51 protein-coding genes and 1 pseudogene (2 of these 52 cut by a window edge) are annotated in these 57671 nt (G+C 53.9%); 14 read left to right on the forward strand and 38 right to left on the reverse strand.

The window, feature by feature from the left end; genetic code table 11:
• Both ACFSSA_RS01550 and ACFSSA_RS01555 read right to left on the reverse strand, forming a co-directional pair.
• A protein-coding gene (locus ACFSSA_RS01550) for an HAD-IB family phosphatase (RefSeq protein WP_386818008.1) crosses the window boundary here: on the reverse strand, positions 1–504 show its 5' portion. 627 nt of this gene lie to the left of the window's left edge; 504 of the gene's 1131 nt are visible here — the first part of the coding sequence; it begins with the start codon at positions 502–504; the stop codon falls past the left edge of the window.
• Positions 501–1712 carry a beta-ketoacyl synthase N-terminal-like domain-containing protein gene (locus ACFSSA_RS01555; RefSeq protein ID WP_386818009.1) on the reverse strand — a complete coding sequence of 404 codons (1212 nt, stop codon included), beginning with the start codon at positions 1710–1712 and terminating at the stop codon, positions 501–503. Before ACFSSA_RS01555 ends, ACFSSA_RS01550 begins: the two co-directional genes overlap by 4 nt.
• Positions 1713–1790: 78 nt before the next feature.
• On the opposite strand from ACFSSA_RS01555, the gene prmC reads away from it, so the two are divergent.
• Both prmC and murA read left to right on the forward strand, forming a co-directional pair.
• The gene (gene prmC / locus ACFSSA_RS01560) at positions 1791–2636 is read left to right on the forward strand and encodes a peptide chain release factor N(5)-glutamine methyltransferase (protein WP_386818010.1); all 846 of its coding nucleotides are present in this window, start codon (positions 1791–1793) and stop codon (positions 2634–2636) included.
• A 16-nt stretch (positions 2637–2652) separates the two neighbouring features.
• A complete protein-coding gene (gene murA / locus ACFSSA_RS01565; RefSeq protein WP_386818011.1) occupies positions 2653–3921 on the forward strand; it encodes a UDP-N-acetylglucosamine 1-carboxyvinyltransferase in 1269 nt (422 codons plus the stop codon).
• Positions 3922–3926: 5 nt separating this feature from the next.
• Here the strand turns inward: murA and ACFSSA_RS01570 are convergent, their stop codons facing one another.
• The 11 genes from ACFSSA_RS01570 to ACFSSA_RS01620 all read right to left on the reverse strand — a co-directional run bounded on the left by ACFSSA_RS01570 (position 3927) and on the right by ACFSSA_RS01620 (position 18048).
• On the reverse strand, positions 3927–4841 hold the full coding sequence (locus ACFSSA_RS01570; protein WP_386818012.1) for an ABC transporter permease: 915 nt from the start codon (positions 4839–4841) through the stop codon (positions 3927–3929).
• Positions 4842–4911: 70 nt separating this feature from the next.
• Complete coding sequence (locus ACFSSA_RS01575) at positions 4912–6543, reverse strand: peptide ABC transporter substrate-binding protein (RefSeq protein WP_386818013.1); 1632 nt, start codon at positions 6541–6543, stop codon at positions 4912–4914.
• A 50-nt stretch (positions 6544–6593) separates the two neighbouring features.
• Positions 6594–8687 (reverse strand): TonB-dependent receptor plug domain-containing protein, encoded by a 2094-nt coding sequence (locus tag ACFSSA_RS01580; RefSeq protein WP_386818014.1) that lies wholly within the window; start codon positions 8685–8687, stop codon positions 6594–6596.
• Positions 8688–8778: 91 nt separating this feature from the next.
• Positions 8779–9681, reverse strand: coding sequence for a Mul1B family putative transporter subunit (locus ACFSSA_RS01585; protein ID WP_386818015.1), 903 nt, complete (start codon positions 9679–9681; stop codon positions 8779–8781).
• Positions 9682–9729: 48 nt separating this feature from the next.
• Positions 9730–12738 (reverse strand): tetratricopeptide repeat protein, encoded by a 3009-nt coding sequence (locus ACFSSA_RS01590; protein WP_386818016.1) that lies wholly within the window; start codon positions 12736–12738, stop codon positions 9730–9732.
• 148 nt (positions 12739–12886) lie between these two features.
• On the reverse strand, positions 12887–13351 hold the full coding sequence (locus ACFSSA_RS01595) for an ExbD/TolR family protein (RefSeq protein ID WP_386818017.1): 465 nt from the start codon (positions 13349–13351) through the stop codon (positions 12887–12889).
• A gap of 29 nt (positions 13352–13380) precedes the next feature.
• The gene (locus ACFSSA_RS01600) at positions 13381–13842 is read right to left on the reverse strand and encodes an ExbD/TolR family protein (protein ID WP_386818018.1); all 462 of its coding nucleotides are present in this window, start codon (positions 13840–13842) and stop codon (positions 13381–13383) included.
• An 86-nt stretch (positions 13843–13928) separates the two neighbouring features.
• Positions 13929–14711 carry a MotA/TolQ/ExbB proton channel family protein gene (locus tag ACFSSA_RS01605; RefSeq protein ID WP_386818019.1) on the reverse strand — a complete coding sequence of 261 codons (783 nt, stop codon included), beginning with the start codon at positions 14709–14711 and terminating at the stop codon, positions 13929–13931.
• Positions 14712–14916: 205 nt separating this feature from the next.
• A complete protein-coding gene (locus ACFSSA_RS01610) occupies positions 14917–15204 on the reverse strand; it encodes a hypothetical protein (RefSeq protein ID WP_386818020.1) in 288 nt (95 codons plus the stop codon).
• A gap of 10 nt (positions 15205–15214) precedes the next feature.
• On the reverse strand, positions 15215–16345 hold the full coding sequence (locus ACFSSA_RS01615) for a citrate synthase (protein ID WP_386818021.1): 1131 nt from the start codon (positions 16343–16345) through the stop codon (positions 15215–15217).
• Between the two features lie 119 nt (positions 16346–16464).
• On the reverse strand, positions 16465–18048 hold the full coding sequence (locus ACFSSA_RS01620) for a HEAT repeat domain-containing protein (protein WP_386818022.1): 1584 nt from the start codon (positions 18046–18048) through the stop codon (positions 16465–16467).
• Positions 18049–18182: 134 nt separating this feature from the next.
• Between ACFSSA_RS01620 and ACFSSA_RS01625 the strand changes: the two genes are divergently transcribed.
• Positions 18183–18728, forward strand: coding sequence for a hypothetical protein (locus ACFSSA_RS01625; RefSeq protein WP_386818023.1), 546 nt, complete (start codon positions 18183–18185; stop codon positions 18726–18728).
• A 108-nt stretch (positions 18729–18836) separates the two neighbouring features.
• Positions 18837–19637: an acyl-ACP--UDP-N-acetylglucosamine O-acyltransferase gene (lpxA, locus tag ACFSSA_RS01630; RefSeq protein WP_386818024.1), complete on the forward strand. Its 801-nt coding sequence runs from the start codon at positions 18837–18839 to the stop codon at positions 19635–19637.
• On the opposite strand, the gene ACFSSA_RS01635 is transcribed toward lpxA, so the two are convergent.
• A complete protein-coding gene (locus ACFSSA_RS01635; protein WP_386818025.1) occupies positions 19638–21116 on the reverse strand; it encodes a Gfo/Idh/MocA family protein in 1479 nt (492 codons plus the stop codon).
• Positions 21117–21326: 210 nt separating this feature from the next.
• Here ACFSSA_RS01635 and ACFSSA_RS01640 point away from each other — a divergent pair, with 210 nt between their 5' ends.
• Entirely contained in the window at positions 21327–22028 is a 702-nt protein-coding gene (locus ACFSSA_RS01640) for a L,D-transpeptidase family protein (RefSeq protein ID WP_386818026.1), read from the forward strand.
• 9 nt (positions 22029–22037) lie between these two features.
• Here ACFSSA_RS01640 and ACFSSA_RS01645 read toward each other — a convergent pair whose 3' ends face one another.
• From ACFSSA_RS01645 to ACFSSA_RS01690, 10 genes and pseudogenes are all read right to left on the reverse strand, one after another.
• Positions 22038–22760: a phosphodiester glycosidase family protein gene (locus ACFSSA_RS01645; protein WP_386818027.1), complete on the reverse strand. Its 723-nt coding sequence runs from the start codon at positions 22758–22760 to the stop codon at positions 22038–22040.
• A gap of 48 nt (positions 22761–22808) precedes the next feature.
• The gene (locus ACFSSA_RS01650) at positions 22809–25235 is read right to left on the reverse strand and encodes a tetratricopeptide repeat protein (RefSeq protein ID WP_386818028.1); all 2427 of its coding nucleotides are present in this window, start codon (positions 25233–25235) and stop codon (positions 22809–22811) included.
• A 6-nt stretch (positions 25236–25241) separates the two neighbouring features.
• A complete protein-coding gene (locus tag ACFSSA_RS01655; RefSeq protein ID WP_386818029.1) occupies positions 25242–25661 on the reverse strand; it encodes an ExbD/TolR family protein in 420 nt (139 codons plus the stop codon).
• A 35-nt stretch (positions 25662–25696) separates the two neighbouring features.
• On the reverse strand, positions 25697–26542 hold the full coding sequence (locus ACFSSA_RS01660; protein ID WP_386818030.1) for a MotA/TolQ/ExbB proton channel family protein: 846 nt from the start codon (positions 26540–26542) through the stop codon (positions 25697–25699).
• Between the two features lie 136 nt (positions 26543–26678).
• On the reverse strand, positions 26679–28193 hold the full coding sequence (gene cls, locus ACFSSA_RS01665; protein ID WP_386818031.1) for a cardiolipin synthase: 1515 nt from the start codon (positions 28191–28193) through the stop codon (positions 26679–26681).
• A 72-nt stretch (positions 28194–28265) separates the two neighbouring features.
• Positions 28266–29843: an NAD(P)/FAD-dependent oxidoreductase gene (locus tag ACFSSA_RS01670; RefSeq protein WP_386818032.1), complete on the reverse strand. Its 1578-nt coding sequence runs from the start codon at positions 29841–29843 to the stop codon at positions 28266–28268.
• Positions 29844–29889: 46 nt separating this feature from the next.
• Positions 29890–30138, reverse strand: a pseudogene (locus tag ACFSSA_RS01675) (alpha-L-fucosidase C-terminal domain-containing protein); the annotation flags it as partial.
• A gap of 195 nt (positions 30139–30333) precedes the next feature.
• Positions 30334–30678: an acyl-CoA thioesterase gene (locus tag ACFSSA_RS01680; protein ID WP_386818033.1), complete on the reverse strand. Its 345-nt coding sequence runs from the start codon at positions 30676–30678 to the stop codon at positions 30334–30336.
• A gap of 47 nt (positions 30679–30725) precedes the next feature.
• A complete protein-coding gene (locus ACFSSA_RS01685; RefSeq protein ID WP_386818034.1) occupies positions 30726–31196 on the reverse strand; it encodes a DoxX family protein in 471 nt (156 codons plus the stop codon).
• A gap of 32 nt (positions 31197–31228) precedes the next feature.
• A complete protein-coding gene (locus ACFSSA_RS01690; RefSeq protein ID WP_386818035.1) occupies positions 31229–31681 on the reverse strand; it encodes a Jag family protein in 453 nt (150 codons plus the stop codon).
• Between the two features lie 86 nt (positions 31682–31767).
• Here ACFSSA_RS01690 and ACFSSA_RS01695 point away from each other — a divergent pair, with 86 nt between their 5' ends.
• The 4 genes from ACFSSA_RS01695 (at position 31768) to ACFSSA_RS01710 (ending at position 34192) form a co-directional block, all read left to right on the forward strand.
• Positions 31768–32163 (forward strand): DUF3147 family protein, encoded by a 396-nt coding sequence (locus tag ACFSSA_RS01695; protein ID WP_386818036.1) that lies wholly within the window; start codon positions 31768–31770, stop codon positions 32161–32163.
• Positions 32164–32290: 127 nt separating this feature from the next.
• Positions 32291–32569, forward strand: a complete 279-nt coding sequence (locus ACFSSA_RS01700) for a DNA-directed RNA polymerase subunit omega (RefSeq protein ID WP_386818037.1) — start codon at positions 32291–32293, stop codon at positions 32567–32569.
• Between the two features lie 31 nt (positions 32570–32600).
• Positions 32601–33059, forward strand: coding sequence for an SsrA-binding protein SmpB (smpB, locus tag ACFSSA_RS01705; RefSeq protein WP_386818038.1), 459 nt, complete (start codon positions 32601–32603; stop codon positions 33057–33059).
• Positions 33060–33124: 65 nt separating this feature from the next.
• Positions 33125–34192 (forward strand): phosphate acyltransferase, encoded by a 1068-nt coding sequence (locus ACFSSA_RS01710; protein WP_386818039.1) that lies wholly within the window; start codon positions 33125–33127, stop codon positions 34190–34192.
• A 93-nt stretch (positions 34193–34285) separates the two neighbouring features.
• Here the strand turns inward: ACFSSA_RS01710 and ACFSSA_RS01715 are convergent, their stop codons facing one another.
• A complete protein-coding gene (locus ACFSSA_RS01715) occupies positions 34286–34741 on the reverse strand; it encodes a universal stress protein (RefSeq protein ID WP_386818040.1) in 456 nt (151 codons plus the stop codon).
• 118 nt (positions 34742–34859) lie between these two features.
• Between ACFSSA_RS01715 and ACFSSA_RS01720 the strand changes: the two genes are divergently transcribed.
• Positions 34860–36740, forward strand: coding sequence for a monovalent cation:proton antiporter-2 (CPA2) family protein (locus ACFSSA_RS01720; protein ID WP_386818041.1), 1881 nt, complete (start codon positions 34860–34862; stop codon positions 36738–36740).
• Here the strand turns inward: ACFSSA_RS01720 and ACFSSA_RS01725 are convergent.
• A complete protein-coding gene (locus ACFSSA_RS01725) occupies positions 36694–38151 on the reverse strand; it encodes a DUF1501 domain-containing protein (protein ID WP_386818042.1) in 1458 nt (485 codons plus the stop codon). The genes ACFSSA_RS01720 and ACFSSA_RS01725 overlap by 47 nt on opposite strands.
• A gap of 9 nt (positions 38152–38160) precedes the next feature.
• On the reverse strand, positions 38161–41403 hold the full coding sequence (locus ACFSSA_RS01730; protein ID WP_386818043.1) for a DUF1553 domain-containing protein: 3243 nt from the start codon (positions 41401–41403) through the stop codon (positions 38161–38163).
• A 202-nt stretch (positions 41404–41605) separates the two neighbouring features.
• Between ACFSSA_RS01730 and polA the strand changes: the two genes are divergently transcribed.
• Positions 41606–44404 (forward strand): DNA polymerase I, encoded by a 2799-nt coding sequence (polA, locus tag ACFSSA_RS01735; protein WP_386818044.1) that lies wholly within the window; start codon positions 41606–41608, stop codon positions 44402–44404.
• Here polA and ACFSSA_RS01740 read toward each other — a convergent pair.
• The 5 genes from ACFSSA_RS01740 to ACFSSA_RS01760 form a co-directional block, all read right to left on the reverse strand.
• Positions 44401–44937: a rhodanese-like domain-containing protein gene (locus ACFSSA_RS01740; RefSeq protein ID WP_386818045.1), complete on the reverse strand. Its 537-nt coding sequence runs from the start codon at positions 44935–44937 to the stop codon at positions 44401–44403. The two genes, polA and ACFSSA_RS01740, sit on opposite strands and share 4 nt — an antisense overlap.
• Positions 44934–45752 carry a sterol desaturase family protein gene (locus ACFSSA_RS01745; protein WP_386818046.1) on the reverse strand — a complete coding sequence of 273 codons (819 nt, stop codon included), beginning with the start codon at positions 45750–45752 and terminating at the stop codon, positions 44934–44936. The genes ACFSSA_RS01740 and ACFSSA_RS01745 overlap by 4 nt, the downstream gene beginning before the upstream one ends.
• A gap of 13 nt (positions 45753–45765) precedes the next feature.
• Positions 45766–46737: an arsenosugar biosynthesis radical SAM (seleno)protein ArsS gene (gene arsS, locus ACFSSA_RS01750; protein ID WP_386818047.1), complete on the reverse strand. Its 972-nt coding sequence runs from the start codon at positions 46735–46737 to the stop codon at positions 45766–45768.
• A gap of 33 nt (positions 46738–46770) precedes the next feature.
• Positions 46771–47946, reverse strand: coding sequence for a methyltransferase domain-containing protein (locus ACFSSA_RS01755; protein ID WP_386818048.1), 1176 nt, complete (start codon positions 47944–47946; stop codon positions 46771–46773).
• A 118-nt stretch (positions 47947–48064) separates the two neighbouring features.
• Complete coding sequence (locus ACFSSA_RS01760; protein WP_386818049.1) at positions 48065–48703, reverse strand: HAD family hydrolase; 639 nt, start codon at positions 48701–48703, stop codon at positions 48065–48067.
• An 81-nt stretch (positions 48704–48784) separates the two neighbouring features.
• Here ACFSSA_RS01760 and ACFSSA_RS01765 point away from each other — a divergent pair, with 81 nt between their 5' ends.
• The 3 genes from ACFSSA_RS01765 to ACFSSA_RS01775 are packed head-to-tail and all read left to right on the forward strand — an operon-like array spanning position 48785 to position 51552.
• Entirely contained in the window at positions 48785–49732 is a 948-nt protein-coding gene (locus tag ACFSSA_RS01765) for an ABC transporter permease (RefSeq protein WP_386818050.1), read from the forward strand.
• A 58-nt stretch (positions 49733–49790) separates the two neighbouring features.
• Positions 49791–50831: a CPBP family intramembrane glutamic endopeptidase gene (locus ACFSSA_RS01770; protein ID WP_386818051.1), complete on the forward strand. Its 1041-nt coding sequence runs from the start codon at positions 49791–49793 to the stop codon at positions 50829–50831.
• Complete coding sequence (locus tag ACFSSA_RS01775; protein ID WP_386818052.1) at positions 50803–51552, forward strand: double zinc ribbon domain-containing protein; 750 nt, start codon at positions 50803–50805, stop codon at positions 51550–51552. Before ACFSSA_RS01770 ends, ACFSSA_RS01775 begins: the two co-directional genes overlap by 29 nt.
• On the opposite strand, the gene ACFSSA_RS01780 is transcribed toward ACFSSA_RS01775, so the two are convergent.
• From ACFSSA_RS01780 to ACFSSA_RS01805, 6 genes are all read right to left on the reverse strand, one after another.
• The gene (locus ACFSSA_RS01780; RefSeq protein ID WP_386818053.1) at positions 51533–52111 is read right to left on the reverse strand and encodes a 3-keto-disaccharide hydrolase; all 579 of its coding nucleotides are present in this window, start codon (positions 52109–52111) and stop codon (positions 51533–51535) included. The genes ACFSSA_RS01775 and ACFSSA_RS01780 overlap by 20 nt on opposite strands.
• Before the next feature lie 35 nt (positions 52112–52146).
• Positions 52147–53112 carry a CPBP family intramembrane glutamic endopeptidase gene (locus ACFSSA_RS01785; protein WP_386818054.1) on the reverse strand — a complete coding sequence of 322 codons (966 nt, stop codon included), beginning with the start codon at positions 53110–53112 and terminating at the stop codon, positions 52147–52149.
• Positions 53109–54392, reverse strand: a complete 1284-nt coding sequence (gene serS, locus ACFSSA_RS01790) for a serine--tRNA ligase (protein ID WP_386818055.1) — start codon at positions 54390–54392, stop codon at positions 53109–53111. Before serS ends, ACFSSA_RS01785 begins: the two co-directional genes overlap by 4 nt.
• 87 nt (positions 54393–54479) lie before the next feature.
• On the reverse strand, positions 54480–55148 hold the full coding sequence (gene modB / locus ACFSSA_RS01795) for a molybdate ABC transporter permease subunit (protein ID WP_386818056.1): 669 nt from the start codon (positions 55146–55148) through the stop codon (positions 54480–54482).
• 152 nt (positions 55149–55300) lie between these two features.
• Positions 55301–56035 (reverse strand): molybdate ABC transporter substrate-binding protein, encoded by a 735-nt coding sequence (modA, locus tag ACFSSA_RS01800; RefSeq protein WP_386818057.1) that lies wholly within the window; start codon positions 56033–56035, stop codon positions 55301–55303.
• Positions 56036–56058: 23 nt separating this feature from the next.
• Positions 56059–57671, reverse strand: partial view of a fumarate reductase/succinate dehydrogenase flavoprotein subunit gene (locus ACFSSA_RS01805; RefSeq protein ID WP_386818058.1) — the 3' portion only. Its footprint extends 358 nt past the window's final position; only the last 1613 of its 1971 coding nucleotides appear in the window; its start codon lies beyond the right edge, outside the window; it ends in the stop codon at positions 56059–56061.

Here is a 57671-nt window from a genome sequence, read left to right on the forward strand (position 1 = left end):
GATGAATAAAATCCTGCCCCTTTTCTTGGTAAGCGGCATGACCTGAACTTCGGACATCGGTGTAACCAGATCGAATAATTCAATCATATCCTCATTTGCCAAGCGGATACATCCATGGCTAGCAGGTCGACCTATAAGATCTTCCCGGTTTGTGCCGTGGATATAAACATAGCGATCCATGGTATTGGCGTTTTCCTCATCGAGTCCGTCCAATCTTAAAATGCGTGTAAGGATAAGGTCGTCTCCCGTGATTTCTTCCGGATTCCAGGTTCCGACCGGCTCTCTGGCCACGAACTTTGTATATATGGGCTGATCACCCCCGATTTTTTCAGAGATAACAAAACGTCCCGTAGGAGTGCGCAAGCTCCCCTCCGTAAAGCCCATGCCTTTTTCCGAGGTGGAGACACTGAAGCTGCGCTTACAAATCCCATCGACAAAGACATCCAGAGTTTGCCGATCCATGGATATTTCCAGGCGGGTTGTGTGAGGTTGCGAATTATTCATAAATTAAGTAGGAAAACTGCCAGAGCATTGTGGCCACCCATGCCATGGGCAAGTTTGAAGACAGGTCCGCCGCATTCCTTCACCGCATCGGGGACGGGCCAATCGCCCGGCCCGCCTGTTCCCTTTAGATTTGGGGGGAGCTGGGATTCCGCCATGAAACGCGCTAACACCGCACTCTCCAGCAAGCCGCTGGCACCTATCGTATGGCCGAAATATGGCTTGAGCAGATGGAAGCTGATATCCGCATGATCCCGGAAAGCTTCTTGAAAAATCATCCGCTCAGCCCGAGCCTGAACCTTGGTGCCGGTTGCATGGGGGCAGATCGCGGACGGGAGCCCGGTTCTCTTTACCGCCCCGGCAATCAATTCGGGACTTCGGCCACCATCTTTCGGCACGCCCACCGGATCCCTGCCGTCTGAATTATTGGAAAAATACCCGATCTCTACCTTTCCTCTTTCTTCTTTGGATAAAGCGATGGCTGCGGCTCCTTCTCCGGGCACAAATCCATCCGTATGGGCGGAAAAGGGATTCAATTTCTCCGAACTGCCAAGCAAACCGGATGCCGCGTAGTTATCTAGCAATAACGGAACCAGAGGCAGATCCACCGCCACCACCAGTGCCCTCGTGGCTTGTCCGGAGTCCAGCAACATTTTTGCCAAACCCAATGCGTCCAACCCTGCCGAGCATCCACTGGATACCACATGATTCGGCCCGTAGATTCCACATTCGATGGAGACCGCTGTCGCCGGCTCACTGTGAATTGTATTGCTTGCGGCCATCAGCTTGAACGGCCGACGTCCCGGCCACTCACCGAGCCAACCGGCGGCATTTCCCCGGCTGGTGCCAACCACCAGGGCCGCATCCGCCAGTTCTCCCGCCATCCAGCCCGCCCCGGCCACGGCTTCTTTTGCAACGTGCAGGGCTGCCATTGATGCCGGACTCCACTTGCGATGTGTAAGAAGTTCACGCGGCGCTATCCAAGCCGCAGGATTTTCCGCCAGCGGGCTTTCGTTTCCCCATAGTTCCGAAAGTCTCCGCAGCCCTGCCTGGCCCCGGGAAATGGCACGAAAATGCATTTCAATATCCTGCCCAAGCGCGGAAAGCGCACCAATGCCAACGATGGAAATACTGTTTGCGATCACTTCCGGTAACAAGCTGGGAACGGAGCGCAACTTCAAAAGCCGTTCACTGCGGACTCCCTTGGCCAATTTTCCGATATCTCGCGGAAATAATCGTGGAATTCACCTTTGCGAAAACCTCGTTCATGCCTCATAAGCTCCCAGCTGATGAAGTCCGTATTGGAAACAATCAATGGTGGCACGCAATACCTGGAGAAGCGTGGAATTGAAGAAGCCCGGAGGAATATGGAGCATCTTCTTGCCCACCAGCTCCGCTGCACCCGCATGGAACTCTACACCCAGTTCGACAAGCCCCTTGAAGAAGCGGATCTTTCTCCATTGCGGGATGCGCTCAAACAGCGCGGTGAGGGTGTCCCCCTTCAGCATTTGCTCGGGGAGATCCATTTCCACGGCAGGGATTTTATCTGTGATGGTCGTGGTCTGATTCCGAGACCAGAGACCGAGGAGCTCGTGGAAATGATCCTGAAGGATTTATCTGCGAATTACGCATCTGCCCCCAGTATTCTTGATGTAGGGTGCGGATCCGGAGTTCTGGGGCTCACACTTGCCGCCGAGTTACCCGGTAGCCATGTGACTCTTGCCGATATCTCCTCCGATGCATTGGCTCTTACCCGGGAAAACGCAGCAAAGCTGGGAATCGAAAACGTGACCACACTGCCGAGCAATCTGTTCGGGAACGTGAGCGGGACCTTTGACGTCATCGTGGCGAATTTGCCTTACGTTCCCGAAAGCGAGGCAGAAACCATGGCTCCGGAGCTGAAACACGATCCGGCGCTTGCGCTCTTCTCGGGAGCCGATGGCCTGGATCTCATCCGGAGCTTCGTGCCGCAAGCCGTCAATTTCCTCAAACCCGGCGGCATCATCGCAATGGAAATAGGTCACGATCAGGCTTCACAGCTGCATGACATTTTGGAATCCTCCGGTTTCACGGAAATAGAAATTCGCAAAGACCTCTGCGGAATCTCCCGCTTCCCGTTTGCAAAACACCTCTAACGTCACATCAAACAACATGGATAAACTCGTCGTCCACGGCGGCTCCACCATCAAAGGAGCCATCAACATTTCCGGTTCAAAAAATGCCTCCCTGCCGATCCTGGCGGCTGCCATCCTGACGGGGGAAGACTGCATTATCCGCCGCGTTCCGGATGTTTCGGACACGAATTACATGATCCAGATCCTCAGTGCGCTGGGGGCCGATGTGGAGCGCTCTTCGGGCACCGTCCGTATCACCTGCGCCGATATCTGCGATGAGGCACCGTATGAGCTCGTCCGCCGGATGCGCGCATCCATTTGCGTGATGGGTCCCCTGCTTGCCAGGAAGGGCCGGGCGGTTGTATCTCTCCCGGGCGGCTGTGTCATCGGTGATCGCCCGGTCGATCTTCACCTCAAGGGAATGGAGGCTCTGGGTGCAAAAATCGAGTTCGAAGGGGGAAATATCACACTCACTGCTCCAAACGGCTTGAGAGGTGCGGAAATGGATCTACGTGGTGAAAACGGGCCAACCGTGCTCGGCACCGATAACGTTATGATGGCTGCCACACTGGCGGAAGGCATCACGGTCATCGAGTCCGCTGCCGCAGAACCAGAAGTCCTGGATCTGGCAAATTTTCTTAACGCCATGGGCGCCAAAATCACCGGAGCCGGCACCCGTCGCATTGTGATCGAAGGTGTGAAAGAACTCAAAGGTGTGGAGCACACTGTCATTCCAGACCGCATCGAAGCGGGAACGTTTATGGCAGCCGCAGCCCTTGTAGGCGAGGGCGTAACGCTGAACCGTGTCAACCGCGAGCATCTCAAGGCAATCACTGCAGCCATCGTCAAATCCGGACATTCCGTAGAGTTCAATGAAGCCGGGGACTCCTGCCATATCATCCGCGGAGAAAACCTCCAGGGCGTGGATCTGAACACCGCCCCCTATCCCGGCTACCCGACGGATATGCAGGCGCAAATGACCGCTCTCCTCACCACCACTCCCGGAATCAGCGTGATCAAAGACAGCATTTTCCCACAGCGCTTCATGCACTGCGCAGAACTCAAGCGGATGGGCGCCGACATCAAGCTGGACCATGGCACCGCAATCGTCCGCGGCGTGTCGCAGCTTTCTGCGGCGCCGGTCATGGCATCCGACTTACGTGCTTCAGCAGCATTGGTTCTTGCCGGATTAAAAGCGAGAGGCACTACCGAAATTTCCCGACTTTACCACATCGACCGCGGCTATGAGCACATTGACGAAAAACTCCTGATGCTCGGCGCAAAGGTCGAGCGAATCCCGGTCTAAAAGACTCAACGCAGCCTCGGGTTCAGCGCGATCTGTGCAAGATCCGCCAACAAATTCGCGGCAACGATCAGGAAGCCGTAGAAGAGCACGAGCCCTTGGATCAGGAAAAACTCCCGGTCTGTCGCAGCATTGACAAAGTGCTGCCCCATCCCCGGAATCTGGAAAATTGTCTCGATCACAAATGATCCGGATATCATCGCGGCAAAGGCGGGACCAATGAATGCCACCGCCGGGATCAGCCCGCCCTTTAGCGCGTGCCGGATGATAATCTGGCTTCCGGGCACTCCTTTCGCTTTTGCAGTGCGGATGTAATCCTGGCTCAAAACATCCAACATGCCTCCGCGGGCCAAACGCGCCAGATACGCGGCATTGATAAGGCCCAGGGTTATGGCCGGCAGAATCCAATCGGTAGGTCCCGACCAGCCGGCGACATTGAGGGACTGCAGCTTCAAGCCCGCGAAAACCGCCAACAACGGACCTATCACAAAGCTGGGCAAACAGATTCCCACCATTGCAAAAGCCAGGCAGGCAAAATCCGTAGGTGAATTTTTTCTCACCGCCGCCACCACACCGGCAGGAATCCCCACCAGAAGCGCGATTCCCATCGACGCCAGCCCCAGCGCCATCGACACAGGAAACGAGTCTCTGATCACCTCAGAAACTTTTACTCCGTCCTTACGGATCAAATCACCCATATCCTGATGAACGACCAGGTTTTTCAAATAGCGCCCATACTGGACCGGCAGCGGCTTATCCAATCCAGTGTAAGCTTTCATCCGCTCTAGAACGTGAGCCGGGATCGCTTTTTCCTCCGTGTAAGGACTGCCCGGCATGGCACGGACGAGGAAAAATGTGAGCGTGACCAAGACAAACAAGGTAAGCAGCCCTTGGAGGAAACGAGAGACGAGAAGCTTGAGCATAAAGAAAGTGGATTCAGCCGTGAGAGGGAGAGCGATGGAAGGTGGGATAGAAATTTGGGTGGGGATCTGCTCAGCGGCCCTCGCGAGCAGATTCCGGCCGTGGATCGGGAACAAGCTTCACCTTGGTATACGGATGGCTATCCAACAGCAGAGGTTCCCAGCCTTTTACCGAAGGATGCAGCAGGTAGTTTTTCCCCCACCAGGCAACGGGAGCCACCGGAGAGTCCGCTAAAAGGATCTCCTCTGCCTCTCCCAGCAGCTTAAATCGCTCCGCAGCATCGGTGCGTTGGAAGGACTCTTCGATTTTCGCTGCGAAAGGCTTACTCTCCCATCCGGTATTGTTATTGCCATTTCCCGGCATCCACATCTCCAGAAAGGTCAGAGGATCTATGTAGTCCCCGATCCATCCACCTGCGACAATGTCGTAGTTCAGATTCTGTGTGGCCACGATGTATGCGGTCCATTCCTTGTTCTCTATCTCCACCTCCACGCCCAGATGATTTCTCCACATCGCTTGGACGGCCGAAGCCAAAGTGGCTGCCGATTCCCGGGAAGCGATAAGCAGCTTCAAGCGCGGGAAGCCCTTTCCTTCCGGAAATCCTGCTTCAGCGAGCAGCTTGCGCCCACCCTCGGGATCGAAAGCCGCACCGTGCGGAGGATCATAATCCCCCATCGGTGGAGTCATTCCATACGCGGGCTCATATCCACGGAACACATTTTCACACAGCGCTTCCCGGTCGAGCGCCATACTCAGCGCCCTTCTGACGCGGGGATCGTCCAGGGGCTTGCGAGTGGTATTGAATCGATAGAGCACCGTTCCCAGATACGGTTCCTGCCGTAGCGAACCGGGATCTTCCTTCTTCATGAGATCCACCACCTCCGGCGCGGCCGTATAAGTCACATGCAGCTGGCCGTCTCGAAACATCCTCGCCTCCGTGAAGACATTGGAAATTGGCAAAAAACGGATCCCGTTGAGCGAGACATTTTCAGCATCCCAGTAATACGGATTCCGTTCGACCTCGATATGATCGTTTCTGCGGAAGGATTTGATCCGGAACGGACCATTGCCGACCAAATTCTCCGGCTTGGCCCAGTCACTACCTATTCGATCAATCGAGCCATACTGGAGGACCTTGTGCTTCGGCACGGGATACCAGGTGTAATGCTTGAGGATTTCCCGGAAGAACGGGGTCGGGCCACGCAGCGTGATCGTGAAGGTTAGCGGATCCTCAATCTTGATTCCCACTTGGGTAAAATCAGTGATCTTACCTAGATTGAAATCCTCGGCACCTTCCATGAAATATAACATCGAGGCATATTTCGCATTCAGGCCCGGCGAGAGAATTCTCTCATAGGAAAAAGCAAAATCCTCGGCAGTCAACGGCTCTCCGTCAGACCACTTCAGGCCCGGCCGCAGCCTCGCGGTCCAAACCGTTGCTGTTTCATCGGGGGTTACCTCCATGGCCACCCCGCCCGGGGTTGCCAGATCAACGGTTTGATCAAAGTTGATCAAGCCCTCGAACAATGCGCGAATGATATTGTTTTCCAATACCCCTGAAACCACCTGCGGATCGAAGCTTTTCGGATCACTGGAATTCCCCATGATCAGAATTCCATCTCGGGTAGCACGGTCCACCTGGGACTCCTTTTGGCAGGAGGCCACGATCAGGCAAAAGGCGGAAAACAGAATCAGGCGCATCATTGTCGCCAGAACAATGTCAGGTTTCCGTGGCCAATGCAAACGTGGGGAAACTACCAAATGTATTTCGCCCCGATGATCGCATTGACCCCCGGTTCGTTCTGTCCGGAACCATGCAGCCTGTAGTCGTCATCGAGCATGTTCTCCACCGCAGCTGTGAGCTGGATCTTCTCCGTAGGATTGTAGCCTGCGCGCATGGACACCACCGCATACGCGGGAGTTCCATTGACCGGGATCCGCTGGGTATCTCCGCGATCACCGCTAGAAAGGCGATCCGCCTCGGCAGAGGCGAGTAACCTGCCCTCGATCCACACAGGCATGGAAGCATGATCCCACCGTAACGCCAGCGAACCACTGAGTGGCAGAAGACGGGAAAAATACTCGTCGATCTCCGGTCCGCCGATGAAGGCTGGAGTCTCGGTCCGCCCTTCCTGCCAGGCGGCAAATCCGGAAAGAGTCCATTGTGGGAAAATCTCCCAATATCCCTCCAGCTCGACTCCGTAGACATAGCCATCGCTACCGTTTGTAGTGACAGTCGTGCCGGATCCGGAAACTACCGGAACCCCCGTAATCACATCCGATACGTGGGTGTAGAAAATGGAAGCGCTATACCCGGAGCGCTCCCGGTTCTCCCGATATCCGAGTTCCGCAGTGAGGAATTCCTCTGGCTCCACCTCGAGAGAGCCAGTGGAATTCATGCCAGAACGTGAGGTTAGATTTCCTGAAAGATCATTCAAATTCGGCGCCCTAAAGGCTTGGGAAAGCCCGCCGAAAATCATACTTTTATCGTCGACCTTATATATCGCGCGAAGCGAGGCGGATACATCATCCCATGAATCGCTCGCCGAGTGATCCATCCTGGTATTGGAATCGTAAAATTTCCCCAGATCAGCACTCGCATGGGTGAAGCGAACCCCTCCCGTGAGCTCCCATTTTTCGCCAATGGGTCTGATGTATTGAGCGTATGCACCGAAGAGGTCATACGAAGAATCATCGGCAACCGGACGATTTGTGATATCAAAGGCAAATCCTGAGCCCCGGTTCCTGGAAGCGGTAGAATCGATGGAATCATGGTAATAATCCACCCCATAGACCAACGCCCCTCCGGCAACTGCTGATTCCAATTCAAGGTCTAACCCGAGAGTATCCACTTCATAGGATTGGCGTCGGAGATCCGTCAGCGTGCGAATTTGGAACTCTGTTTCGGAGGAGGTTTGATAGGAAAGCGTTCCCGTCACCCTGCGGATCAATGCGTCCGCCTGATCATTTTCATGCGTAAAGCGCAGATATGACAACGATCTCTCCTGATCAATATCCCGGGCAATAAAACTCCCCGGCAGCGTATATGAACTTCCATGAGTCCAGCCCGGATTGTCGCGGGTGGAGTGCCACCGCGAGACATTGTCCTGATTGAAATTCTGATGCAGGAAAGTCAATGTCGTCCGCGTATCAATGGCGTAGTCAATACGGGCATCGATCGCTTGTTCCGGATAGCCCGTCCCGCGCATCAATCCTACCGCAGAGTCCTCAATATCGCCGAATTCTTTGGCGGACACTCCCAGATGAAGACCAAATTTTCCACCGATTCCGGTTTGGGTCTCCAACCGTCCCAAGTGGCTTCCCCGACCATTGCTCCGATATTCATAATACGCGGAACCGTGAGAAAACACTTCCCCTTCTTGCTCATTCTGGAAATCCGCGGACTTGGTAAATGCGTTCAGCGTCCCGCCGGCAGCGTCCGAGCCATAGAGAACAGATCCCTGTGAACGGATGAGTTCAAAGCGATCCAACGAAAAGGTATCCAAAGTATTCCAATACTGCACGGGACCGCCGCGAAAAGTCGAATTATTGAACCGCACACCATCCACTAGCAGCAAATTCTGCCTACCGGTAAAACCACGGATATAGGGAGAGCCGTGTCCGTATGCGGTTTTCTGCACCAAAACGCCGGGTGTGTAGCGAAGTGCATCCGGCAGGGTCCGGACTGTATTCTCAAGAAAATCCTCGGCACCGAATGATTCCACAGAATAAGCGGCCTCACTCAGTGGTATTTCGCTACGAGTCGCGGTGAGAACCAATGGTTCCAGATAATTCTGAGCGACCAGGGGAAAGGTAAGACATAGATAAAGCGTCGAGTGGATTTTCATGAGAGTTGGGGAAACGCACGGTCACGGGAAAAACTTAGACAAAAAAAGCCTGTGGCTTTCACCACAGGCTCTTGAAATTTATCAGCGACGATCAGCTCTCGAATTTGAGGAAATTTCTCAGATCCGAAGGCAATGGCTGCCCTGTTTTGAGCAATGAGTCGTAGAGCTTGGCTAATGACGAAGCCTGGGCCAGCAATGTGTAACCACGGGAATTTTTGTTTTGCTCTTCAGTTCCCATTGCTTTCAGCGCTGTCTGAACTTCTTCGTTATCATAATAAATACGAAGCGCATTGAAGATTGCCTCTTGGGCAATTTCCTCGGAAGCCCCGGCGTCTGCGGTCATTGCAGTATTATAAGCCAGCAAGGCCTCGTCCGGGCGCTTGAGGTTTTGCAAAGCAAGACCTTTGCAATAGGCGACCTGCGCACGCTGATAATCCGGGAGGTTTTCGTTCGCTCTCTCTTCCGCCATCGACAGGAGGCGATCCCAGGCTTTGGTTCTTGCAGCGTCCCACATCACATAAAGATCCAACTGACGCAGATGGTAATCCCGCACCAAAGGCTCTTTGCTGAAATTTTGAAGAGCCCTCGAAAGTCCTTCGTAATCACCAAGCTTCCTCATGCATTCCATCTCGTAGAAAGCCGACAGAGTTGAGTAATTACCCTTCAGGGTTTCTACTGGTTTGGAAAACTCCTTGTATTCAGCAAATTTAGCCTGGGCTGTCTTGTATTTGCGCGATTCGAAAAGGTCCATCGCTTCGGAAAACGCTGACGGTTCCTTTAGATAAATCAGAGAAAAATCATTGATTTTACCATCTGTGTGATCCGTGGATACCGCAGTTTTCTTATACCGGATACTGGTCTTCGTAGCTGCCAGAATCCATGCGTTGATCGTCCCGCTGTCGCTGGAAAGAATTGCCTCGGCTTGGAAATCTTTCTGCGCCATTGCAGAGATCGAAAATGCTGGCACCAGAAGTGCAAGAATGAGTTTTTTCATAAGAGGAATGATAGTTATTATGCGAATGATTTAAGCAGGTCCCGTAGATTATCTGCGCTTCTTCGCGGCTTCTTCTTTTTCTTTTTTGATTTGCTCAACTGACTTGATGTTTGGATCAGCCTCGTAGGTTTCCGTAAGTGTCTCCACCGCTTCCCACAACTTTAGATCGCCTGGAGAGAGCTTGTCTTTAAAACGACCGGTGAGCTCAATGTAGCGATGCCCGCCTTCGTAAGCTCCCTGCCTGTCTGAAGGAACTTGTGGATCGCTCGACTGGTTGTTACGCTTATGCGAGAGTTTCATCCATGCTTCGATAGCCGGAGCGGATACCTTGACATAGCCCATATGTGCGGACCAGACTTTCACATACATGGAGATCGCGTCATCGATCATGTCACGCTCTTCAAAGCTCTTGGCGAGAATGTAACCAACTTCCGGAGAATACTTCGTAAAGCCGTGAACTTCACCAGCTTCCTTGTCGCGGTTGAGATACTGGTTGGCTCTTTCAGCAGCTTTCGCGTAGTCGCCTTTTTTCATCAAAACCTCGATGATCCGGAAGAGGGCGAATTCACGTTGTCCCTTTTCGTCGGATTCCTTGAAAATGCGCTCGAAGTCCTCGAGAGCCTTATTGAGGTCCGCATCCTGGCTGGAATTCCCGTATACATCTGCGCGGCCCAAGAGGGCGGCAAAGTTATAGGATTTATCGGGCCGCTTGAGAGCCTCATCGTAATAAGGAACAGCTTCCCTCGGAGCGGAAGTGTTGGTGCGGAGATAGTCTCCCAGTTTAACCAAAATGTAATTGGATAGATCCTTGAACTCAAAGTCCTCTTTCAGGTTACGGAAGAGCACTTGGATCATAGCCTTCGCGGCCCGTTGCTTGTCGGCATTCTCATTATTTTCAGCAACTTTTTCGAACACGCCGATCACCGCGATACGGAGTAATGCGCGGGCAGCCTTGTCCTGAACACTGATACCCGGGAAATTGTAGTAATGTTCTTTGAGTTCCTCAGGTGTGTATTTCTTCAGATAAGCTTCCGTGTAGGAATTGATTGCCGCTTCCAACCCATACGCTTCCGGCATCTTCGCCATGGTGGAGATAACCTTTTGAAGTCGCTCAAGTGATTCATCATCACGGCCTGCCGCTGACATAGGAGCCAACTGGGCAACCGCCATCTGGGCATTGTATGGAGATCCTGCAGAATATTTTTCCCAATAAAGATCAGCAAAGGGGACCGCCTCCTTGAGTTTTTCCTTGGAGTCATCACCTTCCGGCTGATCACCAATCAATGCGACCAGGTAGTAAAGCGCCTCGCCAGCGACACCGCCGTGACCACGGGCCTCTGCAAGTTCCAGAGCCTTTTTATAGGATTCCTCAGCCTCTTCGAGTTTATCCTCTCCCTGCATCACATTGCCCTTGAGATTGTAAGCCTGGTCTGTGATCGGTGAATCAGGAAACTCCTTGATGATACGATTCAGTTTCTCAAGCGCTCCTTCCGGCTGCTCTTCAGAATAATGAGCATTCGCCCGGTCATAGAGTGCGAGCGGGATGTAGGTCTGATCCTTGGCATCAGAGTATTTGGTCAAGAACGCATCCAGTTGGCTGGCTGCTTTTGTCCAAAGCTGGAGCCGTGAGGTGTTGGACGCTTGAAAATAAGCGGAAGTGAGCGCGAACAAGCTCTCCGGATACTTCTCAACGTGCTGATCCAAGATCGGCTCCGCCTTTTCGTATTGGCCGGTATAGAAATAGGAACCTCCCAGGACAAACAGGGCGAGATCATGCTCGGGAGTCTCTTCCTTCGCTTTGTTGTTCTCGATGATATCCGAGGCGATTTCGATACTCGTTTCGTATTTGCCATCGAAGAAAAGCGAAGAAAGCAACATTTTCTGAACATTGGCATTATGCTCGGAATTTGCGAATTGCTTGCTGAAAAGCTCACCATATTTCTTGGTGGTTTCCACGTCACCGAGGATGGAAGACGTCCGGACGAGGTTGTAAAGATTGTCCTCACGTTTTTCGGCCTTCGGATAGTGGGTTTCCAACTGTAGGTATGCCGCGTAGGCACCCGGGACGTAGCCATTCGCCTCATGGAGGTAAGCGATGGCAGCCAGTTTGATCATCTCAATGGATTTTGAGCTACGCTGTTCGGCTTCGAGAGCAGCAAGCTCCTTTTCCATGCTTGCCTTGTCCAATTGAGTCGCGCCATCGGCAAAACGAGGCAGCGCTCCCATGGCATTGATTCTGGCGCGGAGATCATCGATCGCCACCTGGGTGGAAGGGACAAACTGATAAAGATTCAGGGCGAGTTTGGGCATTTTCGCGGCGATCGCATCTCCGGCGAGTTTCATGAAAAGTTTTGAAAACCGCTGCATTTCAAATGGCTCAACAATCAGCTCACCGCGATTTTTCTCGATGAAATCAAGCGCCGTTTGCTCATCCTTGGCGGCAACCGCTGCAGCGACCAACGCTTGGAAACCGGAAACGATCGCAGCACGTGGAGTGGGAAAAGTATCTTTGTTTTTGATGGAGATCTCGAGATGCTCGATGCCCTCTTCCATCTGTCCCAAACGGAAAAAGCTGATTGCCAGATTGATATGGAAGGCGCCCTGTGGGTAGCTATCACGCGCCTTGTCGCGTTCCTGGATGAATTTTTTCCACTTCTCGATCGCTAGCTCATATTGGCCCGCAGCCATCGCAGCTTCACCCCACTTCAGAAGTGCTTGCTTGTTGAAGATGTTCTTACCCTTGGTATTGCCTTCATTCGGAAAGTCTTTGTAGGTGACCTCAAAGGATTTCATCGCATCCTCATACTTCCTGAGCTTTAGCTCGCTGATCCCCTTGCGGAACCAGATGACGCCGAACTGCGGACCGTGGAGCTGGAGAGCGGTCTCGCCGCCGAAGCGCTCGACTGCCTCGGCGTTGAGAGCGAGTGCCTGCTCCCAATTTCCTTCGTTCATGGCCTGGAGGCCTTTATTTACAAGTGATGGCAGATCATCTTCCTCTGCCGCGGCTAGAGGTAATGACGTGGCAACCAGAGCGAGAGCCAGAATGAGTTTTTTCATAAAAAAGAATCGGGAAAGGGGGATTAAATTCAGGCGAAAATAGTTTTTCAGAAGTTAGGTATTCGAAAAATAAAACGCCGTCCTAATGTTCCTGCAAGAGGGAACATCCGACGGCGCATAGATTAGGTTCCAATTGGAGGAAATAAATTCACTCCACCAGGTCCGTGAATGTGACCGAAGTAATTCCAACTCCAGCCAAGGCGTTAAGCACGTCGATCACGCGTTGCTGTGTCGCGCCCGGATCCACGTAGATTTGCACCAAAGGATCGCTCCCCGCACTCCGGGCAGCTGCGGAATAAAGCTCAAGCTGACTCAATAGCAAAGGCATATCGCGGACGCTGACATCCGTATCGAGCGGTTGCTGGCTGGATCCCGTTCCCGAGAAAACCGCACCGGATGCATCCACACGGATGAACATCGGTTCAATTTTCGGCTGGCTCGCAGAGCTAGGAGTATTGGCGGGAAGCGCCATCCCGAGGTCTGTCTCACGAGGGGTGATCGTGGATGTCACCAGGAAGTAGATGAGTAGGAGGAAACAAACGTCAATGAGTGACGAGATGTCCAAGTCCGGATCCGGTTCCGGATCCGAGGTTGATTTTTTATGGCGTGCCATGGAAAGAGTTTTTCTAGGGGTTTAAAGGATTATTTTCTCAGACCTTTGTGTGTCTGATATACCGCGAAGATCACCTGATCGACTCCTGCTGCGGCGGCAGCACGAATAGCCGTCCGGGAATATTTGAAGACCGCATCCTGGTCACCACGAAGATGGAGCTTTGGAACAAGACCGAGGCTGTCGATTTTCTCTTTTTCCTCTTTTACGAGATCAAAGATATCGGCTTCGTCGGCGAGTATCACATTGAAGTTCTCCGCGGTATATTTTCCGTCCTCACGGACGTTGATCACAATACGCCCACGGCCATCCTCCTGTTTAAGGGAGTTCGCAGCGACAGGCGGAAGAACTTCCGGGTCTGTTTGGACGACGATAGCGGTCGCGTTAACAATGAAGAAGATAAGCAGGAGGAAGACCATGTCGATCATTGGCGACATATCGACCTTTGCTTCTTCTTCATCGGCCGAGCTGGCCTTTCTGAGTTTTGAGGACATAGGAATTTTCGAATTAGCAGGTTTTTAAAGGAAACATAAGGAGGAGGCCGCTCTCACGATCCTCCTCCACAGGGAGTTTCCTCTGCTTAAACGGCGATACCTTCAGGAATCTTGGCGTAAAGGGTATCTGCGTTTACGGTGGCCACGGCAGCATTGAGAAGCTCTTCAGCTGTGTGGACGCTTTCCGCGACCAGTGCATTGTATTTATTCTTAAGAATGAAGTAGCAGATAATACAAGGAATCGCATTGATCAGACCCCAGAGTGTGGTGAGGAGCGCTACGGAGATGTCACCAGCGAGCTGGGATGGATCTGCGGCACCAGCGGTGCGGAGTGTGCCGAAGGCATTGACCATACCGATAACCGTTCCGGTCAGACCCAGCATCGGCGAAGCTTGGGCGATGAGCGAGATGTAATTAATCCACTGCATGTTCTTGCGCGCTTCGTTGTTGGTGAAGTCTGCGATTGCATCCTCCACTTGATCGCGCCCGAGGGTTTCCGGCTGGGTAGCATCAATGTTCGGGAAGGAATACGCAACCATGCGGCCCAGGTAGGACGGATGGGAAGCGGCAAGCTCGATGGCGGAACGCACACGGCATTCTGTCATGTGCTCCATGAGCGCAGCCTGCAGATCCGAAGGGCAGAATTTTGCCTTCGTTAGGGACATGAAGTTATAAACGGCAAGCGCAATGAAGGCTACAACTGCCGTGCCGATGAAAAGCATGGTCGGACCACCGTCCAGCACCCAGCGATCGAGAAGCGTTTGTTCCTTGGCGGCTTCTTGGGCGAAGAGCTGCGGAGCGGATAGCAAGGTGGTAACGATAGCGGCTGTCGCGGTGAAACGAGGACGGGAGCTGGATTTTTGAATCATGGAATTGGTTGCAAGTTGCTGTTTGAATTGCCCGTGAGTGTGAGAAATGTAGGGAATGCCGCAAGGAAGATTTTTAAAAAAATCATCGTCTCTGGCGCAATCGAGCGATGGAGATCCTTTCACGCCACCTGTTCCCGCAATCCTTGTAGTCGTAATGCTTACGACTCTTTCCAACGCGAACACAAGGTGCCCCACACCCCACCACTTATGGCTTTGGGGGCCGCGTGATCACAGTGGCATCATTCGGGCTCGCGATTCCCGGTGTCGTGCTCCGCAGCTGGTTTTCATCCGGCAGGGCGAGCATATCGGGCAGCCTGAGATTGGTGTCCGACGGAGTTTTCGGCAGAGCAGGAGTCGCCTTGTCCTGGGATGAGGATTGAGCGGACTGGCTTGCACTATTATTCGCAGGCAGCTCGGCAATCACCAAAGCTTGCTTTGGGATCTCACATGAAGTCAGCGCAACTGCTGAGAGAAGTATGAAATGGGTTTTCACGATGGAGTTTTTAGCGCGAGGCAATCGGTGGAACCGGACTGAGGGTTTTCGGGCCGGTGTATTTTGTCAGCGGGCGGTAGAGACGGTTATCACGGAGCTGCTCCAAGACGTGCGCCGTCCACCCGGAGGTGCGGGAGATGGCAAAAATTGGAGTAAAGAGATCGGTAGGAATTCCGAGAGAATAGTAGACCGTTGCCGAGTAAAAATCGACGTTGGCCTCTAGCTTTTTCCGTTCGCGCATGATTTCAGCGATTCGCTCGGACATTTTGATCCATTTCGGCTCGCCCAATTCCTCGGTCAATTGGATAGCAAGCCTCCGAAGATGGGGCGCACGGGGATCGAGCACCTTGTAGACCCGATGGCCGATTCCCATGATTTTTTCCTTACGGGACAGTTTTCCTTCCACCCATTCATCGACTTTATCGAGATCGCCAATTTCCTTTAGCATATGAATCACACCCTCGTTCGCGCCACCGTGAAGCGGCCCCTTGAGAGTGCCTATCGCCGCAGTGATCGCGGAATACATGTCCGAGAGAGTCGCGATGGTGACGCGGGCGGAGAAGGTCGATGCATTCATTCCGTGATCCGCATGAAGGATGAGTGCCACATCAAGGATACGGGCTGCGGTATCGGATGGCACCTCACCATTGATAAGATAGAGAAAGTGCTGAGCCTCGGTGAGATCCTCACGAATCTCCGGGAGTTCCTGTCCACTCCGGAAACGGTGAAATGCCGCTACAATCGTCGCAGACTTCGCACAGAGAGAGAGAGCAATAGCCGCGTTCTTGTCGAGATCCGGCTCACCAATCGCCGCCCTGTCATCGTATAAACCGAGCATCGATACCGCGGTGCGTAAAACATCCATCGGCGATGCCTCTTTTGGAGCGCTTTTTAGAAAATCAATCACCTGCTGCGGGAGATTCCTATCGGACCGTAGACCTTTCTCAAACGCTGTCAGCTCGGATTGGTTCGGCAAACGATTGTGATGCAAAAGGAAAATAACCTCCTCGTAGCTGCAGTTTTTAACAAGCTCGTCAATATGATAGCCCACATAACTCAGCTCGCCAATATTGCCGATGACATTGCTGAGAGAGGATTCGTTGGCGATGACCCCTTCTAGGCCGCGTGCATATTCTGACATAATGAGAGTAAGGAAACGTTGTTAAAATGAACTGAAAGCAAGGAAGCGTTTTGAGTGCTCTGGTGCAAGGGAGAATCGACAGTAATGCGGTGTCCCACTCATAAAATAGTTCAGACGAACTATCGATCTTCTATAGCCTTGATCGCACGTTCCGCAAGAACCCGGATTTCAGGATCATCTTTGTCCAAAAGCTTTTTAAGAGCAGGAAGGGTCTTTCCAGTGCCGATTTGTCCGAGAATTTTTGCGGCGGAACGCTGCAGGGGCGCGTCTTCTGATTCCAGCTTGTCGAGCACCAGGGATTCCACCTTCTCGCCGAATCTTAATAGATAAGAATCCCACAAGATCGGATTCTCAATCCATATTTCATAAATCAATGGGATCGCTTCATCGTTCCCTTCGATCGCTGCCAGATCGACAACATTCTCGGGAACCATCTCTCCTGCATTCACATATCTTTGAATTACCGGCACGGCCGCCTCGGCCGCGGCATTGGGATCCTCCGACCAACTTTTCAGCGCCCTGGCGATGGAATCATGGAAGTTGACCCCCGGCTTGGCCATCAGCTCAACGAGCATCCTGCTGATATCGGAACGGTAAATCGTTGGCTCGGCATCCGCCAGCCGTTCGACGGCGCGCCGAACCCTATCCAGATCAATACTTTCCAGCTCACGCTTGTTGAGATCGTAAAACGCGGGATCGGTCTTGTTGTTCAGCTTTTCCGCGGACCCGGCAAGAAACTGCTCATTATTGACACGGATCACAACGACATCGATTTCCGGATGGGCACTCTCGATTTTTCCAAGTTTGGACGCGATCTCCGAGACTTGTCCAAAATCCATGGAAACGCCTGTCAGGACGACGAGATAGTCGCCATCATCACGTGGATACGGATGGGACGTGGGCCCGGCCTGCGTGTCCCTGATCAGGAAATCGCGGGCGGTGTAAATATTCCGCCGGACCAATCCGGTCAGATAGATACCGTAAGCTTTCTTCTCGCTGCCGTTTTCACGCAGGCGCGTCTGTTCTTCGAGCAGGGGTTTTGTCCCAAGCCTGCGTCTCAATTGAGAGATCGCATCTGCTTCCGAGGTTTCGGCCTTCGGCTCCTCCTGCCGGACAGGTGCGCTCTCTCCCTGCACAGGCAGGCTTGGCCCGGCCTTCACAAAAAGAGGAATGGAAATGACTCCGGCTGCCATAAACAGACCAAAGACAATAGCCTTCTTGCGTCCACGGGGATTTGCATAAATGAGCAAAACCAGACCCAATAGAGAAACAAAGCAGGCGATGATCAACTTACCCATCACACTCATCGCACCGAACTCCTGCTGACTTTTGGAAAGCAGGAGAAACAAAGCGGTTCCCGCCATGAGCACTCCACCAAGAATCCCCGCGATCACCCGCTGGGGAGACGCCGGACCAAGCTGCTCGGGATGATTGAATTCCGCGTATTGCACCGGCCGGGCACCCGCCGGGACCTCTCCAGAAGTCAGGGGAACTCTCTGAAACCTGCTTAAATTCGGACCTCCCCGCTCCCCGGGATAATACTTTTTAGGCCGGATGATCACCTCATCATCGATCCGGAAGCGGGCCTCACATCCGCCACACTCCACGGTCCGCCCCATCAAATTTTCATCCACATTAAAACGCTGGCGACACGAAGGGCAGCGGATACTGAGAGGCTGATCTGATTCGGGGTTTTCTGACATCTGGGAAAGTATTTTTATAGATCGCAACACGAATTGCAACACCGGGTGACGGGATCGCCAAGTATTTAAGATTAATTAAAGGTTGATTAATATTGAAGATCAATCTATTCACTGAGCTGAACTTTTTCAGCGACATGGAAATTTTATCTTTAAATCCCCTTCCTTCGGAAAAATCCGCCTCTGCAAAAGGTTACCAACGCATCGAGAGCCAAGGCTTCGTGGATGACGATGTCGTGCTTTCAGTCATTGCAAAAAGCGCCTACACGCGTGCTTACCCCAAACCCGAAGAGATGGCGCTCTCATCCTGTGAAGATGACTTTGCCGGCTGGTCACTACCGGTGGCCTCCCCTTTCCGGGAGATGCTTGATATCAAGGCGAATAGCGAAAATCCGGAACCACGGCTTCCCGGCGCCCCGACGATCGATTTCCCTAATCGTGAAACAGGCCTGGATCATCCCCATTCCGGAAGTCACCGCTGGTGGTTGTTCGGTATCTCCGGAGCCCTCACATGCGGTATCCTTTCCCTCACTTTGCTCAATCTTGCACAACGCACCGGATCACAGGATAAGATCACAACGTATGTTCCTGTGACTTCGCCCACGGTAAAAACCGTCCAAAGTGCGGAGAAAACAAGGCTTCCGTTCCCGACGGCTCTGACGGGCATTCTGCCATCCGAGTAGACTGCCGGAATCCTTGGCGGGGCATATTTGCCCAAGCCCTATTGGAGGACCCGCCCCTGCTACCTCATCGCCCGGCATTTTTCCTGTCACAAAAATGACTCGTCACGCATGGCACAATCGGCTGAAACTCTGGAAGTGATCCACCCCACCGCCATTATTTCCCCAAAAGCCGAACTTGGAAAGAACGTCCGCGTCGACCCATATTGCATCATTGGCCCGAATGTTATCTTAGGAGACAATTGTGTTCTGCATTCCCACGTTGTTCTTGAAGGCACTTCCACCTTTGGCAGAGGCAATGAATTTTTCCCTTTCGCCTGTGTAGGGGGCAAAACCCAGGACCTGAAATACATCGGGGAACCAACCGCCCTGGAAGTGGGCGACAACAATGTTTTCCGGGAAAACTGCACCGTCCATCGCGGCACCCATGAGGAGTTGCCAACCCGGATCGGGTCGAACAATCTGTTTCTCTGTTACTCGCACATTGCTCACGATTGCCAGCTGGGCAACCACATCATCCTGTCCAACAACGGCAGCCTTGCGGGACACGTCACCGTGGAGGATCATGCCATCGTTTCCGGTATGGGCGCCGTGCACCAGTTTTGCCGGATTGGGAAACATTCCATCATCGGTGGGTGCGCGAAAGTGGTTCAAGACGTTCCACCATTTATGATTGTGGATGGAAATCCCGCATCCACGCGGGGACTGAATCTTATCGGACTTCAGCGCCGGGGCTTCACCGATTCTGAAGTCCGCGATCTGAAATCCGCTTACAAGCGGCTTTTCCTCAAAAAGGATATCAGCCTTGCAAACGGACTCAGCTCGCTGAAGGCCACATCGGCAGCCTCCAGCCCGAACGTTGAGCATCTGATTCATTTCGTTGAGGCCAGCCAACGTGGCATCACCCGCTAATTAGCTTACGATGGCAAGAGGCTTGGTATTTTTCCAACTACCTCTGGTGAAATCCGGAAAGTCCTGTGGGGCACCGTCCGCCGCAACAGACGCCTCACTCAGAGGTGCAACCGCGGACCAGTAGACGCCTTCGTAGACGTTTTGATCAAGCGGCTGGCCGAGACGAATCGCTTCGATCACCCGGGAGTTCATGATGAAATCCATCCCACCGTGCCCTCCTACTTTATTGGCGACGGCGCTCATCCGGCGATACAGCGGGTGATCCCAGGCCTCGTATACGGACTGGAGCTTCTCATCTTCCGCCCATTCGTGATAATCCGTGTGATCTTCGCCCTTCCCGGCGAGGGCGTTGAAGACCGCATCCGGAAGCTCGCCTTTTTTATAATCCAGAGCGATCCGCGTGGGATAGCCCGCGCCTGTGCCCCTGGTGCCTTGAATCAAATTGAGACGGGTATAGGGACGCGGGGAAGTTTCGTCCCATTGCACCATGATCGTGCGTCCAAGATGGGTTTTAATGATCGAAGTTGAGAGATCGCCACCCTTGAACTCGATATTGTTCCATTTGTGTTCCGCGGGAAAATTCTCACCCGCATAGAGAGCTCTCCCGCGCGCCGGTGTGGAAAAGGAGGTGATGCGCCCGAAATGATCATCACCCCGGCCAAGATTCATGTATTGAGCGACGGGGCCAAGCCCGTGCGTGGGATAAAGGTTGCCATTACGATTCGCATATTCGTAAGTGCGCCAACTGCCCGTGCCACGTTTGCTGTGCATCTGTGCGCGAAGTTCATGAATATACCCTGCCTCAGCATGAAGAAGCTCTCCGAAAATTCCCTGGCGGCACATATTGAGAAATAGCAGCTCCTCGCGTCCGTAGTTAACATTCTCCAGCATCATACAATGCTTTTGGGTCCTCTCCGCAGTATCAATCAACTGCCAGGCCTCTTCAATTGTCAGGCAGGCCGGGACTTCCATACACGTGTGCGCACCAGAGTTCATTGCATCAATCGCCATAGGCGCGTGTAACTTCCACGGAGTGATCACATAGACCAAATCGGGCTTCGTCTCCAAAAGCATCGTTTTATACGCATTTTCGTCACCATGATAGAGCTTCACGGCTCCATGGCGCCCCTTTCCGTTCTTCAGCACGATCTCTTTGGCCTTCTTACAAAGATCCTCATAGAGATCACACAGCCCCACGACTTCCGTTCCATCAATGAGCGACAGGTGGTTGCAATGCCCTTTCCCGCGGGAGCCGAGGCCAATAATCGCTACCTTGATTGTCTCCAACCTGGCGGCCACAAAATCCCCCATATACCTCGCACCTGCAATGCGTGAGGGAACTTCTGTATCGTTCGCAATACTCTGTGAAAGCGCAGATAACGTCCCCGCCCCGATACCAAGCCCTCCCAGGGTTTTGATAAATTTCCGCCGGTTGTTGTTTTGCGCTTCCGCAGGGGTGGGATGATCAGAGTCGGACATGCTGTGAGAATATTTTTTGTGGATTGGCTCCCGGTGCCATTCGACGACCATGGGAAAAACCCAGTTCTCACATACTGAATGATTCTCATTACTCTTACAGAAGAGTAATGAGAGCCCCTTCCACCAAAACAATATTACCAGTCAGCTTTACGAAGTAATTTCTGACAAGATGTGCACGATATGTTAGCAACCGTATAACGTTCTTTTGCCGTGAGATACTTACCTTTGCTACTGATGACCATACTCCCCGCCTGCGATAAAAATGCACACGGTCAGGTCCGCGAGACAGACATCATCACGGAGGCGGGAGTCTCCATGAAAGACGCGCTCGCAGAAAAAAAACTCCGTATCGGATCCCCGGTTTTCATCCGTGCTTTCAAGGAACAACGAGTCCTTGAGTTATTTCTCAAAAGTGAAATCAGCGGTGAGTTCGAGCTTTTCCGTGAATATCCTATAGCTGCCGCCAGCGGAGAACTAGGTCCTAAATTTGCCGAGGGCGACGGCCAAGTTCCGGAGGGCTTCTATTACGTAGGTCCCAGAGCGATGAACCCGAACAGTAATTATCACCTTTCGTTCAATATTGGCTACCCGAATAAATATGATCGGGCCCACGACCGAACCGGATCGTTCATTATGATTCATGGTGGAAGCGCCTCTATCGGCTGCCTGGCCATGACCGACGAGAAAATTGAGGAAATCTACAGCCTCTGCCATGCGGCCCACGAAGGCGGCCAGGCCTACTTCCGAGTGCATATCTTCCCATTCAGGATGACCGGGGAGCGGATGAAAGAGGCTGCGGGAGACGAACATTACGCATTCTGGGAAAACCTGAAAGCGGGTTACGACTATTTCGAGGAGAAGCATCTCCCTCCAAACGTCAAGGTGCGGAACAAAGCTTACGTCTTCGAATAGGAAGTTCGATTACTCCACCACCGCGATGATAGAGCCGAATTGATTGCTTGGACGGCTCATCTCCGCACCGAATCGCATTTGGCTTATATCTCCATCAAGGAAGAGTGCGTCAGAGCATCCCTGGCTGCGGAAAAAATCTGCAAATTCGTAGAGGTTCGGTGACTTTGTTCCTTTACGATCCGAGATGGCGAAAATCACTCTTCCATCCTTCATGACACCCACTCCATTTCTCAACAGGCGCGAATCGGAACCCTTGTTGAAGGCTGGATGTGTCTTTCCGTTGATTAGCAATATCGGTCCCGATTGAACCGCGAAGCGCACCACTTCATTGTTCAAAGGGAATGCTCCGGCATCAACAACCCGCGCCCCTTGTCGGCCAATCAGAAATATCCCGTTCGGTTTCAAAAAAAAATTTCCAGCACCTTCCTTGCGATTGACCGGACACAGTTCTTCGCCGGATTGCACAAGTAGTCCGCTGGGGATGCCGCCGGGCTCAAATATACCGCCATTCATGAGCAGCCATGGCTTCTCTCCCTGCGATTCAAGAAAACTCTTTGCAGCCGGAAAATCGCGTATCTGTCTACCTTCCGGATCCCGCCAGACGATTCTTACCTTTTGAGGATCGCATTTGACTACGAAATACCGGATTCCTTCCTTTTCGATCGTCTCGGCCGAAACGTGACAATGGCAGATCACAAAGATCGCCCAGAGAATATGTCGCAATGGCTTCAATAGGATCGTCCTACAAGATGTTTTGGAGCATTGATTCAGCTTCTACGGCTACGAGGCAGGGGCCTTCCAGTTCGGGAATTCGGAGGCCAGCTGATTCTTGAACTTCGCCGCTTCGTCTGCTTTCCCCTGTTTTTCGAGAACGCCGATATATTTGTAAATCGCCAGAGGCTTCAGATCCGCATCATCGTGAAACTGAATGACATACAGGTAATCCGCAGCGGCTTCTCCAAGCTTTTCCTCCTGAACAAATAGATCCGCGGAAACAATGCGCAGCCCGGCGGAAGTGCGTCCCTGAGGGCGGAGCGCCAGCGCTTCATCGGCGGCTTTGCGGGACTCTCCGTAACGTTTTAGAGCAAACAATGCCCGCGAGCGATCCAGCAAAGCGTCTGCTTTCCATGCCGGGCTGTCCTCCACTTCCAATACGTTTGCAATTGCAGGCAAGGCATCAGCCGCTTTCCCGGTCTCAATCAGAGCCTTTGCCAAATACCGCCAGACTTCCTTCGGGGTGGTGCGTGGCTCTTCCTCATTTGCAATGACTTCCAGGAAACGGGCGGCCGAATCATAGTCGCCGGAGTTGTAGCTTTGCATACCGGACCACTGCAGGGCCTGGTTCGGGATATCGGAAACATACTCACCCTTGATCGCCAGTTCGATTTCAGCAGCAAGGTTCTTGGGATCCTGACCAGCGTAGTAGGAAAGCGCCAATAGGAGCCCCGCATGCTTGCCGTATGCCTCGCTACGCAGCTCTCTGGCCTTATTCAGGAACGGCGCGGCTTCTTTCGGGGAATTGCTTTTCACCATGCCCCAGCCGATCCAATAATTTGCCTCCGCTTTGAGATTATTGGTCAGGTCATCGACCTTTTCCAACAGCCCCTTGTAGCGGATCACCATGTTTTCGATATTGCCCTCCTTGCGTCTTGTTCGAGCGGATTCCAGCCAGGCGAGTGAGGCAAGATCCTCCGGCGCGGCCTTGTCCATGGTGAGTTTATCGAAGTCTGCGATCGCTTTGGCCGGCTCGCCGATTTCCGCAAATGCTTTAGCTCTTTTGACCAAAGCCGGATACACCCGCTTGTCCTCAGGATATTTGGAAATAAACTCGGAAAGCGAGCGGATCGCTCCCTGTGGATCCGCGGCCTCCGCAAGGCACCAGCCACGTTGATACAAAAAGCCCGGTCGATTGGAGTCACTCAGCAATGTTGGATCAATCTTCGAGTAGACCTTCGCCGCATCCGCCACCTTGTTCTCCGCGAACAAGGTCTCTGCCTTCATCAGCATCGCGGTATGTATGCGGGTGTCGTTCGGATGAATTTTCCCGTAAATCTGGATAAACGCGTCAACCTGATCGACCACGTGGCGACCTTCTATCTTAAAAAAACAATTGAGCCGATAATATGAAGCCTGGAAGGCAAGATCGTTCTCCGGCGGCACCATGCGCTCGATCTCGCGGAACAGCTCGCTGGCTTCCGCAGGCTGATCAAGCTTCATCATAGCCCGGGCGGCAATCATCAACCGCATAGCCTCTTTTTCGCCCTCCGCTTTCAACGTGCTTTTGCGGAAAAGATCGATGACCTCCCGATACTCTTTCCGGGCATAATAGTTTTCCATCAATGCGGTCTGGGCATCCGGACGATATTCCTCCATGCCGCGATTAAACAAAATGAAGCGAAGATATTTTTCAGCCAGCTCTGTCTCCCCCAGTTTTGTTGCAGTGATTGCCGCATGAAGCGCGCCTTCGCCGCGATATTTCGCCGGCGCATTGGAATTGGCGACTGCAGCAAAGGCGTCCAACGCCTCCTGCAGCTTCCCGCTCTTGAAGCTGATATGTGCGATTGCCAGTTGTGCCTGATCCCGGAAAAGAGCTCCCGCCGGATCCGCGATAACCCGCTTGTAAGCAGCGATTGCCTCGCGGTCCCTCCCTAGCAGACGATAACAGTTTCCGGCGAAGAGATTCCCTTTGGGCTTGTCCTCAGCTCTGGCTGCATTTGCTGCGAATCGCTCGAATAGCGGTGCGGCAAAGGCATACTCACGTTTATTATAGTGATCCGCGGCAAGTGTGTAGGCGGCGGCGGCGGCGTATTTCCCCTGGCCGAAACGATTTAAAAGCGTCGAAAAACAACGCTTTGCATCATCGATCATACCCGCCTGATAGTAACTGCTTCCCATATACCACCATGCGGCTTCCGCATTCGGGTGAGCTGGAAATTCGTTGATATATCCTGAGAAGATATCCGCAGCACGCAGGTAGAGCTCTCTACGCGTCTGCAAATCCACACTCCTCTGGGCATCATCGAAAATGTTTTTCCCACGTTGGAAATAATCCCGCCCAGCATCCGCACGCAAGTCTTCCTGTACAATTCCCGCCCGCGGAGGCGCCTGTGCGAAAACAGGCAGAGCCACAGCTGCAACTCCCAGCCAACATAGCCCGATCAAAGACTGGGATCCGGAAGATAACGTGGAAGGTGAAAATTTCTGCATGCCGGTCTATTGGGAAGGAGTTGGACGTTGCGTGGCGAAGGAAATATTCCAGATTCCGGCCTTTTGACAGGTATCAATCACCTCGACGATGCGCTGGTAGGCAACACCTCCATCGCCACGGATACGGACAGGCTGATTTTCGAATTGGGCTGCGATTGACGCCAGTTTTTCATGGAGCTGCTCGAGATCCACAGTCGTGCCCTCAATGCGGACCGTGCTGTCCGCGAGGACATTGATCACGATTTCACCGCGCTGGCGTTCCGGCTCAGCACCTTCCTGCGCCGTGGGAACCGAAACGGAAAGCTCCGTTTCCGAGCGGGTGAACTGCCAGGTAACGATGAAGAAAATCAGCAGCAAGAAGACGATATCAATCATCGGAGCCAACTGCATATTGGCGGATTCAGGTTGCCTGCTGGAGAACTTCATACTGGGGAAAGGAAAGCTGTCTGCTACTGAAAATGTTAGATGCCGTGAAGATCTGGGCGGTCATTGCCCAGTGGCGATGGCACAGGCATTCCATAATCCTCGCGCGTGCGCTGGCTGGAGCCATGGCTGTGGGTGTCCCTGTCGGCCGGCTTCTGGTGCTCCACCTGGGTGTGAAGAAGTGCCATCAGGTGAGTCGCCGCAGCCTCAAGCTCGGCAATATACTTCTGAACGCGGCCGCGGAATAACGAGTAAAAAACCAGCGCCGGAATACCGATCATCAAACCGGCGGCAGTCGTGATGAGAGCTTCTGAAACGCCTTCCGCAAGCTCCATCTGGCGCACTCCCTGTACATCTCCGCCCGAAATTTGAAGGAATGATTTGATCATTCCGAGCACTGTTCCAAGCAGACCGACCATGGGCGCGATGGAACCAATATCCGCGAGATAAGTGATCCGGGATGATAGCAATCCGGCCTGCCGGGAGCCCTCCGCTTCCGCCACCTCACGCACCTCACCAAAAGAGGCGCTTGGATATTTTGTGAAAAAATCTAGGGTTTTCTGAGTCACCCTCGCCATCGACTCGTTCTGGCGGTGGCAGTAGGCAACAAGCCCCAGGTAATCGCGCTTCCGGATCATCGCCTCGGCGGCATTCATAAAGCGATCGCTCACCACAGCGTTCCGGCGGATCGTAAGCAAATACAACAAAACCAAAACCACACCGACCACGGAGATCAGGGCAAGCGGATACATCATCACACCACCTGCGGCGACGATTTCGAGAAAGTTTGTCTGCTTGGTCGCGACTTCTCCGGGGGCTTCCTGAGCGTTGGCGATAAGAGCGCCGAAAATTGTTACGGCGGTTGAGAAAGTGAAGCACTTCATTTAATTGCGGGGAGTGTAACGTCTGGCAAAGGCTTTGCAAGCCCTTGGATGGCGGTGGAAATAGGCACGGAAACCCATGTCTACGATGAGAAAAGCGGTAATTTTTCGCCCGATTTCAGCCAATTTCCCACCTGGTCTACTGGATCGGGGCCAACAACCGGGAAACCCTGGATGAGAGCCTGAAAGGAAAGGATTTTTCGTCCAAATCCTTTTCGTTGAACTCCGTAGAATCGGCGAAATCCTTTTCAAACATTTTTTCCATATCATTGCCAAAATCTTCGCTTTTGACGGCGAGAACGATTTCAAAATTCAATCGAAACGAACGATTGTCCATATTCGCGGATCCAACACAGGAGAAATCATCATCGATAAGCATTGTCTTCTGGTGCAGAAAACCATTCCCGAAACGGTAGGCGCGGACACCGGCCTTCTTCACCTCGTCCAGATAAGCATAGGAGGAGAATTTCACGAGCGTGCTGTCATTCATCCCCGGAACAATGATCCGGACATCCACTCCCCGTAAGACGGCAAGCTTCAGGGCTGAGAGAATCTGCTCATCCGGAACAAAGTAAGGCGTGGCGATCCACAGCCGTTCCTTGGCACTGTTGATCGCTGCCAGAAAGAAGAGGCCGCAGGTTTCGCGGATATCCGCCGGCCCCGTGGGCAGGCAGAGCACCGTCGCATCCGCATCCTCGGCAGGTGGTTTCAATTCCCAGTCCAAGCCATCAAGAACCTCCTCGGTGACCCAATACCAGTCCTCGGCGAACGGGAGCTGGAGCAGCATCGCCGTTGGCCCGCTGACACTCATATGCGTATCCCGCCAAGGGCTCAGCTCATCGTGCTTCCCAAGATATTCATCACCGATGTTCAAGCCGCCGGAGAACCCGATTTTCCCATCCACGACCATGATCTTGCGGTGGTTGCGAAAATTCAGCTGGAACTTCCGGCCATCCGACTGGTTTGTGGAAAATGCCTTCACGTCCACCCCGCTAGCCAGCAAACGACCGGTAAATTCACTCCCGAGCCCGAGGGAGCCGATTTCATCATAAAGGACCTTCACCATCACACCGGCCTTTGCTTTTGCGATGAGTTTCTCGGAAAACCGCCTTCCGGTCGCGTCATCCCGGATGATGTAGGATTGGAGCAAAATGTATTTTTGCGCGCTGTCGATTGCAGCATACATCGCATCAAAGGTCTCCCGTCCATCCACCAACAGATCCACTTTGTTCCCGTAGGTGAAGCTCAATGGGGTGAGCGATTCCAGCATCTTTTCCAAGGGCGTATCCGGGATGTCGCGCAGCCCTTGTTTTGCCAATGAAGAAGTCAGATCCTGCCTGATTGGTTCAAACTCCGCCTCATTGAGCAAGCTCGCCGCCTGGTAGCTTTCGAATTCCGTGTGTCCGAAAATCCAATAGGCAGGCACCGCTCCATACGGGAAAAGATTAAGAGAGATTGCCCATGCGACCGCCCCCGGAGGCGTGCGCGTCTCCATCACCGCCTCCACCGAAGTCAGCGCCCCGGCGACGTGTGCGAGCACGACAAAGCCCGCAATCAAGCGCTTGCGATACAATCGATAGAAAACCCGGATCCGATTGAACTTTTTCTTCTTATGCGAGTCTGGTTCGGAATCGCTGGCGCTGTGATTTTCCATATGAGCAATATTCTTACAAACCCTAGCACCCGGTGGGCACAATGCCCTTCTAATCGTTCTTCACGGGTATTTTTAGCACTTCGCCATGAGAGCGTCCGCCACCTTCAGCCCGTCCAAGGCAGCGGAGACAATTCCACCCGCGTAGCCAGCCCCCTCCCCACAGGGAAAAAGCCCTTCGATCTCTGGATGCTGCAAGGTCTCAGCCTCCCGTGGAATACGAAGCGGGGAGGAAGTCCGGGTTTCAAATCCCAATAAAAGGGCCTCGGAAGATGCGTAATTGCGTATCTGTCTATTGAAAAGTTTCAGTCCCTGCCGGATGCGGGAAGTGACCGGTTTGGGGAGCAAATCGTGCAGTGGCGCGGAGTTCAAGCCGGGGAAATAGGAGGTCTCCGGCAGATCCTGCGAAATTTTCCCTGTCAGGTAATCTGCCGCACGCTGAGCCGGAGCAATCTGTCCCAGCTCTTTGTTGCCCCCGGCGGATTTCGCGGTTCGTTCCAGTTTTTCCTGAAAAGCGATCCCAGCCATAATGCCGTGTTTCTGAAACAGCCCCTTAATGTCCTCCGGCTCGATGGTCGTCACCAGACCGGAGTTGGCGAAAGGGGAATCGCGGCGCGAAAGCGACATCCCGTTTACCACCACCTGATGATCCGCCGTGGCCGCGGGCACGATCCACCCGCCGGGACACATACAGAATGAATGAACCCCCCGGTCGTTGATTTTTGTCGCCAGCCGATAGCGGGCTGCCGGTAGTAGATCGGGACGTGGCTGCCCCTCTGGAATGTTGTATTGTCGGCGGTCGATAAACGGCTGGGTATGCTCAATACGGAAGCCAATCGCGAAAGGCTTGTGTTCCATCAGGATATTTTTGTCAGCGAGGAGCTGGTAAATATCCCGTGCGGAGTGCCCGGTTGCAAGAACCGTGGCATCGGCCAAAAATTCACGCCCATCAGCGGTAACGACACCATGAATTCTCCCGCCGGATACCAGAAAATCAGTCACCTTTGCCTGGAAATGCACTTCACCGCCGTGATCAAGAATCGACTGCCGCAACGCCTTGACCACGTTTGGCAAAAGGTTCGATCCGATGTGCGGATGCGCATCCGTGAGGATTTTTTCAGGCGCCCCGTGCGCGACCAAAATCCGGTAGACCTCCGCTACCGGGCCGCGTTTTGTCGCGCGGGTATAGAGTTTCCCATCAGAAAATGTGCCTGCGCCACCCTCGCCGAAGCAATAGTTCGAGTCCTCAATCACCCGCCCTTCCCGCAGGATGGGCGCTAGATCGAAACGCCGCGCCGATGCATCCTTCCCGCGCTCCAGGACAATCGGCTTCAAGCCTTGCTCCAGACAGCGAAGTGCGGCAAATAACCCCGCGGGGCCAGCCCCGATGATCAGGATCCTTCTCGCATTCCCAGCCAGTGCCGGGGCTGTCCAGACAGGTTTCGGCTCCTCCGGCAGATCCTCGTCCACCGAGACTTCCAGCCGCAGCTGGACCTTTACCTGCCGCTGCCGGGCATCAATCGAGTGCTTTCGCAAACGCATGCCTCCGATCCGCTCCGGGGAAACTCCGAGGATACGGGCTGCCGCTATTTTTCTGGCCTCCGTTTCCTCGGAACTTTCAAGCGGCAGGACAATATCGATGGTATGAAGCATGGCGGAAACGGATAAAAACCCATCCCCTCACCACATTCAAGACCGCTCACTCTCTAAAAGTGATCTTGATGCCGATCGCCTCCTCGTTCGGGAGGAAGGACGGCTTCGATATGACCAGAGCGTCGGATTCCTGCTTCCAGGTGATCTTTTCCCCGACTCCCAGGATTTCCACAGCTGCGATGGTTTTCGTGGTTACCTTTGCATCAGACGCGAGTGATTTGATGCGAAATTCGTTCTCAGGTATTCCGAAGCAGAAGGCATAGAGTGTCTGACCATCCTTTGACCGGGTGAAACGGAAGTCCTCCGCGGTTAAGGACCAGAAGCAATCTCCGAAGAGGCGACGATACCTTTAGCATCCGGCTCCGGCTGCAACTCTGCCGAAAGTGCCAAACCTGCGAAACCGGCGCATAAGCTCACCGGAAATAAAAAGCGCGTGGGATTCATCATCATTATAGATGACGTATGAAACATGCGGTTTGTTGCAGCAAAATCAGATCGCCCGTTTCTCCCCAGAGTCATTCACGGAGACAAATGAAACATTGGTCGAAAAAATCGGCGGAGCCGGGAAATTCCGTCCGTCGCTGACTTCCACATGGTAGGTTACGGAAGTTTTACCCTTCCTTGTCTGGGAGCAATTGATGCAAAGGATAGTCCCATCGCGCACTCCGTGGCGGAATTCCACCTTATCCATACCTATCGTCACAAACTGACAATGGGGAAAATCCAAGGACGCGGCAATCCAGGACGCCTCATCGATCCAAGCTAAAAGCCTGCCTCCGAATAAAAATCCATAGTGGTTCAGGTCACTTGGGAGGACAAGGCGGTGAGTTTCCATTTTCTGTCAGTTTGAGAGCCACGAAGCCGGAAGATCCACCCTCACGCTCACCATCTTCTACGGCGTCCTTCCTTGTAAATAGACGCATCCGCGGAATATGCGCCGGCACCCGTTAGCAATATTGCCACAGACGGGATGAGATAAAGCAACGCAAGCTCTTTGGCACCTTCCACTCCCGGCCCCATGAACCATGGATCGGAATTATGAATATTAAATGCCGCAACTGTCATCGTGAATGCCAAAATGAAAGCAGCTGGCCGGGTGGCGATCCCCAGCACGATCAATCCCGCGCATCCCACTTCTACCCCGATCGTGCTAATCAGTGAAAAGAACGGAGACATATGCCTGAGCGGGAAGAAATCCGGAACGGGGAATTTCTCCTTCATCATCTCGAAATTTTGGATTTTCCCAAGCCCGTGGCCGATCAGAAGCATTAAGCCGGTGCAGACCCGCAGGAAGAGGATACCCAGTGAGGCCGTGGAGTCGCGGGTTCCGCAATCGAAGAAGAATTTTTTCATATACTAAAGAAGTGGGTGTGGGATGTGGCTGATTAGGCCTTGGGCGATATGGCAATGCGCTTGAGCCGATCATCGCCGGCGGGCGAGCTTGCGCTAACCGCGTCATCTCCTGCAATCACGTTATAGGCCAAACGCCGGTAATAGGCATTGAGCGGGCGCATCCTATAGGTTTTCCCCTGGGTCTTTACCAGATCGATAAGCTCGCGCACCTCGTCCTGCAGCTGATCTTCCTGCATGGAGCGGAAATGCTCGCAATCCACCTTTACCCGCCCGGCATCAGGCATCTGCCTGCGGAGAATCCGATTTACCAGATATTGGATATCGTCGAGACGGTCCCCGCCATCACCGATAATAAGATCCTTTTCCGCTGAAAAAATCTGCAGGCACGGGCCGTCCGCTGTTTCCTGGATCTCAATGTTCGCGGCAAGCCCCAGGTGGCCCAGCATCGAATCGAGTATTTTTCCGGCGAGTTCTGCAGAGTTCATAGGCAGAACTCTAGCCAAAAGCTGGTATCGGTCAACTTTCGTGCATTTTATATTGATGGGAAACCAAAACGGCGGAAAATCCTCCCATGAGCCAGCTTCCGTGGGGAAAAATTCTCGCCGTCACGCCATTTGATCTCGTCAAGATCCTGATCACCGCAGTGATCATTCTATTCGTCAATAAAGTGCAGCTTTTCAGTGACAAGCTCTCCGCCCTGCTTATCGCACTTCCACTGACTTCCCTGCTGGCAATGATCTGGATGTGGCACGGCGGCCAAACCACCAGCCGCATCGCCGGGCATGCAGAAGGAACCTTCTGGTTTGTCCTGCCGACCTTGCCGATGTTCCTGATACTCCCATGGATGCTTCGCAACGGCTGGTCCTTCTGGTCCGCCCTCGCGGCAAATTGCGCCATCACCACCCTTTGTTTCTGGCTGACAGTGATACTCTTGAGGAAGTTCGGGATCGACCTCATGCCGAAATAGAATTTTTTTCTGAAAAACCGTGATTTATTGGTGAAACAAGCCAGATTGGACTTGCATAAAACCTCTGTGTCTGGTTTCACAGCCAGCCCGCCACCATCTTATTTAAATTGTTTTGAGCGATAACGTCATGCCCACAGTTCCAGAGAATGTAATTTCTTTTGATCAGGCACGACCAAATCCGCGTATTCCCGGCTCCACTATGAAAAGCGATCTTGTTGAACAGGCTTCTGAAATCGTCACCGACCCATTGGTCCTAATTAATCTGGTATCCCAACGGGTCCGCCAGCTTAACAGTGGCCGTTCGCCGCTGATTCCTACCCGCCCAAGCATGGGCGCAGCTGATATTGCCCTCACAGAAATCATCGAAGGTAAAATCAAGCTCATCGAAAAACCGATGACGATCTGACCGGAGCGGCCAGCATTCCGGCTATTACTTCATGAGCTCTGAAATCGCTACCAACCGCAAGGCCAGCCGGGATTTTAATATCCACGATAAATACGAGGCAGGCCTGGAGCTCAAAGGCACGGAGGTCAAATCCATCCGTGCCGGGAAAATCAATGTTTCCGATGCCTTCGCCCGAGTTGAAGGCAACCAGGTATTTTTATACGGTTGTGACATCCAGCCCTGGCAAACCGCCGGCGAATGGTTCAACCATCAGGCGAAGCGCCCACGCCGCCTACTTCTGAATAAACGGGAGATTCTCAAACTTTCTTCTGAAACAGCCATCAAAGGCTGCACCCTGCCTTTGTTGCGCATGTATTGGGTGAACCGCCGCGTGAAAGTCGAAATCGGCGTCGGCAAAGGGAAAACCCATTCGGATCAACGCCATGACCTGAAGAAAAAGGTCGAGCTGCGTGAGGCCCAGCGAGAAATGTCGCGCTTTAATCAACGCTAAGCATCTCAGGTATTGATTCCTTGCTGGCAGCCTCCCAAGATACCGGCTAAGACCCTATCCCAATCATGGCAGATTCCACACCAGCGGCTCACAATAACGTCACCAGACAGCTAATCGAACAGTTACGCCGCCACCCAAAGCGGGTTGTCTTCACGGAAGGAGAAGACGTCAGAGTCATTGAGGCTGCCGCGCGTCTTGTAAAAGCCCAAGCCGTTGCGCCAATTCTGCTGGGGCGTCCCGAGCGCATAAGAGCTCTTGCCGGGCAAAACCACATCTCACTCGATTTCGTAAAAATCACGGATCCGAAGACCTCTTCCGATCTTCCACTGTTCATCAAACGGGCAGAAAATATGGCCCGTTACCGCGATAGCCATCAGGTTGATACCGAGGAAACCATCATCCGCCCCCATTATTTCGGAGCCATGATGGTGCAATACGGCCATGCGGACGCTATCGTCGGCGGCAATCAAGCTATCCCGGCCGCCTATTTCCGTGCCTTGCTGCACAACATCAAACCGAAAAAAGAGGTGGAACGCATCTTCGGGGTATCGGTCATTGTAGCGCAGCATTTCCCTCTCCTTGGTGAAGACCGCGTCCTCTTCCTGGGGGATACCGGCCTGATCCCCGAGCCAACCGTCGATCAGCTGTCGACGATCGCTATTGAGACCGGAAAACTCGCCTCTCACTTCCTCGGACGCAAGCCGGTCATCGCCCTTCTCAGCCATTCCACCAAAGGCACTTCCACCACGCCCGAGGCGCTAAAAGTCGTTGCGGCAACCGCCATGGCGAAGAACCGTGCCCAGCAGGAACTGCTGGATATGGATATTGATGGCGAGCTGCAGGCAGATGTGGCCGTTGATCCCGAAGCTGCGGAAACGAAGCTGCCCGATGCCTCGAAACGCCAGATTGCAGACGTGCTGGTTTTTCCAAACCTGGACGCAGCCCATATTTCTCTGAAGCTTCTGCAGCATCTGGCAGGTGCCCAAAACTACGGAAAACTCATTCTTGGCCTCTCCCGCCCGGCGGCGCAGGTTCCAAGAACCGCCACTGTGGAGACTATTTTCGGGACAGCCGCAGCAGTCGCCGTGGAAGCGATCAAGCGCCACGAGCTATATCCGGATAACGATTTCTAGGTCCGTCGATCCTTTGTCAGCCGGAAGCCTAACCGGACAAAAGAGCCTGCGGGGAAACTTCCACGCAGGCATTGGGCGCTTTATTAAAAAGGCCTATAGGCTTTCCGGCTCACCTGCGGGAATCACCAATGTCGGCACAAACGATTTTCTCACCATGCCTTCCGCCACACTTCCAAGTAAAAGCGAGGCAACCACGCCATGCCCGTGGGAGCCAAGAACGACGAGATCGGCATGGAGTTCCTTGGCTTTTTCCTCCAGCACATGCAGTGGGCTACCATCGCCCAGATGAGTTTGCGGAGTCACACCGTTTATTACCCTGGCCGCCGCATCCGTCAGCGTTTTCTGGGCGCGGGTTCGGGTTTCCTCGTGGAAGGTTTGGATAGCGGGAAACTCCTCTGGCGTGAAGCCGTAGGCAGTATAAGTCGGCTCCGGCTCAATGACATGCAGCAAATGAAGCTCCGCCCCGAATGCCTTTGCCATTTCGGCAGCAGTATTGACCACACCTTGGGTAGCATTTGAGAAATCAACAGCAGCTAAAATCGTTTTCATATAAGTAACATACACTCGGTTTTTGACTGCGGAAAAGCCAAAGATTGGTTGATTTCGCGCTGGAAGCTTGTCCGCGCCCCAAGGTGGCCCATGATCCATGCTATCCCGACTATTTGCCATGGACTCAGAAATCATCTTCCTAAACGCCTTCATTTACCTGAGCGCCGCTCTTGTCGCCATTTTACTGGGAAAACGGCTGGGAGTGGGTGCGGTGCTCGGATATCTGCTTGTGGGAGTCCTTATCGGACCATGTTCTCTGGGGCTCATCAGCCGGCAGAACCAGGATGTCATGCATCTTGCGGAATTCGGGGTAGTGATGATGCTTTTCATCATCGGCCTGGAGCTCCAGCCCTCGATGCTCTGGAATATGCGGAGGAAAATTCTCGGGCTCGGCGGTATGCAAGTTGTCCTGACCGCATTGGTAATCGCGGTAGGCGGCTCCCTTTTAGGTCTTCCGTGGCAGGCAGCGCTTGCCTGCGGGCTGATCCTTTCCCTCTCGAGCACGGCGATCATTTTACAAACACTCAGCGAGCGTGGTCTCAGCCAGACCGAAGCCGGTCGGTCCACGTTTGCCGTATTGCTGTTCCAGGATATCGCCGTCATCCCCATCATTGCCGCGTTACCTCTTCTTGCCACCTATCCGGCCGCAGAAACCGCCGGAGCCGGCCACGGCTCGGCCAATTTCCTTCATGGGCTTCCCGGCTGGGCCCAGGCACTTAGCACCATTGGCGCGGTATTGCTGGTAATTTTCCTCGGGCGTTGGGCGGCAAGACCGCTTTTTCGAATGATCGCCGCAACGCGCCAGAGGGAAGCATTCACGGCCACTGCCCTGGTTCTCGTAATCGGCGTGGCGATCCTAATGAGTCTGGTAGGGCTATCGCCAGCACTCGGTGCCTTTGTCGCCGGTGTGGTCCTTGCCAGCAGTGAATACCGGCACGAGCTGGAGAGCGATCTCGCCCCATTCAAAGGCATGCTGCTCGGGATTTTCTTCATCGGTATTGGCATTGGTATCGATTTCACACACATCGCCAACAATCTGCCCAGCGTTCTCGGGCTAACGCTCGGACTGATCTTCATCAAAGGGATTTTGCTGATGATCCTGGGGCGAGTAAACGGACTAGGGAAGGACACTTCGTTTCTTTTCGCATGCTCGATGGCAGCGGGAGGTGAGTTTGCCTTCGTTCTTCTCAGCATCGCTCTGCCCGGGGGAATCCTGGATGCTGAAACCGGCAGAACCCTTACCGCAGTCGTCGCCATCTCTATGGCATTGACCCCGCCGTTGATCATTTTAAGTCAGAAAATAATCAACGGGAGAAGGTCGGAGCCAACGGATGACAATCAGCGCGAAAGCGATGTCGAGGACGAAGAATCCCCGGTTATCATCTGCGGTTTCGGCCGCTATGGACATACGGTCGGCAGGTTACTGAGAACCCAGAGGATCGGCTGCACGGTTCTGGATCGGGATGAGGACCAGATCGATCTTTTGCGCAGCATCGGGATTCCGGTTTTTTACGGGGATGCGTCGAGGCCGGATCTATTGGCTGCGGCAGGAGCCGCGAAGGCCAAGATCATTGTCATCGCATTGAAGGATGGCGAAGTCGTCACAAACATGATCCACACCATCCGCCACAGCTTTCCCCACCTGAAGATTTACCTCCGCGCACACAGCCGCCTGGAAGCATACGAGTATTTTGATCTCGGCGAGAACAATGTCTTTCGGGAGACATTGGATTCCTCATTGATGATGAGCATGGATATCATGAAGGACCTTGGCTTTGAAGAGGCGAAGGCCTCAAAGATCGCCTGCCACTATCGGAAAAATGACGAGAAATTCATCAGACAAATGGCAAAACACCGCCACAACCGGAAAGAATATATCGGGCGTGCCAAGCAATACACGCAGGCTCTAGATGAATTGATGCGGCGGGATCTGGACGGTGATGATCCTGATCTTACGCAAACAGATCCATCACCACTTTCGCCGGCTCCACCCCGGTAAGCCTCTGGTCGAGACCTTGGAATTTGTAGGTGAGGCGCTCGTGATCCATACCCAGTGCATGAAGGATGGTGGCGTGGAGGTCACGCACATGGACGGGGTTCTCCGTAATATTGAAGCTCAGCTCATCGGTTTCACCGTAGACCTGGCCGCCCTTTATTCCTCCACCAGCCATCCACATGCTGAAGCATCGCGGATGGTGATCGCGGCCATAGTTCGTCTCCGTAAGAACTCCCTGGGAATATACGGTGCGGCCGAACTCGCCACCCCAGATAACCAAGGTATCCTCCAACATACCGCGCTGCTTGAGATCCTGTATCAAACCATAGCATGCCTGATCCACATCCTTGCACTGGGACTCGATATCCCGCGGCAAGTTCGCATGTTGATCCCACCCACGGTGGAAAATCTGGACAAATCTCACACCGCGTTCCAGCAGACGCCTGGCCATCAATGCGGAGTTCGCAAAACTTCCCCGGGTCTTGCTCTCGGCACCATACAGCTCGTAAGTGTGCTCGGACTCTCCGCTCAAATCCGCAAGCTCCGGCACCGAGCTCTGCATGCGGAATGCCATTTCGTATTGTTGCATGCGGGTTTGGATTTCGGGATCGCCGACGGCATCGTAGGACTTCTGGTTCAGCTTGCCCAATCCATCGAGCATTTTGCGCCGCATCTCGCGCGGCACTCCCGGATTGTCCTTCAAAAACAACACCGGATCGCCGAGTGAACGGAGCGCGACTCCGGAATACTTCCCGGGCAAGTAACCGGAGCCCCAGAGCCGCGAGGAGATCGCCTGGACATTCGCGAATGGAGAGCTGTGCTTCGCGTGAAGCACCACAAATGACGGCAAATCCTCATTCATCGAGCCCAGGCCATAGGATAGCCACGAGCCAATTGACGCCTTGCCTGCAATCATTGATCCAGTGCACAAGAGCTGGTTGGCAGGCTCGTGGTTGATCGCATCCGTATGCATTGATTTCACCACGCAGATGTCATCCACCATCTTGCCATGCCATGGCAGTAGCTCGCTAACCCATGTGCCGGACTTACCATGCTGGGAAAATTTGTAACGCGAAGGAGCCAGCGGGAACGAGGCCTGGCCAGAGGTCATACCCGTGAGGCGCTGCCCTTCCTTCGCCAGGAAATCTTTCAAATTTTCCTGATAACGTTTTTCAAGATCCGGCTTGTAGTCAAAGGTTTCAAACTGCGAGGGAGCTCCGATCAGCGAGATATAGATCGCTCGCTTTGCCTTGGGCGCGAACTGCGGGATCGTCATATTCCCCATGCTTTCACCGGCGGCCAAGCCGCGCTCACCAATCAATGAAGCCATTGCCGCCATGCCCAGGCCAGTGCCGGATTTACGGAAAAATTGTCTCCGTGTGAGCGCATTATTGTAAGTTTCCAAAGGGTTCATGTTAAAAAATTATTTGGTTATGGTTTCATCCAGATTGAACAACTGCCCTGCCACCAGGGTCCATGCCGCCAGCTCGGGCGCGGGGAGCTTCCCGTCCGGTTTGGTTTCGCCCACGGCGATCGCAAGCTCCGCTTCATCAGGGTTTTCACCGTAATACTTCTCCGCTGCCTGATACGTCTCCTTCACAAAGCTCCGCTCCACCTCGTTCAATCGACGGTCGAGCAGGCGCAAGCTGATATGATCCAACCCCGCATCGAAATCCTCGCCCCGCTCCACAGCATTCTCTGCAAGCACCCGGCCAGCTTCGACAAATTGCGGATCGTTCATCAAAGCGAGTGCCTGCAGAGGCGTGTTTGTCACATCCCGCCGCACGCAAAAGGTCTCACGTGTCGGTGCGTTGAGAATCTCCATCGCAGGAGGAGCAGCCGTCCGTTTCCAGAACGTGTAAATCGATCTCCGATAAAGCGCCTCACCGGAGTCTTGTTTATAGTGGCGGGTGTTTGACTGCGGCATCGCCACTGCCTCCCAGATGCCTTCCGGCTGATAAGGCTTCACAGGAGCTCCGCCCACCTTGAGGGAGAGCAATTCCGCGCTGTGCAGCGCCATATCCCGGATCTGTTCTGCCTCCAGCCGGATCCTGGGGCCGCGGGAAAGCAATCGGTTCGCTGGATCCGCCTCGAGTTTCTCCGGGCTGACCACTCCCGACTGGCGATAGGTTTTCGACATAACGATCAGCTTCGCCATGTGGCGGTAATCCCAGCCGCTGGCGATGAACTCACTAGCCAGCCAGTCGAGCAATTTCGGATGGCTCGGGCGCTCCCCCATAATGCCGAAGTCCCCGGTGGTGGGCACCAGGCCAGTCCCGAAAACATAGGACCAGAGGCGGTTCATCGTCACCCGGGCAGGTAGTGGGTTCGCCGGATCATTGAGCCACTCGGCCAGCCCCAAACGGTTTTTCGGCACGTCTTTTGACATCGGTGGCAGCATCGCCGGAGTATCGGGAAAAACTTTTTCGCCAAGAGAGGAATATGCGCCGCGGACCAAAACGTGGGCAAATGGCTTCTCATTCTTCTTCTCTTCAAAAACCAAAGTCGTGGAACCTCTTTCCAGATACGGGGCCAACTCCTTATCCACCGCGCCGATTTGATTGGAAATCTCCATCGACTCCTTGTCCGCAGTTGCCAGAAAATGCTCGAACAAGCTTTCTGTTTGCTTCTTCGTCCGCTGCTCCTCCGGTAGTGAGATCCAGTAGGAGATTTTCTGCGAGTTTGCGATTTTTGCGATTTCTGCTTGCGTCAAAACCCGCCTATACATCCGGAAGTCCTGTAGCGCGACCTGTTCGGAAAGGCAGGCTCTACCTCCTTCTCTGGAGCCGAGACGGAGCGGCACGGAATTGCTGATTTCCCCCTCCAGGCTGTTCGGGCCCGGCTTGCCTTTGATCATCTCTCCGTCGACATACAGCTTCATCGTTGAGTATCCGGGCTTTGTGCCATCAAAGGTGACCATGAGATGATGCCACTGGCCTGACTGCACCGGCTTCCTGGTTAGGAACCGATTGGCAGATTTCTGCCATTTCTCGATGATGTGACCGCCAATTTTTCCCCGATCAATGAAAAGATCCCAGCCCGGCATGTCATCACTGGCTTCCATTTTCGCGATGATCGCACCTGTTGGTTTCCCTTTGAAATAAACAAATCCACCGTAACTGACCTGATCGCGCCGAGCAAATCCACCGATGTCTCCCAGCTCGATTCCGCTTTTTGAGACCACGATAGCCTTACCCAGCGGGCCATCGATACGCTCCACATCAGCTGCCCATTCGCGCTCGGCGCCATCGACATTGCCTTTGATGCCACCTTGTCCCTCATTCATGGGCAAATGAAGAACCAGCGTGTGATCGAGAGGCTCCGGGGCCTGGACTTTTCCAGCATTTACCAACCATGATTGGAAATCGCTCTCCGCAAGTTCACGACGGTTCTTTAGTTTTCCCTGGAGTTGTCTTTTCTTTCCGCTCAGCTGCGCGAATTGCTCCCTATCATCCGGGATCGGCACGAAAATGGTGGGCGGATGATCCGCAGCATTCCGATCCATCGCCGGCATCGTGTTGTTTCTGAAAAACGCAGTGAGTTGGTAAAATTCCTTCGTGGAAAACGGATCGAATTTGTGATCGTGGCAGGAGGCACAGCTTGCCGTAAGTCCCAGCCAAATGGCTCCAACGGTATCCACACGGTCCGCCGCATAAATCGCCTCATACTCCTCGGCAATCGCTCCGCCCTCACCTGTCGTTGAAAGGCAGCGGTTGAATCCTGTAGCCACCTGTTGATCCAGGGTGGGCGAGGGCAACAGGTCCCCGGCGATCTGTTCTTTCGTGAATTGGTCCCAGGGCATGTTGCGGTGGAAAGCGTTCACCACCCAATCCCGGTATGGCCAGATTCCCCGATAATTATCGATGTGGATCCCGTGCGTATCAGCATAGCGTGCCGCGTCCAGCCAATGCCTCGCGAATTGTTCCGCGCTCTGCATCGTGCCCAACATGCGATCCGCCTCCGCTGACACGGCAGCCTCCGCATCCTTCCGATATGCTTCGGCAAAACGATCCGTTTCCGCCGGCTCCGGCGGCAAGCCGGTCAGATCAAATGAAAGCCGCCGATGGAAACGGCGCACTTCCTCGTCAGGATTCGGCTTCAGGCCGGCCTCTGCCATTTTCTCCAGAACAAAGGAATCGATCGGGTTCCCCGACCAATCGTTCTCAACCGGTTCTGGCTTCGAAATCGGCTCGTAGGACCAATGGCCTTCATACTCCGCGCCTTGCAGAATCCACTTCTCCAGAAGCGCTATCTCCCTTTTCCCCATCACCTTGTGACTCTCCGGAGGCGGCATGATATCGCCTTGATCCGTGCTTTTGATCAACTTGATGAGCTCTGACTCCTCCGGCTTACCTTTTACGATAACCGGCGCACCGAAATCCCGGACCTGGAACGCATCTTCTTCCACATCCAGCCTCAGCGGTTCCTTATCCGGCCTACGGGTGCCCGCATCAGGGCCATGGCAGTGGTAGCAGTATTCGGAAAGAATAGGCTGGATATGCTCATTGAACGAAATTTCCTCCGGCAGAATCATCTCCCCGGACACTTTCGCCGGCTTTTCCGCAGTCTCGTGGTGAAAGACAATCGTCTTCTCCTTGCAACCTGCCAGGAGAACCACCAGAAGGAGCGGCTGCCATAGCTGCCACTGGGTATTTTTGAAAATCATATGCCTCACGGTGAAAAGTTTTATTTGGAATCCAAGGATTCTCCATAAGATACGTTTTCCGGGAAATTTGATACGTTTTCCGGGAAATTTGTCTTACAAATATTCCATGGTTCCATGGCACCTGGCAAAGCTCACTCACATAATTCCCCCAAAGCTCGGTTTTCTGGTTTCGGCCACGGCCGTTCTGGTCTCTGATTAGCGCATGAAACGTCTTTTCCTCCTCGATGGCATGGCTCTGATTTATCGAGCCCACTTTGCCTTGATTACCAATCCCATTCGTAACTCGAAAGGCGTCAATACCTCCGCGCTGTATGGCTTTATCAACACGCTCCTATCCATTTTGGAAAAGGAAAACCCGACTCACCTCGGAGTCGCCTTCGATACCTCAGCGCCGACACCGCGCCACATCAGATACCCCGCCTACAAGGCGCAGCGCGATGAAATGCCGGAAGAGCTCGCGGCATCCATTCCCCACGTAAAAGCACTGTGCCGTGCTTTTGCGATACCTGTTCTCGAAATCGACGGATTCGAGGCGGACGACCTCATTGGCACTCTTGTCAAACGCGCAGAGCCGGACGGCTTCGAGTCCTACATGGTCACTCCCGACAAGGATTTCGCCCAACTCATTTCCGCAAGCACCTACATGTGGAAGCCGGGGAGAAAAGGCACGGACCACGAGATCATCGGTCTCGACAGGCTTCCCGAAATCTGGGGGGTGGGTGAGCCGCACCAGATCATCGATCTATTAGGCCTGATGGGCGACGCATCGGACAATATTCCCGGCATTCCCGGCATTGGGCCGAAGACCGCCCAAAAGCTCATTACCGAATACGGCTCCATCGAGAACCTCCTTGCCAACACCGGCAAGCTGAAAGGAAAACAGAAGGAAAACGTCGAGGCAAATAGCGATCAAGCTCTGTTGTCCAAAGAGCTGGCAACCATCATCACCGACTGCCCGCTGGAAGTCAGCTGGGATGACCTGATCCTCTCCCAGCGCGATGACGAGGCGCTCAAACAGCTTTTCACGGATTTCGAATTCCGCTCCCTCACCAAGCGACTTTTCCCCGGCAGTGCCGATATTTCGCCAACATCTGGCAGCACAAGCCCGCCGCCTGAGACCCGGACGCTCTTCGATACCTTCAAGACCATTGCGGAAGTTCCACACTCCTACACGCTGGCAGACACCCGGAAGCTTCAGGAAAAACTGTTCGAAGAACTCTCCACGCAACAGTCGTTTTGCTTTGATATCGAGACCACATCGCTGCACCGCCACTCTGCAAAACTCCTGGGGATTGCCTTTTCGTGGAAAGCCCACGAGGGCTGGTATTTGCCGATCACGGATCTTGATTCACAGCTCCCTGCGATCAAGGCCATCCTCTCCTCTCCGGCGGAAAAAATCGGCCACAATCTCAAATACGATCTATCCGTTCTCCACTCCCACGGAATTACCGTTACCGGTCCATTTTTCGATACCATGCTCGCCGATGCACTCGCCGCCCCGGAGCGCCGCCATAGTATGGACTACCTTTCGGAAATCCTCCTCGGCTACACCCCCATCAAGCTTGCAGATGTCGCAGCCGCCGCTGCCAGCGAAGAGGAAAACACCACCGACGATTTATTTGCATTCACCGAGAAGAAGAACAAGAAATCCAAAGAGCTCGATATCGCTTCGATCCCACTGGAAACCCTCGCCCAATACGCGGCGGAAGACGCGGATGTAACCTTCCAGCTCGCCGCGAAACTCCGTCCGCTATTGAAGGAAACTGGACAGGATAAAATCTTCTCGGAAATCGAATGCCCCCTACTTCCCGTGCTCGTCCGCATGGAAATGGAGGGAATCGCAGTCGATCTGGAAGCACTCGAAACCATCTCCGCGGACCTTCAGCAATCCATCGATCAACTGGCGAAATCCATCGAAACCCACGCTGGCACGCCATTCAATATCGCCTCTCCGAAACAACTGGGACAAATCCTTTTCGATCACCTGAAGCTTCTCGATAAGCCGAAAAAGACCAAAACCGGCCAATACAAAACCGACGAGCAGACGCTTTCCTCCCTTCTCGGCATCCATCCCATCATCGAGGATATTCTTAGCTACCGGGAGGCGACCAAACTCAAATCCACCTACATCGATGCGCTTCCGAACCATATCGCTCCGGAAACGGGCCGCATCCACACCCACTACCACCAGCTCCTGGCGGCCACCGGCCGCCTTGCCTCATCTGACCCGAATTTACAGAACATTCCCGTCCGCTCGGAAGCAGGCCGGAAAATCCGCCAAGCCTTTGTCCCGCGTAAAAATTGCAAGCTCCTCGCCTGCGATTACTCCCAGATCGAGCTGCGCGTCATGGCCGCCCTTTCCTGTGATCCGACGATGATCTCCGCCTTCCAGGACGGCGCTGACATCCACACGATCACCGCCGCGAAGGTCCACGGAGTCACCCCCGAGGAAGTCACCCCAGACATGCGGCGCTCCGCGAAGATGGTGAACTTCGGCATCATCTACGGCATTTCCGCCTTCGGCCTCTCCCAACGGCTCTCCATCCCGCGTGCGGAAGCCGCAGCTATCATTGATGCCTATTTCCGCGAGTATCCGGCAATCAAACAATACATGGAACGGACTGTCTCGGAATCCAGGGAGAAGGGTTATGCGGAAACCATTTCCGGCCGCCGCCGCCATTATCCGGATCTCTCTTCCGGGAATGCCGGTCTCCGTCAAAACGCCGAGCGCGCCGCGATCAACATGCCCATCCAAGGCACCTCTGCGGATATGATCAAACTGGCTATGATCCGAATCGATGATCTACTCCGCAAAAAGCCCTACCGGACAAAAATGCTCCTTCAGGTTCACGATGAACTCGTCTTCGATCTCCATCCCGATGAGGAATCCGAGCTCGTTCCAAAAATCCTCCACATCATGGAGTCCACCCTTCCGCTCCCCCATGGCGTCCCCATCCTGGTGGAAAAAGGCACTGGCTCCAACTGGCTCGCCGCACACTAATATGCATGAAGGCTTTTGCGGAGCATCTTGCCGAATTTTTTGTTGTAGGGATGGACCCGGGTAGTCGGCTGATTGTCTTTGACCAAGGGGCGGCCCTCGTTGGCCCATTTGAAAATGGAGCCTTCAAGGTTGAGCGCTTGCGGCACGGAACTTCCGAGGCGTTCGGCCAAGGCTGAAGAGCGGTAGCCAACCGAGCAATATACGACCACGGCTCTTTCCGGATCGATCTTTGCCAGGATTTGCTCGGCGCTCGCATCTGGATCGCAGCGGATCGCACCGGGAAGATGACTCACGGCGTATTCCTCTGGTTCACGGATATCCAGCAGCTGCGGAGGCTGCCTTGCGGAATCGCCCAACCATGCGGCAAGTTCTCGGGTAGAAATCATCTTCACGTCCTCGAACTTCCCGGCAACCTTTCGGGTCATCTCTTCCAAATTTTCCTCCGGGCTGGAATTACTATCGCACGCACTGAAAACCATCGCCACTGCGAGAGTTGCGATCCGGAGGGATTTTCCCATCATCAGAAATCTCATTTTTGATTTGGTCGTCGGGTTTTCGCAACCGGTGTTTTCAACAAGCCGATCAGAGTCTGATGGGACCCATCATTGAAATCATCCAATCCCAGAATAATACTCTCCGGCTTTTCGTTGATCCGGAAGCTACGGAAAATCCTGTCCCAGATCGAAAGAAACGACGAGTAATTGGAGTCCGTTTCCAGCTGCCAGCGCGAATGATGAACCTTGTGCATAAAAGGCGTAACGATGAGCACGCGGAGCCATCGATCCCATTTCGCGGAGATACTGATGTTCGCATGATGGAACTGCACCACGGAGAACATCAGGAGCTCGTAAACAGCAATATGCTCCAATTTTAACCCGAGCAGAACGATGAGCGGGATCCTTAAAACCGATGAGATGATGATCTCTCCGATATGGAACCGGTTCGCGGTGGTGACATCCATGTGCGAATCCGAGTGATGCATGCGGTGGAATCTCCAGAGAAACGGAATACGATGATTCATCCTGTGCCACGCGTAAGTCCAGGCATCCAGCATCAGCACCGCACCTACGGACGCGACTACCGCAGGAGGGGAAAACCAGTTCAGCAGACCGATCTGATTTTGCTCCGCCCAATTTGCCGCCAGCAACCACACACCTACAAATAAGAGCGCCGTCATCGCCCCATTGGAAACTCCCAGGACGAAATTCTTCACACCATGCCCCAGCCTCTTCCCACCTTCCGCAAAGTCAAAGAACGGATGCATTGTCTCCCATGCGAGGAGCAATACCAGAACCGATATCGCGATGAACGGCTTGGCATCTGCCATCTGGATCAGGAGAAGCATCATGATGAAAAAAGTTTCAACCGGGACATGCCGAGGATGCAGGCTCCAGCGAACCTGTGCAGCTACTACCGTGTCCCGCGGTGCAGCCAAAGCAGTGATTTGCCGTTAGGATGGACTGCATTCCCATGGATTGCGGGGTCACGTCCCATAGAAAAAGCGGTTTGCCTCCGGCACGCTGTTGCATCCGGAGCATTTGATTAAAATCGCAATCGAATACCTCCCCTTCGTAACCAATGTTGATCGTCGAGCGGCACATCAGGCCATCGACCGTTGTCGGGTTGAAACTATTTGCCAGCAGCTCCATATAATCGTTCCACTGGCCGTTTTCCCGCAACTCGACCGCGAAGCGGGCGATCGGCAAATTCGTGATCGCAAAAAGACGGGTGAAGACGATGCCATAGCGCCTTTCCAGCTCCACCTTGTAATCCGCCTCCAGTTCCTCCTGGTTCGGAGGGAGGTTCGCGCCGATCGGGTTGTAGACGAGCGTCAGTGGCAGCCTCGTCCCATAACCCGCCGCATTTAGCTTTTTCAGCGCACTGATACTTTTTTGAAAGACTCCATCCCCACGTTGTCCATCGACATTATCCTCCAGATAACATGGCAAAGAGGCCACCACCTCCACGGCGTGTTCCGCCAGATACCCGGGAAGGTAGGAGTGGGATTTTGTCTCGATGATTGTCAGGTTGTTCCGGTCGATCACGTGGGACCCCACCGAGCGCGCGGTTTCCACAAAATATTTGAAAAATTCGCTAATCTCCGGCGCACCTCCGGTGATGTCCACTGTCTTTGGCTTGTGCTCCAAAATCCATGCTCCGACTTTGTGCGCCACCTCTTCCGTCATCATTTCTGTGCGATGCGGCCCGGCATCCACATGGCAATGCGTGCATGTCTGATTGCACTTCCGGCCGACGTTGATCTGCAAGGTCTCGAAGCGGCCCCGTATCAGCGGCACGCCTTCCTGTTGTAGTTTTTCCTGGAAAGGATTCATGGTTTTTTTTTGAGCTAGGAAATCAGATTTCTATCAGCAGCACGCCGCACCATCACCACCTGTCACGCAGTTTGCGGCAGCAGTCGTTGCACGACAATCCTGCCCTTTCGTCTCCTTCGGATGCCGTTCCCGGCCGGCCTGACAATCGAAGGGCTTCGCCTCCTCCGGCGGAATTCCGGTCAGTGGCTCAATGAAACTGAAATGGGATTTATAAGGTAGCCGCTGATAGAGTTGAAAGGTTTTGTCACACACCGCATAGCGCTTCCCGCGCTCCATCGCATGCCCATCATCATCAAGGATTTTCAGAAACGGCCCATTGTAAATCACCGCCTGATTCCGTTCAAAACACGGTCCTTGTTTTCCTTTCCAGGCTTGGACGGTCACAGAGCGGAACTCGATGCCCTCCACGGTTTGCCACGGTGCATCGTCGCGTTTGAGTATCTCGATCCCATAGAATCCCGCATCGGCAAAAGCCTTTAGAAAACCTTCCTCAGTGTATGCTCCGCTAATGCATCCGCTCCACAGATACGGATCGTCCTGCAGATGGAGGGGAATCTCTTCATCGGACACAATATCGGAAATCACCGCCCGCCCGCCATTCTTCAGGACGCGGAAAATTTCCTCGAAAAGCTGCTTCTTCAGACGCGTTTCCACAAGATTCAGCACGCAATTCGAGACAACGACATCGATGCTGTCGCTAGCGATCAGAGGCTTCGCATCCCGGAGCCGGGCCGCAATTCCATCTGCCGCGATATAGGCATTCGCATCAGCTATCGGGTTCTTACGGAGTTCTTCATCCAATAGCTCCAGATCCAGGCCCAGGTCCTGGATCCTTCCTTTCCGAAACTCGACGTTCGAATGGCCGATGTTCCCGGCAACGATAGGTGCATTCCGGCGGGCGACTTCCAGCATGTCATCGGTCATGTCCACGCCGATGACTTTTCCCTCAGGTCCAACGACCTGGGAGGCGATGAAACAGATTTTTCCGGTGCCAGAGCCGAGATCGAGAACCGTTTCGCCAGGATTCAGGTGTTTCGAAGGATCTCCGCAACCATAATCCTTTTCTATGACTTCCGAGGGAATCGCTTTGAGATACTGCGGATCATAATCGACCGGACAACATAGCGCCGCCTCTGAGGCGATGGCAGCCGCGGAATAGCGGGCACGGGTGGCGGATTCCGCCGAGGCTAAGGAAGATTTGGAACTCATAGATAATGGAAAAGGAGGATGATTCGGGCCTTGTGCAAACCGAAGGATTCCCGTTGGGATGCAGCGTAAGCCATCCATGGGACTCCGCAACCCGCCCTCACATTCCAAAAAAAGAACGTCACAGCAATCCGGCCAGCTCTTCCACACTGTCCACCACATGCTCCGCACCGAGCAATCGCTCCCGATCATGATAGCCCCAGGTGACGGCAATACATTTCATCCCTGCGTTTCCCGCTGTTTCAAGATCCATTGTAGAATCCCCAATCAAGGTGGCATCTTCCGGGTAAACTCCCAGTGCATGACAGACTTCCAATGCGCCTTGCGGATCCGGTTTGTGTGGCAGCCCCTCACGATTTCCCAGAACCACTGTAAAGGTATTCTCCGGAAAAATTTTCTCAACGATCTCGGTCGTGAACCCATGGGGTTTGTTCGAAAGCACCGCCAGGCGCGAGGCACCTTTTGAAAGCTGGTCCAAAAGCTCCGGAATGCCGGGATATGCCACAGTGCCATCCGCCCAGGTTCTACCATAATCTTCTGCAAATGCGGTCACAATCTTCTCCAAAAGCCCGTCCGACACTCCAGGCGGCAGGGCCCGCTGTGCGAGCATCCGTGCTCCATCACCGATAAACCCACGGACTGCGGACTCGCCGTGCAACGGCAGATCATACCGTGCCAATGCCCGGTTTAGCGATCCTGCGATCCCCGCAAGAGAATTCACCAAAGTTCCGTCCAGATCGAAGATATAGGCTCTGCTCATGCCCGTGGAGATAGTTCATAGCAGGCTCCGCGCCCACCTTTTTTCCTCCCAAGCGCCATACAGTTCGCCTAGTCTCCGGGCGTGGCAGAAACGATTCACAAGACACAAGGCAGCTCCCTCTGGAAAGATGCATGGCACCGGCTTTCGAAAAATAAGCCGGCATTGTTCAGTCTCGCGATCCTCAGCTGCATCATTATCGCCTGCAGCATCGGTCCGTTTTTGCCTTTTGTGAAAACCCCTACGGAGATCAATCTTGCGAATGCCGTGGCGAAACCTAGTGCCACCCATTGGTTTGGCACGGATCAGCTCGGCCGGGATCTTTTTGCCCGCGTGCTCTACGGCGGGCAGGTCTCCTTGCTGGTAGGCTTTGTCGCCACAGCTGTCGCAGTCTTTATTGGAGTCATCTACGGGGCTATTTCCGGCTATATCGGCGGGATTCTGGACACCGTGATGATGCGTTTTGTCGATATTCTCTTCGCTCTGCCGTTTCTCGTGTTGGTCATACTTTTCGCCTTGGTCGTGGACGAGCCGTCCTCAGCTTTGACGACATGGATCATCGATACCACCGGCTGGCCACGCGATCGGGTGGCTCCCATTACCACATTGATTCCGCTATTCATCGCGATCGGTTCCATCGGTTGGCTGACGATCGCCCGCATCGTCCGCGCCCAGGTGATGAGTGTAAAAAAACTTGAATTTGTGGAAGCAGCGATCTCCCTGGGCCTGAGCCAGACCCGGATTCTTTTCCGTCACATCCTGCCCAACGTCATCGGTCCGATCATCATCTATACCACACTAGCCGTGCCGGGAATCATGCTTCTGGAAAGCGTCCTTTCATTTCTGGGTCTCGGCGTAAAGCCGCCAAATTCCTCCTGGGGCATGTTGATCAAAGAAGGGGCGGACCGGATGGAGATCACCCCCTACCTTTTGCTTTTCCCATCGATTTTCTTCGCCACCACACTCTTCGCGCTGAATTTCCTGGGCGATGGTCTCCGCGACGCGCTCGATCCGAAATCCTCCAAAGATTGAGCAACGACAAGGATACCGCCTAACAAAAGCGCTCTGGATATTTGCCAAGCCTCCCCGTGTGTGTGATAAACCTCATGTGAGAGTTTCCGCGATCGGCGATGTTTTCAAGATTTGGCTTTGGGCGGCGATCTCGCTCTTGGGCGGGATTTTGCTCACGCCCATCGCCTACAACGGAGGAAAAGCACTTTCGGAACTCTCCGGCACGAAGGACTTCAACGGCTTCCTCAACAAAGCTGCCGCGTGGAGCGGAGCTACGGAAATGGAAGATTTCTTCAAGATCTGCTGGCCACTATGTGCGATTCTTCTGCTTCTGCCACTTATCGAATGGTTACGGCTTGGCACCGATAAAAGTAGGGAAACTCCCTGGGAAATCCGCATTCCCAGCCCTACCGGCAGCAACCTTGAGAATGCCCAGCCGCTCTTGCCGAACCAATATGGTCCCCTCCAAGGCGTCACCGGTTTTCTCCTGACTTTCGGCAGTTTTGTGCTCATCGGCTACGCAATGGTCCGCGCGGGTTCATTCACGTGGGCAAGTGATTTGCAGGCGTGGCGCAGGAGCCTGGTCATCGATATCGGTTGGGCACTTGTCATGGCTCTCATCATCGAGGTCTTCTTCCGCTGTGTCGTCCTCGGAATTTTCCTCAGAGCGATGAAAGTCCTGCCTGCCATTGCACTGGCTTCCGCTCTCTTTGCGGGAATCCACTACATCCTGGCCGGCTTCCAGAACACCTTGTCGCTGGATGGCGAGACGTTGACACCGATGCATCTGGCCCAAGTTCTATTCTTCGGGGGGGATTTGATTCCACGCTTCATCATCGTTTTTATGCCTTGGTTCACCTTCGGATGCGTGCTCGGCTGGGCTCGCTGGCGCACCGCCTCCCTGTGGCTTCCCACTGGATTGTTGATGGGTTGGTTGCTCGCCGATCAGCTTTTTACCAAGGCGACAAAGACGGTGGAAATTCACGATTCCATTGCGAAATATCTTGCTGCGGATTCCGTCCACAACGGTCTCATTCCTCTGCTTGCCGTGATTACTCTCGGAGGCTTTGTCCACATCATCACCGAAGGCTATGTTTTTAAGAAAAAAGCCAGCGAGTAAGATACTGGACTGGCTTTACCCTTCGATCTGCAGTCTCTGCGAGTGCGGGCTCAGCGAGGGAAAATCTCTCTGCAACGAGTGCGCAAGCGAACTACCACGTATTGTCACACCGTTCTGCGATATTTGCAGCGAGCCCTTCGACGGGCAAATCGATGGTGATTTCGATTGCCCGAACTGCAGGAGAATCACCTTCCACTTCGAGTTCGCACGCGCCGCGATGGATCGCTCGGACGGAATGCTGGGGCTAGTGCATGGCCTGAAATACGGCAGGCAGATCCACCTGGCACGGGATCTCGGTGCGCTATCCGCGGAAGCATTTTCCGATCCCCGTTTTGCGATCGCGCTGGAGGAGAAGTGGCTGCTGGTCCCCGTCCCGCTTCATTGGATCCGCAAGCGGCAACGTCATTTCAACCAAGCGGAAGAAATCGCCCGCGAGCTATCAAAGAAAACCGGGCTCCCCCTCGCGGACCTGTTATACCGCTCCCGCAAAACTCCCACCCAAACGCGCCTTACGCGCAAGCAGCGCATGGAGAACCTCAAGGATGCATTTGCGGTTCGTAAATCCTGGCGAAAGAAAAACCCGGCGACCTCCAAGGAAGTGCCGGGCGTAATATTGGTGGATGACGTATTCACCACGGGCTCCACCGTTGATGCCTGTGCGAAAGTCCTTCGCAAAGCCGGCGTGCCGAGAGTCGCCGTGCTTACAGCGATGAGAGGGTAATATTGCGGAAATCGACTCCCATCACAACTCCCGCATGAATCTGGAGACCGATGGGGCCTTCCAGTTTCTTTGCTGAATCGGAGACATACTCGCAGACTTCGGTTCCGTTGAGCTCGACGGTGTAGACATTGCCTTTGACCGTGATCTTGAAGTGATTCCACTCGCCATCTTTCAGGAGCTCGGCCACGCCTTGCGCTTCCTGCGGATAGCCCTTTTTGCTGCCAATATATGGTGAGCCGGTGAGATCCCGTTTCTGGGAGCGGGAAACTCCGATCTGGATTTGCTCATTGTGGCTGCGCAGGAAAATCCCGGAGTCCACATCGCCTTCAAAACGGAAATCCGTTTCCAGGACAAAATCTTTGTATTCAGCGGTTGTCCAGAGAATCGAGCCCTGCTTTTTCTCATCACTCTGACCGACGATCACGCCGTCCTTTGCCTGCCAGTAGTCCGCTCCTTCGACTTTCCATCCATCAAGGGTTTTACCATCAAAAAGCGGTTCCGGCGCGGCGTTTGCGAAGACAGCGCTCACCAATAAAAGTGCGAGAGTTTTTAGTTTCATGTAAAAGAACTACGAGATCCGGAAAGATCTGTCTTTCATTTTCCACAGCTATTTTTTCTCACGAATAGAATGCAGATGAGAAAACAGATTCCCAATGCAAACAAAGGCAGGATTCCAGACTTCAGATCACTCCCGATAAACCAGGGATTCAACGGTGATTCCGGATTCAGATTCTGTGTCATACTGAAGGTCTTCAGCGCGAAAACCAGTCCCGCGTGAATCCCGATCGGTAGCCACAGCGCGTAAGTCCTGGTCCGGCACCAGGCAAGGATCAGGCCAAGCAGGGTCAGGGTCGCGAAGTCTGTGACGAAGAAAAGCGGATTGGTGAAGTGGCCCAGCGTGCTGCCGAGAATTTCAAAACCTGAATGCCAGGAGCGTGGATCGGCAATTTCCAATCCCCGGGGCGGCTTGAGAAAATGCAGGAAAGAAAACATCACCGAGCTCCCGATCCATGCGGTCCATAGCGAGCAGGCACGCAGCCATAGGCCAAGCAACAAGCCACGGAAAACCAGCTCTTCGATGAGCCCTGCTCCGAGTGCCGGAAGGAATGCCTTGCTGAAGATTTTTCCAAACTCCAGCCCGCCCCCATCAGGAACACTGGCTCCGAGCAGATTCAGCACGATCGCCAAGCCGCCAAGGACGCAGGCACCGATGAGAATCCCCGCACCCAGGTGGAGCAACCGCTCCGGCCAGCTGAGCTTCCGGAGCGCGTAATCCTCCAAATCCTTCCGCCGTGGTATTCGTTTCACACGCCGTATCAGCACCGGCAGAAAGACCAGAGCTGAAATCAACAACGCTCTGCTGAAAAACCGATCGAGCTTCGCGCGCTCCGCCGAGCCGGCGATTGATTCTATGACGGCAGGATAATCCTTGGTCTCTGCGCTTTCCGCCAAAGTTTTCCCGGCATCATAAAGATAGGGGGTAAACAGAGCAGCGGCAAAAAGTGCCGCAGCGAGCCACAGCACGATCGCTCCCGCTTCTGATTTTAGAAACCGAGTCATCCGATTTTGTCATTGCCGAAGTATGGCACCAGCGCCGCCGGGATCCTGATCGATCCATCCGGCTGCTGGCATTGCTCCAGCAGAGCGACGTAGAGCCGCGGCAATGCGGTGCCGGAGCCATTTAGAGTCGCCGGGAAGCGGTTCTTCCCATCCTTGTCCTTGAACCGGAGCTTCATACGGCGCGCTTGGTAATCGCCAAAGCACGAGCAGCTGGAAACTTCCAGATACTTCCCGTGGCCCGGCGCCCAGACCTCGATGTCGTAGGTTTTTGCAGCAGACTGACCAATATCCCCCGTGCATAGCTCGATGACCCGGTAATGCAGGCCAAGCTTTTGCAAAATGCTTTCGGCATGGCCGGTAAGTTCTTCCAAAACTTCAAAGCCTTTTTCCGGCTCCACCACTTGCACGAGTTCCACTTTATCAAACTGATGCATGCGGATGATACCCTTGTTGTCCCGACCGGCGGACCCCGCTTCACGGCGGAAGCACGGAGTGTAGGCCACGAGCTTCAAAGGAAGATCAGCCTCTGCCACAATGGTATCGCGGTAGAGATTGGTCACCGGCACCTCGGCTGTTGGGGCGAGGAAAAGTGTATTCCGTCCATCTGCCTCCGAAGGCTCGGTCCCATACATATCATCCTCGAACTTCGGCAACTGTCCTGTCCCTTCCATACACTCGCGAAGCACGAGGTGCGGCACATTTACCTCCTCATAGCCATTCCGGGATTGGGTATCCAACAGGAAGTTGATGAGGGCCCGCTCCAGACGGGCTCCTTTACCTCGATAGACCGCGAAGCCGGATCCCGAAATACGGATTGCGTCATCCCAGGAAATGAGACCGTGTGCCGCCGCCAGGTCCACATGATCCCTGGGCTCCGTGATCTGTGGCTTTTCGCCCCATTCACGCACCACCGGATTTGCTTCCTCGCTGTCTCCGACAGGACATTGCGGATGCGGCATATTGGGAATATTCAGCAAAAGCTCGGTCTGCTTGGCGGAAGCTTGCTCGGCGAGTTGATCGATTTTGGAAATCTCTTCATTGATCCCGCGGACCTCGGCTTCAATGGCGGAACTGTCCTCACCTTTGGCCTTCATCATGCCGATTTGCTTGGAGGTCGTCTTACGTTTGTTTTGCAGTTCCTGCTTCGCGGTTTCCGCGGCGCGGCGTGACTCGTCACAAGCAAGAACCTCATCGATCAATTTCCAATGATCTCCACCACGGGCTTTCAACCGCTCACGCACCTCTTCCGCCTGATCCCGAATGATTTTAATGTCCAACATTGCGCCAGCACTCTCATGGATTTGGCGAGGTAAAAGCAAGGGAAAGTCTCTCCGGGCTCCAAAGCAAACGAAGCCCCCGCTTCACCCCTATTTTCCGCGTCGCGGGCTGAGCCTTGAGGAAATGAATACCGCGATGAAACCGAAAACCGCGGAAACGCCTACCAAGCTGAGCGCCCGTGCATCATCGCCTACCTGCACACTCCGATAGATCGAAAGGGAAAGCGTCTCCGTGAGACCCGGAATAAAGCCGGCAACCATGACTGTCGCGCCAAATTCCCCCACCGCTCTGGCAAAGGAAAGCAGCACGCCGGCGACGATCCCCCGGCGGGCAAGCGGCAGGCTGATTTTCCAAAAAATGCGGACTCCGTTCCCTCCGAGGCTTTTCGCAGCTGCTTCAAGATGATCGGGGATATCCTCAAAGGCTGTCCGCAATGATCGCACCAACAGTGGAAAAACCATGACTGAGAGCGCCAGAACCACCGCCTTCCAGGTGAAAATGATTTCGATCCCCAGATGCTCGAACAACAGGGAGCCGATCCACCCCCGTTTCCCGAATAGCTTCAATAATAGCAGTCCGGTGGCCACCGGAGGCATGACCAACGGCATCATCGCCACCGTCTCGACCAAGGTCTTCCCGAACCAATTTTTCCGGGCTAATAGCCAGGCCAGCCACATCGCCAAAGGCAGGGCCGCGAAAATCGCCAAAGCAGCCAGGCCGAAGGTTAGCCCAAGCATCTGCCAATCGGAAAGAGTCACAAACGAAGGCTAGGTGCGGGAAGGCGGCGCAGGAAGATTTTTCCCAGAACGGACTTCGGAAACGCAATCAGCCTCATTGCGAATTCGTGGAACAGCCGTGGAACCCCCAAATTGATTAAGTATATATCATGGAACAATCGTGGAACAAATCCTTAGGGAGAGCAAAAACCATGTTTTTTCAGGACCTTCCGGGATTGATCTGATTGCAGGAATCTCAGAAATTCTGCGGCTTCGATCTGCTTCTTCGATTCGCGCACGATAATGCCGGGATACACAATTTCACCGGTTTTCTCAGCTGGCACCGGGAAGGCAATGCTCACCCTATTGCTGGACAACGCATCGCTACGATAGGTGATCGCCGCATCCACGTTGCCACTCTCAGCGACAAGAAGCGCAGCTCTGACATTTGGCAGAGAAATCATCTTTCCTTCGAGCTCCGGCCAGCTTTTCTCCGCCTCCAGCCACCGCTTCGCATACATCCCTGCGGGAACCGCCTTTGGATCCGCGATCGCAATACTCCTTATTTTCTTTAAATCTTCTGCGGATTCCATCGCCAATCCGCTGCCCTTCGGCAAGATGACAACGAGTTCGTTCCGAGCGATCACGCACCAGCTTGCCGGATCGACGAGTTTCTTCCGGATCAGAGCCTTAGCCGTCGCTTCGTCCGCGGAGATGAAGACATCTATTGGCGCACCTGCTTCGATCTGACGCGCGATGACATTGCTGCCAGAGAACGTGAGGCGGACTTTCCCGCCACTTTTCGCAGTGTAGATTTCCGAGATTTCCCCGATAGCATCGCTCATCGAGATGGCCGCACCCACCGTAATTTCCGCAGAAGCGGCGGCAGAGAATATACACAGGAAGGCCAGCGATGTTATCCAACGCATGAGCTTAGAAAGCGAAGTGAGATCTAGGCATAACTGCGCACAGAAAGCTTTACGCTCTCATAGTTGAGCTCTTCCTTGTGCAGCACCGGTGCTTGATCCGGACCTTTATATTCCCATGCGGAAACATATGCGAACGTCTCATCGTGGCGCTGTGCTTCGCCTGGCTGTGTTTTACCTTCTTTTACCTCCGGGCTATTTTCTGTGAACTGGTGCTCACCGCGGAAATGACCGCCACAGGATTCTTCGCGCTGGAGGGCATCGTGGCACATAAGCTCGCCAAACTCCAGGAAGTCGGCCACTCTGCCAGCCTTTTCCAGCTCCATGTTTGCAATATCGCCAGAGCCCGGGATGCGGACATTGTTCCAGAATTCCTCGCGGATTTCCGGAATGCGTTGCAATGCCTCCTTGAGCCCCTCGGCAGTGCGCTCCATGCCACATTTGTCCCACATGACCTTGCCGAGATCACGGTGAAAGGAATCGACCGTGCGCTTCCCTTGGATGGAAAGAAGTTTGGAGATACGCTCGCGGACCTCTCCCTCGACCTGGGTAAATTCGGAATCCGTGACACTAACCGTTCCGGGCTTCTGGGTGGCCAGGTAGTTCGCGATCGTTGTAGGAATAACAAAATAACCATCCGCAAGCCCTTGCATCAGTGCGGATGCACCAAGCCGGTTTGCGCCGTGATCGGAGAAATTCGCTTCGCCCAGGACATGAAGTCCCGGCACGTTTGACATCAGATTGTAATCCACCCAAAGGCCACCCATGGTATAGTGAACCGCTGGATAAATCATCATCGGGCGCTCATATGGATTCTCCCCGGTGATTTTGTCATACATCTGGAAGAGGTTTCCATATCTGGCGCGGATCGTGTCCTCACCGAGGCGTTTGATCGCATCCCGGAAATCCAAGTAAACGCCGAGACCTGTCGGCGCCACCCCGCGGCCATCGTCGCAAGCCTCCTTTGCGGCCCGCGAGGAAATATCGCGCGGCGCAAGATTTCCGAAAGACGGGTATTTCCGCTCAAGATAATAATCGCGATCATCTTCCGGGACATCGTTCGGATGAAGCTCTCCGGCGCGGATCTTCGCCGCTATTTCGCGGGATTTGGGAGCCCATACACGGCCGTCGTTCCGGAGGGATTCGGACATCAAAGTCAGCTTGGACTGATACTCACCGGAAACGGGAATACATGTCGGGTGGATCTGCGTGTAGCAGGGATTGGCAAACAATGCCCCGCGCTTTGCCGCACGCCACGCACCAGTGACATTGCAGCCCATGGCATTCGTGGAGAGGAAAAATACATTGCCGTAGCCACCTGTGGCGAGGATCACCGCATCTCCCGCGTGGCGCTCGATCGCGCCGGTGTTCAGATCGCGGACGATGATGCCCTTCGCGTGGCCATCGACTTTCACTATATCCAGCATTTCAGTGCGCGGATACATTTTCACACCGCCCTTGTGGATCTCCTTCTCAAGGGCTTGATAGCAGCCGATAAGCAGCTGCTGCCCCGTCTGACCGCGAGCGTAGAATGTCCGCGAGACTTGGGCACCGCCGAAGGAACGGTTGTCCAACAGCCCACCGTATTCACGCGCGAAAGGCACTCCCTGGGCAACGCATTGGTCGATGATGTTGTTGG

The sequence above is a fragment of the Luteolibacter algae genome (genome assembly GCF_042683045.1).
GTDB classification, from domain to species: Bacteria; Verrucomicrobiota; Verrucomicrobiia; order Verrucomicrobiales; family Akkermansiaceae; genus Luteolibacter; species Luteolibacter algae.

Excerpts from the sequence above, each read along its gene's own strand:
- ACFSSA_RS01760 (WP_386818049.1), bottom strand. The coding sequence starts at position 48,703 with ATGAGCAGAGCCTATATCTTCGATCTGGACGGAACTTTGGTGAATTCT.
- ACFSSA_RS01695 (WP_386818036.1), top strand. The coding sequence starts at position 31,768 with ATGAGCCAGCTTCCGTGGGGAAAAATTCTCGCCGTCACGCCATTTGAT.
- ACFSSA_RS01680 (WP_386818033.1), bottom strand. The coding sequence starts at position 30,678 with ATGGAAACTCACCGCCTTGTCCTCCCAAGTGACCTGAACCACTATGGA.
- serS (WP_386818055.1), bottom strand. The coding sequence starts at position 54,392 with ATGTTGGACATTAAAATCATTCGGGATCAGGCGGAAGAGGTGCGTGAG.
- ACFSSA_RS01615 (WP_386818021.1), bottom strand. The coding sequence starts at position 16,345 with ATGTCAGAATATGCACGCGGCCTAGAAGGGGTCATCGCCAACGAATCC.
- ACFSSA_RS01740 (WP_386818045.1), bottom strand. The coding sequence starts at position 44,937 with ATGAGATTTCTGATGATGGGAAAATCCCTCCGGATCGCAACTCTCGCA.
- ACFSSA_RS01605 (WP_386818019.1), bottom strand. The coding sequence starts at position 14,711 with ATGATTCAAAAATCCAGCTCCCGTCCTCGTTTCACCGCGACAGCCGCT.
- arsS (WP_386818047.1), bottom strand. The coding sequence starts at position 46,737 with ATGAATCCTTTCCAGGAAAAACTACAACAGGAAGGCGTGCCGCTGATA.
- smpB (WP_386818038.1), top strand. The coding sequence starts at position 32,601 with ATGAGCTCTGAAATCGCTACCAACCGCAAGGCCAGCCGGGATTTTAAT.
- ACFSSA_RS01690 (WP_386818035.1), bottom strand. The coding sequence starts at position 31,681 with ATGAACTCTGCAGAACTCGCCGGAAAAATACTCGATTCGATGCTGGGC.
- ACFSSA_RS01785 (WP_386818054.1), bottom strand. The coding sequence starts at position 53,112 with ATGACTCGGTTTCTAAAATCAGAAGCGGGAGCGATCGTGCTGTGGCTC.
- ACFSSA_RS01715 (WP_386818040.1), bottom strand. The coding sequence starts at position 34,741 with ATGAAAACGATTTTAGCTGCTGTTGATTTCTCAAATGCTACCCAAGGT.
- ACFSSA_RS01670 (WP_386818032.1), bottom strand. The coding sequence starts at position 29,843 with ATGCTTCATACCATCGATATTGTCCTGCCGCTTGAAAGTTCCGAGGAA.
- modA (WP_386818057.1), bottom strand. The coding sequence starts at position 56,035 with ATGCGTTGGATAACATCGCTGGCCTTCCTGTGTATATTCTCTGCCGCC.
- ACFSSA_RS01720 (WP_386818041.1), top strand. The coding sequence starts at position 34,860 with ATGGACTCAGAAATCATCTTCCTAAACGCCTTCATTTACCTGAGCGCC.
- ACFSSA_RS01745 (WP_386818046.1), bottom strand. The coding sequence starts at position 45,752 with ATGATGCTTCTCCTGATCCAGATGGCAGATGCCAAGCCGTTCATCGCG.
- ACFSSA_RS01595 (WP_386818017.1), bottom strand. The coding sequence starts at position 13,351 with ATGGCACGCCATAAAAAATCAACCTCGGATCCGGAACCGGATCCGGAC.
- ACFSSA_RS01600 (WP_386818018.1), bottom strand. The coding sequence starts at position 13,842 with ATGTCCTCAAAACTCAGAAAGGCCAGCTCGGCCGATGAAGAAGAAGCA.
- polA (WP_386818044.1), top strand. The coding sequence starts at position 41,606 with ATGAAACGTCTTTTCCTCCTCGATGGCATGGCTCTGATTTATCGAGCC.
- ACFSSA_RS01780 (WP_386818053.1), bottom strand. The coding sequence starts at position 52,111 with ATGAAACTAAAAACTCTCGCACTTTTATTGGTGAGCGCTGTCTTCGCA.
- ACFSSA_RS01775 (WP_386818052.1), top strand. The coding sequence starts at position 50,803 with ATGTTTTTAAGAAAAAAGCCAGCGAGTAAGATACTGGACTGGCTTTAC.
- ACFSSA_RS01710 (WP_386818039.1), top strand. The coding sequence starts at position 33,125 with ATGGCAGATTCCACACCAGCGGCTCACAATAACGTCACCAGACAGCTA.
- ACFSSA_RS01700 (WP_386818037.1), top strand. The coding sequence starts at position 32,291 with ATGCCCACAGTTCCAGAGAATGTAATTTCTTTTGATCAGGCACGACCA.
- ACFSSA_RS01730 (WP_386818043.1), bottom strand. The coding sequence starts at position 41,403 with ATGATTTTCAAAAATACCCAGTGGCAGCTATGGCAGCCGCTCCTTCTG.
- ACFSSA_RS01650 (WP_386818028.1), bottom strand. The coding sequence starts at position 25,235 with ATGCAGAAATTTTCACCTTCCACGTTATCTTCCGGATCCCAGTCTTTG.
- ACFSSA_RS01580 (WP_386818014.1), bottom strand. The coding sequence starts at position 8,687 with ATGAAAATCCACTCGACGCTTTATCTATGTCTTACCTTTCCCCTGGTC.
- murA (WP_386818011.1), top strand. The coding sequence starts at position 2,653 with ATGGATAAACTCGTCGTCCACGGCGGCTCCACCATCAAAGGAGCCATC.
- ACFSSA_RS01585 (WP_386818015.1), bottom strand. The coding sequence starts at position 9,681 with ATGAAAAAACTCATTCTTGCACTTCTGGTGCCAGCATTTTCGATCTCT.
- lpxA (WP_386818024.1), top strand. The coding sequence starts at position 18,837 with ATGGCACAATCGGCTGAAACTCTGGAAGTGATCCACCCCACCGCCATT.
- prmC (WP_386818010.1), top strand. The coding sequence starts at position 1,791 with ATGAAGTCCGTATTGGAAACAATCAATGGTGGCACGCAATACCTGGAG.
- ACFSSA_RS01575 (WP_386818013.1), bottom strand. The coding sequence starts at position 6,543 with ATGATGCGCCTGATTCTGTTTTCCGCCTTTTGCCTGATCGTGGCCTCC.
- ACFSSA_RS01755 (WP_386818048.1), bottom strand. The coding sequence starts at position 47,946 with ATGAGTTCCAAATCTTCCTTAGCCTCGGCGGAATCCGCCACCCGTGCC.
- ACFSSA_RS01685 (WP_386818034.1), bottom strand. The coding sequence starts at position 31,196 with ATGAAAAAATTCTTCTTCGATTGCGGAACCCGCGACTCCACGGCCTCA.
- ACFSSA_RS01655 (WP_386818029.1), bottom strand. The coding sequence starts at position 25,661 with ATGAAGTTCTCCAGCAGGCAACCTGAATCCGCCAATATGCAGTTGGCT.
- ACFSSA_RS01570 (WP_386818012.1), bottom strand. The coding sequence starts at position 4,841 with ATGCTCAAGCTTCTCGTCTCTCGTTTCCTCCAAGGGCTGCTTACCTTG.
- ACFSSA_RS01635 (WP_386818025.1), bottom strand. The coding sequence starts at position 21,116 with ATGTCCGACTCTGATCATCCCACCCCTGCGGAAGCGCAAAACAACAAC.
- ACFSSA_RS01725 (WP_386818042.1), bottom strand. The coding sequence starts at position 38,151 with ATGAACCCTTTGGAAACTTACAATAATGCGCTCACACGGAGACAATTT.
- ACFSSA_RS01590 (WP_386818016.1), bottom strand. The coding sequence starts at position 12,738 with ATGAAAAAACTCATTCTGGCTCTCGCTCTGGTTGCCACGTCATTACCT.
- cls (WP_386818031.1), bottom strand. The coding sequence starts at position 28,193 with ATGGAAAATCACAGCGCCAGCGATTCCGAACCAGACTCGCATAAGAAG.
- ACFSSA_RS01625 (WP_386818023.1), top strand. The coding sequence starts at position 18,183 with ATGGAAATTTTATCTTTAAATCCCCTTCCTTCGGAAAAATCCGCCTCT.
- ACFSSA_RS01660 (WP_386818030.1), bottom strand. The coding sequence starts at position 26,542 with ATGAAGTGCTTCACTTTCTCAACCGCCGTAACAATTTTCGGCGCTCTT.
- ACFSSA_RS01620 (WP_386818022.1), bottom strand. The coding sequence starts at position 18,048 with ATGTCAGAAAACCCCGAATCAGATCAGCCTCTCAGTATCCGCTGCCCT.